This is a genomic window from Streptomyces lanatus (genome assembly GCF_014655715.1).
Lineage (GTDB): Bacteria > Actinomycetota > Actinomycetes > Streptomycetales > Streptomycetaceae > Streptomyces > Streptomyces lanatus.
Map to the genome: position 1 here is coordinate 112,978 of NZ_BNBM01000017.1, position 52,822 is coordinate 165,799.

Here is a 52,822-nt window from a genome sequence, read left to right on the forward strand (position 1 = left end):
CCCGGATCAGGGCGGCGACCGCCTGCACCTGAAGCTCAGCCAACTGGGCCACCGCCTCGTCCGCCGGGCCGGCCTCCTCGAATGGAGGGAGGCTCTCGGGCAGCGCCACCGTCCCGCCCCGCACCAGCTCCTCCGCCGACCAGACCACGGCCTTGTCGAGGGCCGCCGCCGCGGCGGTGACGCGGTTCAACTCGGCGCCCTGCGCCTTCTGTACGGTCTGGGCCGCTTGCTGTGCCAGCGCGGCCCCCACCACGGCAGCGACGACCAGTCCTGCGGCTAGCGAGGCCAGCAGCCAGCCTGTCGGGACCGAAATGGTTCGCCAGACGATGACGGCACTGGCCAGGGCGGACAGGGCGATCACGAGCGGGGTGGCGACCGCTGCTCGCACCTGTTCGAAGACGAATCGATCCACGTGGGCTCGGCGCTTCTTCCTGCGCCGACCGTGGGGGGCCCGGTGGGGCTGGGGGGAAGACATGGGTTCCTCAGAGTCAGTTCCGGCAAGGGGGCACTCGGGCGGGTCGTACGTGATCAGGAGACGGGGAGGATCGCCTGCACGGTCTTGCCTGTGGTCTGGCCGTGCTCGTCCTTCATCACGTCCCACGACAGGTGGCCCTTGTAGTGGGCCACCCACCACAGACCGTGGGGCGTGCCCCGGACGTCGCCGCTCTGATTGGCGACTTCGGCGAAGCCCTGGAAGGAGAGGAGGGCGTCACCGACCTCGATGAGCAGTTCACGGGTCTTGGCGTCGATGATTAGGCGCAGGGTGATAGTGCCGTCACCGAAGGGCTCGCCGTGGACGATGGCGTTGTCCACCAGCTTGTCGGCGATGCGGGCCGCGATGTCTACATTGCCTTCCCAGCAAGCCATCGTCAGCGCCGGCCGGACCTGCTGCCGTGCAAGGAGCCCCGAGGCCCTACTGGCCACCATCGACACGCTCCACGTGAAGGCGGGCTCGGCCTCCGGCCTCAAGGGCAAGGGTGTGGCGACGTCATGCGCGCTCACCCGCGGTTGCTGTTGCCCGCTTGTAGTGCCGTCACCTGGGGAGGACACGTGGGCGGATTTCCGGACGGTCACGACTGCCCCTCCGCTGCCGGTAGCTCGATGCGGCACCAGGTCTCGGCGCCGGCATCCCTGGTGCCCCAGGTCCCGCCGTTCTCCTCTGCCACGGCTGCAACAAGTTCGAGGCCACGTCCCGACTCGGCGTCCTCCTTCGCTCGTTTGAGCTTCGCGGCACCCGGCATGCCGTCGATGACGGTGATGACCAGGAAGCCCTTCCGGATGGCCATGTCCAAGAAGACCTCGCTAGTGCCGCTGTGCACCAACGCGTTGGTCAGCAACTCGGAGACGACCAGCATTGCTTCGTCGATCAGGGCGTCGAGGCCGCAGAGCCTGAGCTGCGTGGCTGCAATTCGGCGCATAGCACCGACGCGGCACGCGTCGTTGTCGCGGGGCGGGCCCGCGCCACAGAGCGGCTCGACCTGGAACCGCTCACTCATCACGACCTTGTCGTGGAGGAGCGTGTGGACGGGGTGTGCGGCTGTCGTCGTCATCATGTCCTCTGGGGGGAGTGCAAGAGGGCTCGGACGGCCGGCATGGTCCTACGCAAAGGGGGACGTTTGCTTGGACCGAGGAAGGCCTGGGCCTCCGCGATGCACCGCGCGAGCGGGACGGGGCTGGTGAGCAGCGGAGCGCCACCAATGATCTGCTCGTCGTCCGGTGGCTCCAGCCACTGCGCGAGCAAACTGACTGGCCGGGGTGAGGGCACGAGAATCACGTGCCCGACGCTGAGGCAGGCGGGCCGGGGTTGACGTTCGGGCCATTTGGCTGTGGCCATCAGTCCGTTCCAGCGCGAGGCGGTGCCTACTGGCACCAATACAGCCGCGGAGCGGAGATTGGTGAACAGCACTGCGGGGCCAAGCGGCTGCTCGTACTGGGCCAGAAGCCGGTACGCCATACGCACAAGTGACCGGTCGGCCATCACTATGTCGAAGGCCACGCCGCACTGAAGTCGCCGGGGGAGATGAGGATTCTCCTCCCACAGGCCGATCGCCGTGTTCGGGTCCGGAGCCGCTGTGGCAAACCACGCGGACAGTGCCTCAGCCTCGGCCCGTTCGCAGGTTTCCATGAGTCCTCCCGGCATCACGACGACACACCAGGTGTGTGTGGCGTGACCCAGTGCAGCGAACATGCTGCTCGGTGAACAGGTCTTTTCCCCGGAACCCTGCCAGCCCTTAACCGGTCCTTTGGCGGCCTTTTCACCGGCCCTTTCCGTCTGACCTGGGCTTTTCAGTGGGGACCCCTCACACGCTGGCACCAGAGTCGCTACCGTGAGGGCGAAACCAGACGGCAAGGGGTGGCCATGCGTGAACTCAAGCGGTTACGCATCAGCGCGAACCTGACTCAAGAGGCGATGGCCGACGTACTCACCGCCCTTGCCCGGCGTCTCCGTGATGAGGGCCGCATTAGGGCGCTCCCCACCTTCAGTGTGCGACAACTACGCAAATGGGAAGTCGAAGAGCCTCCCCCTTGGCCTCACCCGGACGCCCGCGCGGTGCTTGCCGCTTACTGGAAGCGCCCCGTGGAGGAACTCGGGCTGCGGCCGCCGCAGCCCGATGACCTCCCCGTGGTACTTACGCCGGTACCGCTGGCCAGTCAGGCTTCTTCGGCAGGCCCTCTTTTGGTCACGTCCGCTTCAAGCCCGCTTACGGATGAGGCGCCACCGCCGTGGCTAGCCGAGACCACCACCGGTACCAACCGTTCTGGTGAGTGGCGGATCGCGCCGGAGGAAGTGGAGCTTCTGTCGGCCGCCGCCGACGACAACTACGCGATCGACCAGCAGTTCGGCGCGAACCGGCTGTGGCGTCCAACGCGGGCGCATCTGCTCTGGACGCACCACATGATCGACCGGGGCATCTACGACGAGCCGCTCGGGCAGCAACTTCACGCGTTGGCAGGGAAGTTGACTACGTCACTTGGGTGGTTCTGCTACGACGCCGGCCTCCAGGCTCAGGCGCGTCAATACTTCTCCGAGGCCCTGAACTCCGCCAACTTCTCCGGCGACGACGTGCTGGCCAGCCGCACGTTGAGCAACATGGCCCGACAGGCTGTAGACCTGAACAAGGGACGAGAGGCAGTGCGCTTCGCCAAGCTCGGCCAGCGCCACGCAGAGCTGTGGGGTGCGCCCAGTCGCGTTGCTGCTCTCCTCGCGATTCGAGAAGCCCAGGGACACGCGCGGCTTGGGGACGCCTTCAACTGCGAGGTCGCCATCAAGCGGGCATGGAAGGAGTGGGAGAGCGGCGATAACGAGCAGGACCCGGATTGGGCCCTCTTTCTCAACCTCGCAGAGCTGACCTGTCTGGAGGGCATGTGCCGCCTTGACCTCGGACAGACGGCGCGCGCACAGAAACTCCTGGCCCGGTCTGAAGCACTACAAGATGTCACCCACTCCAGGAACCGGGGCATGTGCCTCGGCCGACTGTCCGTTGCGGCAGTCGCGAACGGTGATGTCGACCACGGCATGTCCGCCGCGTCCGACACCCTCCGACTCGTTGAGAGCGGAATGTCGTCCGCCCGAACCGCCGGGCAACTGAAGATCATCCATGACGGCATGCTCCTCCATCGCAGCGCCCGCGGCGTTGGGGATCTACTAGAACAGATTCGTGCTCACGTCGCGTGAGCCAGCAAAAGGAGAGTGCACACCGTGGACCCGGAGTTCCAGCGGCACGATGCGAAGTCGGCGAAGGGCATCATTTCCGAACTGGTCGACGTGTACGCGAAGGTGTACGACGTCCCTCCCTACATCGGTGACGAGTTCTTCTCCGTCGACTCGTTCCGGACACGCCTGGAAACAGCCTTCGACACCAAGGGATTCGAGACCGTCACTGCCCGGCTCGACGGGCGAATCGTGGGATATGTACACGGCGCGACCCTGCCCGCTGACAAGCCTTGGTGGATCTCCCTCGACGACCGCCGCCCCGCCGGACTGATCGATTTGGCCGGGGCCGAGGGCATCTTCTGGCTACGGGAGCTGATGGTCCTCCCTGAGTTGCAGAACCAAGGGCTCGGACGTCAGATCCACGACACGGTCATTGCCGGGCGTACGGAGAGCGTCACGACCCTGACCTGCATCGTCGACAACCAGCCTGCCCACGATGCTTACCTGCGATGGGGATACACGATTATGGGACAGATCAAGCACGCCGAAGAGTCACCCCTCTACGACGCGATGTACCTGCCCTCCTCCTAGCCCCGGAACGCACATGACGCAAACCATCACCAGTCTCACCCCGGTCCCGGAGACCTCTGGTCGCCGGGACCGACTCGCGCACGGTCCCAACGTGCTGTTCGTCTACGGCACGCTCCAGTTCGATGCCGTCCTCAAGGCCCTGTTGGGCCGAATACCGGAGCAGGTTCCTGCCTCCGCCCCCGGGTACCGCGCGGCCAAGCTCAAGGGCCGGGTCTATCCAGGTCTCGTCCAAACTGGCGGCGGATCGGCTCCCGGCACGGTCTTGCTGAACCTCAGCAACGACGAGTGGCGCATCCTCGACTCATTCGAGGACGAGCACTACGAACTCCAAGAAGTCCCCTTGTCCAACGGCAAGTTGGGGTGGGCGTACGTCTGGCCAGGCGGAGACGTCCAAGCCGCCGTCTGGAGCGCCTCAGAGTTCGAGGACCATCACCTTGAGGAGTACGCGGCGCGGTGCGCCCGAATCGCTCCCGGACTGGCAGCAGGCGAGCCGAAGGGCGAATAGATGCCGGCGCGGCGTACGGCGGGCGGCCCGTCGTACGCCGCTCTGGTGTTCCGGTGCCCAGGCGACGGCCGCTGGCGCAATGTCGCCTTCTATCGGACCCTTTCGGAGGCACGATGAATGAAGGCACGGAGCGACTCTCGGGCCAACTCCGTCTTCGTGTCCAACTCGTCTCTGCTGTCTGCCCGGTGAACGTCACTGGCTGTCCGGAAGGTAGCTTCCGCGAGGTCGAGGACTTCCTGGTCGCTGACGTAGAACGCAATGCCGTTGATGGCCTGCCGAGCCACACCACGCAGCCGGTGGGCTTCGGTCCGTGCTGCTCGATGGTCGGGGCCTTCTGTGTCCTCGTTCTTCCGGTGCCACCAGTCCTGTTGCTCACGGATCACTTCGGTGATGGCGCCCATGTACGCGAGAACGGCGGCCTTGCGCTCACTCCGATCAGCGGAATGCCGCTGGAGGAGGTAACCGAGCGCGGCCCCCAGGAGCGTGCCGACGATGGCGACGAGGCTGACGAGTACCTGAGTCACCCACCGATAGGAGCATGTCGGGTTGCTCCACACCAGAGTTGGTCGAGGCAGGTGTCACGCTTCGCTCGCCGCCCCCTGGCCATCGAGTTCCAGCATGGAGTAGCTGCCTTCGGCTGATTCGTGTAGCCGACCCGCACGAGGCCAAGCCTAGGCAGCGCGGTTTGGGCGCGGTCCGAAGGCGCGACGACACCGGGGGTGGGAAATCGGCCACTCGGCGGCCTCCTCCACCGTGCGCACGGGTGTGGGCGGCCTTGTCGGGGTCCCGGTGGCCCACCCAACCGCATGGCCTTGGTGATCGATGCACTTCCCGGGCTATTGACCAGCGGAAACGGCGAAGCCGTAACAGGAATCGGTACTCCGACGTACAGGGACTGAGGGCTGCCCGTCCTCGCCCGAACAAGGAGATGCCCCTCCATGAAGACCCCTCGGCCCGTGTCCCTGCAGGGGTACGACAACCGCGGCATGCCCGTTGCACCGACCTGGGACCGTGCCCACCTGGTGGACAAGGTCATCAATACGTACTCGCTCAACGGCACCCTCCTCGACCGCGATGTCGTCGACCTCTACCTCGCCGAGGCCGCAGACAAGGCAGCGTGTTCCCTGCTGAGGGACCAGTGGAAAGACGGCTTCCCAGTCGCTGCGTACTCCGAGCTCCTCTCGGCAATTGCCGCGCTGCGGAACCTTCTTGGCTACCCCCCGACGCCGACGGCTCGAGATATCCACGACTGGGCGCGTGCCCTGCGCGACATTTCCCACGAGGCGGTCATGGGCGTCCCGGCCGACCTGCACGAGGTCAGCATCGTCGAGGGCCCGCACCGTGGCGTCGCGCTCGCGCTGTGGGGGCCGAAGACAAGCCGGGCCTCCGACAACCTGCCGGGCCCGCCGCTGACCCTGGAACTGCCGATCGTCCACGGCGACAGCGAGACCTTGGAGCACGGCACCGCCTTCTACGCCCGGCTCAAGAGACCCAACCCCAACAGCGGGCAGTGGGAATTCTGGCTCGACCGCAGCCACGAGTTCCCAGCGGAAGGCTCGCGCCCGCACCTGCTCCCCATCACGCCCGCCCCTGGCGGCCGCGCGTGATCGCTCTCGCCTCCACCCTCATCTCGTCCCCGGCCGCGGACGCTGCGCATGACGCTGCGCACGAGACCGCGGCCCGGTTTGAGCACGGTGCCTACTCGGTGCAGTGCCCGGAGTGCCACGTCCCGGCCGGCGTGCTCTGCCTCGCCCGGCGCAACGTGCACGCTGCCCGCCGAAGTCTGTATCTGCAGAGTCCGAAGTCCCTCGGCCTGGTGCCACTCCTCGTGGGCTGCGCCCGATGACGGCAATCACCACATCGGCGCAGGCCGCAAGAAGAGCCGTCTCCTGGGCGGCGTCCGCTGAGGACGCCGCCCAGGCTGCACGCGCCCGCCGCCAGAAGGGCGACCAGTGGGCTTCCCAGCGCGGCGGCCGGGGCAACTCCGTCGACTGGTACGAGCGGGCCGAGTCCTACGAGCGGACCCGCGACAAGGCCGTGGCCATGGCGAACATGTGGGCCAACATCGCCGGCGTCCTTCACCTGGCAGAGGAAGGTGAACCGTCGTGACCGCTCTTGCCGTTGAGGCCCCGGCCGCGTCCCACTGGTCCGGCCGCCTCGTCGTCCGCGCCGCGGGCCGTCCCCTGCTGCACATTGCGGCGGAGGGCGTTACGGCCCCCTTGATGCCCGTGTTCACCGTGCCCTTGGAATGTCAGCCGGACGCCGAACGGGCGCCGGGCGTACGGCTGTGGGACGGGCCCGTCACCGAGGCGAGCGTCTGCCCGGCCTGCCTGCGCTTGCTGCGCGGGGAGCCGGAGCCCGAGCAGCCGCAACTCCTCCCCGCAGGCGTCGCCGAGGAACTGCCGCAACCCGATCCAGACCACCGCGGCCGCCGCCTCTGGGCCGTTCCGGACCCGGTGACGTACGCCGAGGCTCATCTACCGACCGAACACGCGCGACGCCCGATCAAGTGGGCGTTGCCGTGGCGGCCGATCCCGGTCATCACCAACTACGACCCCTCCTGTGAGTGGTGCGGCGACCCCGCACACGGCGAGATGGTCCGTGGGACCCATGGACACCCCTCGTCCCAGACCGAGCCCCTGCGGGCGTTCCTCGCCCGCCGGTGCACCGCTTGCCAGGAGATGACCGCGTACGAGCAGGTCGGCAGCGACCTCCAGACCATCGCCCACCACAAGTCGCGCGCCCCGAAGGACTGCAACCGATGAGCTCCACCCTTGCCGCCGTGGCCAATACGGCTTCCGACACCACAGCTCTGGAACAGCGCATCGCCCTGATCGCGTGCCGCGAAAACTCCAGCCCGGGGAAAACACAGGTATGTGACCGCCACCGCCACCAGGCCCGCGTCCTGCTGACCATCGCGGCCGAGGGCGCCGTCGACGCCCTCGCCGCGGCGATATGCGGCCACAAGGGGAAATGCCAACCCTGCAGCGCCAAGGCGCTCGAGATCATCCGCGTCTACAACGAAGGGGCCCTACGCGAAGCGGTCGCATTCGACCTTGAGGGCGGTCTCATCGACGTCTCCCGCATCCACGCCCTGGCGAACGACGCCTCCCGGTTCCACCGGGCGAGCCTCGGCTGTCCGCCCAACCGCGAGGTCGTGAACGCGGCCCGGTGGGCATACGAGAACGGGAAGGTCGTCCTTGTCATGACGGCGGGGGACCGGCGCCTGGAACAGCTCGTGGCCACATGGCTGGGGCGGAACGGCGTGCCCGCGACGCTGGTCCTGATGAGGGGCCGCGGCGACTACCGTCCCGGCGCCGTGGTGAAGCGGGAACGACTGCGCGCCGCCCACCGCCAGTTCGGCAACCTCACCGTCTGGAGCGCCGACCCGGGCGTGAACCGCCTGTCGGAGCAGGAAGGCATCGAAGTCATACCGCTGCCCGGCTACTGGGGTGACGTTGCGTGACGCGTCCAGGGAACCAGGAACTCGCCCCCGAGGAGTTGTCCAAGCTGCTCGGGGGCGAGTTGCTGTCCACGCTGCCGCTCGAGGGCTGGCACACAGTGACGCTGCACTGCCAGGTCGACGCGATCGGCCCGTCTGACCGGCACCAGGACCTGGTGAAGCTCGAGGTCTCCTTCCCCCCGGCCGCGCCTGATTCGCCGTGCAAGCAGTGTCGTGGACGGAAGATCGTCCCCGACTTCAATCAATGGAATCCGCACTACGGAGAGCCGAAGCCCGTGCCCTGCCCGGAGTGCACCACGTGCACCGCTACCGCCCTGCACGCTCTCGCCGGCGTCGTGCGCTGCGCCCTGTCGGCCGGGCACTACGACGAGGAGAAGCGGCCGGAGGGCGGGGCGTTCTCCGAGGACCCGGGCGGTTGGCACCAATCCGCGCCCGACCGTGAGGGTGCCCGGATCTGCTGGACCGACAAGGCGCACGCGGCGACGCCGCACGACTCCCCGACCGTGCCGCTCCTCGATCGCCCGGTCCAGTTCATCCGGCTGAACTGCCCGGCGTGCGGGCCGGCGGCCGTGGAGGAACACCCCCGTCTTCCGGGCTCACTGCGGTGCCAGAACTGCAAGGAGCACCTGGGCCACGGCCATTTCGAGGACATGCCGTAGCCGTTGCCGCCAAGGTCCTGTGAGGCCTGTTCAACGGCGGTGGGAAGAAGTCGTAAGCCAAGTACGGGAGTTCACGGGGAAGGGTCTTGGCCAGCCGGCTGGGGACCTTGTCGTGTCCGTGTCGGAGGTTCATGCGATGATCCCCCGTCATGGGGAGACAATTCTGGGGGAAGACGGTCGGCACGCTGGCCCTGGCTGCCGCGACCGTGGCAGGGGCGAGCGGCTGCAGCGGCTCGAGCGACAAGAACACCGCGAAGCCGGCCGCGAAGGCGGAGCCGCTGAGCGTGACGGAAGCGACCACCACGTTCCAGGCCGCGGTGACGAAGTTCGACGAGGACGGCGGCTGCCTGGAGAAGGCGCCGGGGACGTGCTGGGAGCAGATGCAGGCGGTGATGAAGCCGGCACGCGACCTGCGGAAGGCGGCGAACGCGGACAGGGACACGGGGGCGGAGTTCTGGTCGGAGGCGTACGCCCTGATCGACACCATGGAGGACGGCATCGCGGTGGGGGAGGACAAGGGAGCCACGGCCATCGGTACGAACCGGCCGGACGTCCTCGGTTCCGCCCACGACCTGTCGGAATGGCTCGACAGGAACCCCGTCGCGTAGCAGTTCCTGGGTCAACAGGGTTAGCCCGCCGGTGAGTTGCGCCCAGTGGCCCATGAGGGTGTGACTGAGATCACGTGTCACTGGCTGAGATTTTCTGCTGCTAGGTCTGCCTGCGGTGGCCGAGAGGAGAACGTTCATCACTTCCGGCAGAAAGACCGTGAGTTCCGACATGCAGCAGCGTAGATCTTCCGCCAACACACGCGGTGCGTCAGTGCTCCTGAAGTACCGCAGCATGCCACTTGCACCAGATGGCGAGGGTATCCGTCTGACCCCCCACGGGGATCAGACGGACCTCTCTAACCCGTCGAGCAGTTCAGCAGCTCTAATGCAGTTCGTTCTCATGCAGAGCCAGTTGTTCCCAGTGGACACCTCGATGGTCTCAGATCGCCTTGTGCTCCCGCGAAGCGAGCGATGGGACGAGGCCATGGATACGGCACTACTGGGCAACTGGAATGACCCGCTGTGGGACACAGGAAGGCTGCCGTCGTCAGCGTTGGGCGCTCTCAAGGCGGAAGCTCGAACTGTGCACCGGCAGTTGGTGCCGCTGTGGCGGCGTGGCACGCGGTATGGGCGCGTGCTGTCCCTCGATGCCGAACTCGGCGATGGCCTGGTGCTGTACGACCTGGTCGGGGCTGACCTCGACCTGCTGGGGCGAGTGGCTGGTGGCGTGTTCGAAGACGAGCGGCTCAACGCTGTCCTACGCGGCTTGGACGAGGCCGAACTCAAGACCGTCTTTGCGCTCGCCTCGGGTGAGGGAGAGACTTGGACGGAATCCGCAGCCGTCGCCGGTGCCACCGACCCGACGGCCTTTGGCGAACGGGTCCGGCGCAAAGCCCAGCGGCTGGCCGACGAGCAACGTCGCCGGCAGCAACTGCGCCGAGTTGGCGGTCAGGCACCGGTCCAACCGATTCCGCGGTGAGCCGCATGAACGGGCCGATCGACCTCCGTGCAGCGGTGTTGCTGCTCGCGGGCTGTGGGACGACCTACATAGCTTTCCAGCACCCCGCCTTCGGGACGGCGCTCGTGGTCGGGATCGCAACCATCACCCTTCTCCACATCCTCATGGAGGGGCGATGACCGAGTAGCTGGCACCCTCGCCATCGAGAACGTCCCGCCACCTTCCACCTAGTGGCGGGACACTCGGCGGGTTGCCCGAGGCCGACTTCCACACGCCCACTGGCGTCCCCCTCCCGCAGCAGACAGTTGACTGGGCACAGCGGAGTACCTCCGAGCCCACAGCTCAGAGAGCTTCAGCGTGAAGACGCGACGTTAACGGGGCGCGTCGTGCACTGTTCGGCGGCTGCCTCACCTGGGGCAGCTTTCCGAACAGAAGGAATTGCTCATGACTGCCACCTCTTGGGCCCCGAAGCTCACCAACGTTGCCGGCGTCGACGGCACGACCAGCACGGGCAGGTACGTCAACGCGAACGGTGTCTGCACGTTCACCGCGCAGATCAACGCGAAGAAGGAGACCGTGTCGGCCTCCAGCGCTGGCTTCGGCCTGACCCTGCCGGTGCCGGCCGCGGTTGGCGTCCGCTACGCGTTCCAGCTCAGTCTCGACGGCCGCGACGCCGACAACGGCGTCTGGACCGGTGAGGCGGTCATCTATGCCGGATCGGACGGCACAAAGATCGACCGCATGCGCGTCACCAGCAACACGAACGGCGCTGCGGTGCTGAACACCGAGCACCTCTACGGTGACGCCGAGGGCGCCACGAATGCCGAGATCATCACCGTCACCGGTTCGTACCCGACGGCCTGATCCCACCCGCACCGCGGGGCCGATGGAGCTTCTTCCATCGGCCCCGCGGCCTTGCCTGGCGTGACCAGATGCGACGGACCTGCCTGTTCGTTCGGGGCTCCACGCATGGCGGTGCCTGGGTGAGGGGAGCTCTGGTTTTCGAGGAGTCCCAATACGGGCGGCGTCGTCGAATATGGTGGTCGTTAGCCCCGGTACTGCATCCCCCGTCGGTACCGGGGTCTGTCACGTGCCGTCAGCCGGTGGCGTAGCCATGCTGGATTCGGTCGGCGTGGCCAGCGATGGTGTCGGCGGCCTTTTCCAGGGCGATGAAGAACGGGTCGTACGCCGCGCTGAGGACCGCGTCTCGCAGGAAGTCGTCGACGGACTTGCCCGCAGCTGCCGCGGCGATCTGCACCTGGTTCTGCTCGGTGTCCGTCAGAGGCACTGCGAGGACTTGGGTCTGGGCGACGTCCATGCGAGGACCGTACCAGCGCCCTGAATACTGTCAGACGCCGTCTCGGGGCTGATCTTGGAGGTGGCCCACCATTCCCGTCACGGGGACCGACTAGTTGAGTAGTCCGCGACGGCGCGGCTGGTTGATCGGCTCCGGCTCGTACAGGGCCAGGAGGATCGCCTCGGCACGGTCGGGGGACTTCATGCCGCGCCCCTTCATCTGCTTCTTCGACTCGACGACGGAGTAGCCGCCGGCGTTCGACAGGAGCTTCGGCGTGGAGAGCTGCGCGGCTGACTTCTTGTCGATCCGGTAGCGCAGGCGGCCTTGGCCGGTGGACGGGTCGGGCTGCAGGAGACTGCGGGTGGCGAGCCACATCTCGTCACGCTTGCGGTAGGGCCGCATGACGGCGCCCGGGTCGTCCTGGGTGGGATTCTCGGACACCATCACACCGACGATCTGCGCCTTGTGCCGTCCGTTCTCGCCCCAGCGTTCGAGCATAGACACCACGCCGTGGCCGATGCCGTTCTTGTCGACCTTGACGCGGACGGGGTGCGGGGAGCGCAGGGCGTCCGCGAGACGCTGCGCTGCGTGGATCTCCTCGAGGACCTTCTCCGCGACCTTGACCTGACTGTCGTTGGCGGCCCCGGCACTCGCGTGCCGGTTCTCAATGACGTCGCCGATGGAACGAGCTATGGCGAATTCGTCGCCACCGTCGGCGGCGACGTCCACGCCCAAGCGGACCCAGGCACCTTCCTTCACGGTGTGGGTGGCGGTCTCGTCCTCCAGACCGAGGCCGCAGAGTCGGTGCCAGCCGGACCCGGTGGGGTCTTCGGCATTGATGGCGTCCTCGATCCAGGTGGGCGGGATGACGAGGCCTCCGCCTCCCTTCGGAAACTTCGCGTAGACCTTGGCAACGACGTACGGGTGATCGGGGCCGTAGGCGCGGATCGTGCGGTCGACCCAGTCCTGGTCCGGCATGTGCCGACTCAAGGTGTGCATGTCGTTCGGGTTGGGCGGGCAGTCCGTGCAGTACGGCACTCGCTCGCCCGTGATCGCCGGGGAGGTGAGCGAGGAGATCGGGATGGTGACGGTGGTCGGCTCCTCCGGGTCGTCGCCCTCGATGCACAGCTCCTCGAACCAGCTCGCCGGGTCATCCATGGAGGGGTTGCCGATCGCCAACATCGCAGCGTGTCCGCCGGTCAGGAGGTTGTTCGTGCCGTGACCAATGGTCGGCGCGATACCGCCGGCCTCGTCGACGATCAGCAGGATGTGGGCCATATGGATGCCCTGCATGGCCGCCTCGTCGTTCGCTGGCGCCGAGAAACCATACGCGGCGACGAAGTCGTGCCCCTGAGGGGTGGGCATCTTGTACTGGACCGTGTCGCAGGAGCCGGGCAGGCCCGCCCTGGGTACCACCTTGCGGATGTGAGGCCAGAGCTGCCGCTGCACCTGGCGGAAGCGGGTCGCGGTGGTGATACACAGCGCTGTGCCGACCGGGTAGACGTTGACGAACCACACAGCGGCACGCGCGGCAAGGTGGGTCTTCCCGACGCCAAAGCCGGCCGGGACGGCGACGCGCTTGTGGTCGACGAGCGCGTCCAGGACGTCGCGCTGCAAGCTCCATATGGACTCGCCGAGGACGTCCTCCACGAAGCCCGAAGGGCTGTCCCGCCACAGGCCGTACAGGGAGCCGGTGACCCGCTCGACCTCCCGCATGACGTACGAGCGCTCGCGGGCGCTGATGTCGTGCTTGAAGGCGTGGCGCCGGGCGGCGACCGGGGCGCGGAGCAGGATGTCGGCGACGTTGGAGGCGTCGCGGGAAATGACGCCCGGCTTACGAGCGCGGTGCAGCTCCTGGCGTGAGGGGGCCACGCGAAGGCGGGACGAGGGCTGCGTGCGGGACATGCCGGGAAAGGTGCGGCCCGCGAGGATCTAGTGTCGCGGCCTGGCCGAACGGTCCATGCCCAGACCGTCGGCCAGGCTGCGAAATCCGGCACTACCCATCAGGAGGCGCCACCCGGGGAACGGGATTGGCGGTGTGTGCCGGAAGTCTTGCCGGGGGCGACCCTGTTCCGGGGAGGTGGAGCAAGGGTGCCCCCGGTCTCAGGGGGTGCGTGGCTGGAGTGCTTTACCCGGGGGAGATCGGGGTCAGTAAGCCAGCCGCACCATGTAGTACGTCGAGCGCCGGATTCTGTTACGCCTTGTCCGCGGTCGGCGGACGCGTAGTCCAGACGTCCGTGATCAGTAGCGGGAAACTGGGCCGATACGGGGTACGCAGGAGTTGCTCCTGGAGGCGCCGGAGGTAGTCGCGCGAGAGTGGCGTCGGAGGGGCGACCTCGAACGGCCACACGGTCTCGGGCCTGATCCTCCCGAACGGCTTACCCGCGGCGACCCACTTGTCGATGGCCTCTCGGGCGGCCTTCCGCACTCGGGTGAGGTCCTCGGCACTCAGAGCTGGGGAGTCGAACGCGAACACGCTGGACCACTTGCCGCTGCTGTCGGTATCCCAACCGAGGGTGGCCTCGAGGCGCCGGGCCTGCCGGATGAGCTCGATCAGTGCGGCGACGGTGGAGCAGCCGGGGCAGCCACACCTCCCAGCCGCCGGCGCAGTGGACTCGCCGATGGGCTGGGGCTGTTCAACGGCGGAGGCGTTGTAGGCGGCGACGATGTCCTGTTCCTCCTCGGCCCGGGATATCGCCCGGCGGAAGACCTCCATGTCCCCCTCGACGGCGGCCCGCTCGTCTGCAGTGAGCCGGAACCAGGGCGGAAGCTCGCGGCCCTGGCTCTCAGCGATCAGGCGCCGGGTCTCGTAGAGGTGGCGGGTGAGGTTCGGCGGGAGCATCGTGCGCCTGGGCATGGAAGATCGCGTTGTCATGCCCGAGGGAACGCCAGCGGCCGAAATCTGTGACACCCCCCTTGCCGATGCTGCGAAGCCGGATGCCGCTCGACGCTTAGCGATCACCAGCACGCGCCGATGCCTGAGCGAAGCGAAGGCATCGGAACCTACTTAATGGTGGTACTTGATCTTGTTACTAAAGGGGCCCAGTTCTCCGGAAGCCGGAACTCTGGCGACCCGTAAACCGGCGACCGGAAACCCGTCTCCGGTGACCGGGGACCGAAAACCCGTCTCCGGTCTGACCAGCGGTGGGGCAACAAGAAGACCGGCCCCTGATGGAACTGGGGCCGGTCATTGTCGGGCGGGCGGTGCCTTACAGTCCGTGGCGCTTCCGGGCCGCAGCCCGCTGCTTGTAGATCAAATCCCGGTGCACGCCGACGTGTTCGGCGATCTGGTCGGGCGTCCAGCCGTAAGGCTCCTGCGACAGGGCGAGCACCGCCTCCTGCATGAAGCGCACGGCGAGCTCGCGGCGGGCCCGCGCGGCGTACACGATCGGGGCGACCTCGAGGAGCTTCGCCTCGGCATCCTTGATCTGCTTGACGCGCAGCTCCTTGCCGAGCTTGGCGAGCGCCTCGTTGGACTGCACTTCCGGCAGCGGGTGCTTCTTGTCCCCGTACACCACACGGGCGATGGCACCGCGGTACCCCATGGTCGACAGGCCTGCGGTGCGGGCCAGGCCGAGGCGCGGCTCGTAGAACCACAGGTGTGCGAGTGCCCGGTCCCGCTCGTCCAGGTACGCGCCGAGCTCCGCATCGGCCTGCTCGACGATCCCCCAGGCCTTCACGACCAAGCCGTCGGGGCGGGCGGCGACCAGGTCCTCGGGCCGCTGGAGGCCGAGGCCCTTGAGGACCTCCTGCTCGGCGGTCTCGTCGATCTGGGCATAGTCCGGGGCCTGGATGCGTGGGCCGTACGTGATCCCAGCCTTGGGCATGGTCGCTATTCTCCGTCCGACTGAGGCGCGGTCTTGCGCCGGCGTGCGGAGACCCGGGTAAACCCATGCCTCCACAACGGCGAGAACAGTACACCAAGGTAAATGCCGGTGTCAGGGATGCTGTGACGGTACGGGCACTGACCTGCAGCGGAGCGCGGCGAACGCGAAGCCGGCCACAACCACGACAGGGCCGTGCGCGTCGCGCATATAGCGCTGCCCGGGAGCTGGGTTACAGGGGGTGTCGGTGGCTGCGATCCGCCCAAAGCCGATCCCCGGGCCCTGCGGGATCCGTACAGCCCACAGCATGAACGGGCCCAGGCAGAGGCATCGCGGGGAGCGAATGCGGCGCTGCAACGTGATGCGCGGACTCATGAGCGCCAATCCACCTTCCCGGCGAGGCCCTCGGCCTTGTCGCGTTTGAACTCGGCCCACTCCTCGCGCCGCATCAAGGCGAACGCACCCATGCCCACGCGGCCGATCACCATGCCGAGGCCGGCCTTCGGACCGGTCCGGTCCTTGCCGTGCAGCATCCAACCGATGCCGACAACCGGCGCCGGTGACGTCGGCGGTATGCGCCACATGCCGACGGTGAACCGGCCGAAGTCCAGGAAGTGCGTGCGCCGGACGGACAGCAGTAGCGCGACGAAGAAGCCAGCGGCCGCGGCCGGCGAGAGGTACCGCCAAAGTCCCGCGGTGAGCCACAGGTACATGGCCCACTCGAGGATGCGGAGCGCCCTCGAGGTGGTCCAGATCGGCGGGCAGTAGCGGACGGTGCCGGGGAGGATCTCGTGCTCGAAAACGCTGTCCTCGTCCTTCCACGAGACGTGTGACCTCGACTTCTTGGAGTGCGACGCCTTGTGAGAGCCCTTGTGCTGGGTGATGCGCTGGCACTGCCACCGGTTCTCGGTGTAGCCGGTCGGCCGGGCTGGGCACTGAAGACGTCGCTTCATCGGGTGGCCGCCACGCTCCTGGAGCGGACGCCGTCCGGGGTGAGCCGGTACTCGCGGCCATCGGCGTACAGCACCAGGACCTCGCCGGGGAGCTCCGGCCGGCGCACCTTCCACCCACGCTCGTACGACTTCCGCGGGTTGTCCTCGAACCAGCCGTTGCACACGGTGCAGACGAGCAGCAGGTTGTGGGCCTGGTTGATCCACTCCTCGCGGGCGCCGCCCATGCCGCGGTTCACGCGGTGGTGGATCGTCAGGTGGTGCCGCGTTCCGCAGCGCACGCACACACCGCCGTCGCGGTCATGGACGATCGCCTTCACTGCGTCGGTGGGGCCGGTTCGCCGTCGTGCCTTCACAGCACTGGTCTCCTCGCCTGCCCCGGGCGCCGGACCGCGTCGTTCACGGTCCTGGTGGGCGCGCCCGGGGCGAGGCGGGGAGATTGAACGGCGGCCGCGTCTTACGTCGCGTCGGCCGACTGCGCCTCCCACAGGGTGCGCGCCACGTTCTCCGTGCCCTGCGCCGTGCGGGGGCGGCTCGCGCAGCTCCATCCGGGCCGGGGGCGGCGTTGTGCCACCACCGTCCAGCCGGCCGCGCGCAGGCTCGCGCCGGTCTCGCCTTCCTGCGTGTACGTGATCAGCCGCGTGTATCCCAACGCTTTCGCGGCTCGCCAGGCTGCTCCGTACAACAAGCTGTTGGCGTTACGTACGCCGTCCGTCGCGGTCCGGGTGACCTCGAGCGTTTGGCCGTCGTCGAAGTGCCGGGCCACGGGACGGCCGACTATGGCCACGGCGCGCAGTACGCCGTCTTGGTCAGCGGCCCCCACGGTGAACACCGCCCCAAGCGGCGGCTTGTGGTGCCGGTGCCACTCGGCAACGAACGCCTTGGCGTCCTTCTGCCGGACTGGCACCAGGTGCAGCCGTGTCTCCTCCGTGCTCATCGCCGGGGCGCGTCCAGGAGCTCATGCATCTGCGCCCAGGTGGCGACGCCCAGGATGTCCTCGGCGAACCCGGCGAGAGTGTCGACCCACAGGGCGTACGGCGTGCCGTGGCGCAGGTACGACAGGACCAGAAGGTCACACAGGATGTGGTCGTCGAGGATCGCGATCGTGGCGCGCCGGTCGGCGGCGGGCGCCGTGGTCAGGTGCTCGAGCTGGTCCAGGCGGGCGAGCCAGTCGGGCACGGAGGTCGTGGCCTTGCACAGGCCGGAGTCGACGATGTTCCGGGCGCGGACGGCAAGCGAGGCGAACCGGGTACGGGGCGGCGCGGCGGTCGTGACCATGGCCGCGGACCGTAGGCACGGGCCCGCTTAGCGTCGCGCCGTGAGGTGACGTGACGTGAAACGGCAGCTCAGGCCGTGTCACGTCACTCGCCGGGGTCCTCGAAGCCGAGGGCCACCTGAGCCTCGCGACGGAACCGCGCATACGCCGGCTGCTTGAGTTCACTTCGCGGCTGGAAGTCGGTCATGCGGTGTGCGGGCGGCCGCCCTTCGCCAGGGAGCAGCGCACTGCACATGTTGGTGAGAACGATGCTGAGCTCGCTCGCAGCCTCCGCAACGCGCCTCGAGCCGGTCAACTCGATCCGGTCCGCAGCGCGCATCACGGCCTGGTCCCCGTCGTCCATGTGCCGCCACTCGTCGGGGTCGATCGTGGATTCCCGCTCGACTCGGGCGGAGAGGGACTCGAGACGCACGCTCAAGGCGTCGACGGCTTCCAGGAAAGCAACGTAGGCCTGCTGCCGTTGCTCCCGGCGCCATCGTTCCCGTTCGAATTCGTGCTGGTGAAAGGTCTGCTCGATCGCGGTGTCCGCGGCGCGCTTGGCGCCCCACACAGCCGCTATGGCACCCACAGCGGCGCCCAAGAGCCCGAACACGGCGGGCAGTAGTACGTCCAGCATGGCGGCGATTCTGCCGGGCAGGTGAGGTGACGCGATACGGATCCGGGGCACCACGTCACCTCTCCTCTGCCGGGTCAGGCCGCGCGGTGCTCGGCGAGCGCCTGCTCGAGGGCGTCGAGGATCGTCACGATGTCGTCGATCTTCACGTAGGCGATCCCGAAGGTGACGGTCCCGTCGTCGTGGACGTCGAATTCGTACTCGCTGTACGTCTGCTCGTCCTCGTAGTGGTACTGGCCGGGCTCGGCCTCGGCGAATCCGCCGGGGCCCTCGTCGAACCAGTTGGCGCCCCACGTCTCCTTCAGGGCTTGACCGACGGCGGCCTTGGGGACGCGTTCGAACTCGATCGTGGCGCGGCCGTGGTCGTCGAGGCACACCTTCCCTTCGCCCTCGCCGGGCTTGTTCCAGCGCAGGGTGGGGCCGAAGCACTGGCATTTCTCGGCGGGGGTGAGGGCGGGGAACGCCGCGGTGAACGCCTGCTGAGCGGCGGACTGCTGGTCTCCCCAGGCCATCACCCAGTCGTGCATGGCCTTCATGACGTGCGGTTGCACGCTGCTCCCTTCCGCCTGGGGCGCGGGGCCACCAGGCGGCGGCCGCGGGGCGCGCCACGGGCAAGGGGCGCACCCTGCACGTTGTGGAGGTTTTGTGTCCGCTGCCGGGTTACTGGGCGGTCACTGCGCGCCGGCGGGGGAGGTGACGCGGTCGCACGACTCGTACAGCGAGAACCACTCCTCCGGCTCGTCGGTCGTGCCGCCCAGGGCGACCAGGCGGATCCCGCCGTACGCGTTATCGGCGAGGAGCGTCATGGTGGCGCGCATGTCCGGTCGGCGATCCGGTCCGCGTCGGCGACGACGGCGACGTACTGCAGGAGCCCGCCCATGCTGTCGGGGGTGGTGTTCCACACGGCGAACGCCATGATGTGCTGCGGGCCATCGAGGTCGTCGGCCCAACAGGCGCTCCGCTGGAGGCCGAGGCGGCCGGGCAGGCGGGCGTTGTCGATGAACCGGGCGAGGATGCGCCACACACTGGCCGACGTCGACCGGTAGGGGGCGAAGGAGACGGCGAATGGTTGGTGTCCCGGGCGACGTCGAGCACACCGAACACGATCGCAACGAGCAGATTGGCCAGGAGCAGGGCCAGGATCACGCGGTTGTAGCGCACGCATCGGCAGCCTTCCGCGACGAGCTCGACACTCTCGAGCTCCGCCGAACACGGGGAACTGCACGGGTTCATTCTGGGGGCGGCGTCAGACACTGGGGGCCTTCCGTGGTGGGTACCGGGGCGCCGGACGGTGTCCGACCCGGGCGCCTTACGTCGCCGCGTCACTTGATCCGGACGGGCAGAGCCGCGGGAACCTTCACGGCGGGTGCCGCCGGAGCCTTCGGTGCGGCGGGCGCCTTCACGGCCGGGGCCTTCGGCTGCTTCTGCGCGCTGCTCCCGGAGTTGTTGGTACCGGCGACCGCTGCGCCTCCGGAGCCGTACGGCAGGCACGTCACAGGGTTGAGCACACCCGCGGCGCCCGCGGGGCACGAGACGGAACGGTCGCTGTCGTCGTCGACGTCGGCGACCAGGAGCGCGAACAGCACCACCAGGCCGAACACGAGGACGCCGACCGCAATGGCGATGACGAAGCGGGACGTGCGGTCGTTCGGCAGGGACGGGAACTGGGTCTTCACGGCGTGGCCTTCCGAGGCGGAGTGATGAGGCCGCGGATCGTGGAGGCCGAACGGGTCTTGCGTCGCGCGGTGCCCAATTGGGGTTGCCCGTACGGGTCCCGGCCGGCCACGCTGTGATCACGCACGGCGCTGCGCACCACTGGACGTGAGGCGGGGCAGGCCCGCGGGCCCGCCATGATCACCGCCTTGGTGCCACCGAGGGGTTCGAGTCCCCTGCAAGCGCCGTGCGTCCGTTCTTGCCGCCGGGCTGTCAGGAATCCGGGCCTATCGTGGCCGCATGCCCTCCACCGATCCGACTCCGCCCGAAGTACGGGTGATCCTCCCGGACCGCCAGGAGGTGCGGGGGTACCTCCACGAGCGTCGGCAGTGGCCGCGCGGCGGATGGATGTACCAGGTGGGCATCCCTGTGTGGGCCAACATTGAGGGCGAGGGCATCGAAGCCCGCGAGTATCGGGTGTGGCTGATTCCGGGTGAGCAGGTCCAACCCATCGACGGCGTCTCCTACGACCAGGTCCCGAAGTACGCGCTCCCCAAAGAGGGCACCAGCGAGCCGGACGAGAACCGATGGGGCTGGAAGGTACAGCGGATCCGTCCCCGTGACGGCCGCCCTGGCGCCGTGATCATGCACGTCTGGGACTGCCCCGACGCCCCCGCGGGCGACTCCGAGATTGACGTGCACGAGGCTCTCGACTTCATGCGCTCGACGGCTGGGGCAGTGCTGTGCAAAGAGTGCGACGCGGCAATCGCCCTCGGGCCGCTCCTGCCCCCGTCGTGACCTCAGCGAGGGGCTACAGGTAGGTGATCTGCAGCTCCGCGGCCAGGACGTCGCCGACGAGCGGTGTGTCCGTGAGCAGCGCGCGGACGGGGCGGCCGTCGACCTCGAGCGGGACGACGGAACCGGCCGGGGCCGGGCTGGTGAAGGTGATACGGCGGTCGCCGAACAGTGGGCCGGGGTTGATCACCAGGTAGGTGCGGACGGAGTCCATGGGGTGGCCTCTCGAGCGGGGGCGCGCCCCGTACGGGCCGCCCTGTACCCCTTACGCGGCCGCGCCCCCCGGCCGGACAGGACTACCGGGGCGGCTCCTCGCCGGCGATCCGGTCGAGGTCGACGTCGAGGGCGGCAAGGTCCGGCTGCTCGAGAAGCTCGGTCATGGCGGCCTCGCGCATCTCCGGCTGGTAGGCCGCGGTCACCTCGTCCGCGGTGACGCCTAGGCAGTGTCCGATGGGTCTGGTGACTGAGCAGCGTCCATGTCGTTCGGTCTCTCATGGGATGGGGTGATTTATCCGACGCTGAGTGGGCTCGGCTGAAGCCGCACCTGCCACGGAACGTCGGGCGGGGCGGGCGGTGGAAGAGCCACCGCAGGGTGATCAACGGCATTCTCTTCCGCCAGCGCACCGGTATCCCATGGCGGGATCTGCCGCCACGGTTCGGGAAGTGGAAAACGGTCTATGACAGGCATCGCCGCTGGTCGGCGGACGGTACTTGGGACAGGATCCTGCAAGCCGTCCAGGCTGACGCCGATGCGGAGGGCAGGATCGACTGGACCATGGTCGGTGTTGACTCGACGTCCTGCCGGGCCCACCAGCACGCCGCCGGCGCTCGTGCACGCCCACCAAGCGTTCCGGGCCGATGCAGTCGGCCTGCTCAGCACCGCGACGACGAGGCCCTGGGCCGGTCCAGGGGCGGTCTGACCTGCAAGATCCATCTGGCCAGCGAGGGGGGTCGACGCCCCCTCGCATTCGTGATCACGCCAGGGCAGTGGGGTGATGCCCCGCAGCTGATACCCGTGCTCGAACGCATCCGTGTCCCCCGCCCTGGCGGAGGACACCCGCGAACGCGGCCCGACCATGTCGGTGGCGACAAGGCGTACAGCTCCCGCCGCAACCGGAGCTACCTACGACGTCGCCACATCAGGCACACCATCCCCGAACGCAAAGACCAACGGGCCAACCGCCAGCGCCGAGGCAGCGCAGGCGGCCGGCCCACCGGATTCGACAAAACGATGTACAAGCGCCGCAATGAGGTAGAACGAACGATCAACCAGCTCAAGAGCTTCCGCGCGGTGGCGACCCGCTTCGACAAGCGGGCCTACACCTTCCACGGCACCGTCACCGTCGCCGCTGTCCGGCTATGGCTCCGCCAGTGACCACCTGGCAGTCACGGCTTCAGCAGCTCCGGTAGGCACCCGGGGAGGTTGGTGAGAATATCCATGGGATTGTCGAACGAACCCATCACACAGGTCACGGCGCCTTCGATATTCCTGGGTGCGGCGGAGGGCGCAGGGGCGGCACTAGCAGGGGTGACCAGCACCCCGAGGAACACGATAGCTCCAACGGCAACAGCAACGGTGCGACGCATGAACGCCCCTTCATTTAAGGAGTCTTGGGTGAGCTATGCCTTTCCACGGGTGACGATCTGCACGCTCCGTATGCCCCATGTGGGTTTGCTGTATCGATCCACCATCCTTCTGTTCGAAGGCGCCACGCGCTCAGAGAGACGCACTCCTTACACCTGGCTGGCGTCTTTGCCACCTGACCCGTCGGACACGCCCTAGGCCGCGGGCGAGCTGGGCGGTCTGCGCGTCGTCGAGTCCGTTCGTCGCGGCGATGGCGGCCCAGACGTGAAGCGTCTTCTGCGCGCGCTCGTCCAACTCCCAGCCCATGGCGCGGGCGTGGCGGCACATCCAGTCGTAGAACGACTCCGTGGTCATCGGTCTCCGATCTCTGGCGAGCGGGGCGGGCGCGGAGTCAACGATCTCGCGGGCTCGGGGGCGATGGGCGGGATTCCGTCAGGCAGCGGTGCCGACGTCGTCGCGGGCCAGGGGGACGGCACCGTTCGCGGTCTTGAGGGCCTGGCGGACGGCGACCAGGTCCGCGCCCTGGACACCGTGGTCCCGGCAGGTCTTCCACCAGCCGTGCGTCTGGACGGCGGCCGTCGCTTCCCGCAGCTCCTCCCACAGCTTGTCGTACGCCTCGGCGTCGGCGGGGTCCCAGCCGGGGGAGGCCTCGCGGCCGGCTTGCTCCCGGCCTCGGTCGGTCACCTCCGGCCACCCGTCGTGAGGCTCACGGGACCAGGGGAGGCGGGCCTGGAGGGCGTGGAGCTCGGCGTACAGCTCGGCGGCCCGGTGCTGGGCGTCTCGCAGCTTCTGGGGGAAGTCGCGGGGGTTGAACTTCTCCTCCTCGGCGGAGGCCTGCTCGGGGGCGGGGGCGGGGCTCATGCTTCGGAGCCTAGTTCGAGTGACCGACAGTGCTCCGGCTCCGGCCCGTTGCGCATCGCGGCGTCGGCGCGCGCCAGGGCGTCGGACACCGCGTCGCCCAGCGGGGCCGGTTCGTGCACGGTGATGGTCGGCTCGAGGCGGTCCACCAGGGCGGCGGCGAGGTGGTTGCGCAGGGTCCGCTCGTAGTCGGCGCGGAGCTGCGGGTCACGGTCGATGTAGCGCCAGGCGGCGAGGTCTATCTGCTGCTGGACGGTGACCTCCTCGCCGTCCACGGCGACCGTGGCGGTCAGGATGACGAACGGCCCGAACGGGTTGAAGGCGGCGCCGTACACGGGGCCGGACGGCTCGAGGGTGCTCATGCTCGGGGAACGGCGCGCGGCGGTGGCCTGTTACAGCCACCCAGTACGGGGCGCGCCCCTGGGCCCCCTCGAGCGCCTGGGCGAGCTCGAGGAACGCCTCGGCGGCCTCCGCGATCCGGCGGGAGGCGTCGGCCCAGCGCGTGGTCTCGTCGGTCATGCCCGGGGGAACGGCGGGCGGCGAGCGGCTGTTACAGGCCCGGGAACGGCGGCGGCCCCGCCGGGGAGTGGCGGGGGCCCGGACGCCCTGGGGGCTACGTGACGAGCTCGTAGTCGTCTGGGGCGAGCATGTCGTCCATGTCGTAGAGCTGGGCGATGTAGTCGCGCACCAGGGCCTCGCCGAGGGCGCCGAACATGCCGGACAAGACGATGGCGGCCATGATCGGGGAGACAACGTCGGCGGCCTGCTGGAAGGCCGAGGTGCGGCTGCCCTGCCAGGGGTAGGAGCGGCGGAATCCGACGAGGAGTCCGGCCTCCGCCTCGGTGAGCCGCTGGCCGTCGCTCTCGCGCTTCCAGGTGCGGGACTTGCCGGTGAGGCACCAGGACGGGCCGTCGGCGGAGAAGCAGTTCCCGCCCTTGGCGCGGCCGGTCTTCGGGTCGACGGGCCGCGTGCCGCGCGTGTTGACGCGCTCGCCGGGCTGCCAGCCGAGGGCCTGAGCCATGGACGTCGCGGGGAGCGGCCGGATGCGGCGGGTGACGGTGGGGTTGTAGGTGCGGGAGGCGATCATGTAAACGCGCTTGCGGCGGGAGGGCAGGCCGTAGTCGGCGGCCTCCATGATTTCGCGGCTGGTGTAGAACCACTCAGCGGTCGAGAACTCGCACGACAGGTCGTCGAGGATCTCCTCGGGCAGGTTGCTGGACTGCTCCATGGCCATCCAGCGGATCGGCGCACCGGCGGCCTGCAGGGCGAGCGGCCAGATGACGACCTCCAGCATCAGGGCAATGCGAGGGTCGCTGACTTCGGCGGCCATCTCGCGGACCTCGTCCCAGGTGGCGCCGGAGCGCGGGGCGAAGCCGTCGCCGTGGCATCCCTTGCCGTCCGGGTCGTCCGGGTCACAGCCGCATTCGTCGTCGTAGTCGTTGTGGTGCCACTCCATGGGGATGAACCCGGCGGCCTCGCCGACGTAGGCGATGGCGTCACACAGGATCTGGATGTTGCCCTGCTCCAGGCCGGACAGCTTGCCTGCCGGGGAGAAGGTGGGGCACGGCGGGCTGATGATGACGGCCACGGTGTGGCGCAGCGCGATGTGCTCGGGGTCCAGGGTGGTGATGTCGGCGCAGATGCGGCGGTGTCCGGCGGCGCGGGCGGTGGCGCAGGCGTCGGCGGAGATGTCCACGCCGACGGCGTCGACAGCAACGCCGAGGACGGCGGCGATGCCCTCCGACCAACCGCCGGGGCCAGCAAAGAGCTCAACGACTCGGATCGGGTCGCCCGGGAGCGGGGCGAGGAGCCACTCGGCGGGCCACGGGTTCGCGGCGGCCTCGAGGACGGCGTACACCTTCGGCGGGATCGGGCGACCGGCCTTGCGGGCGAGGGTGGCGACGTGCACGGCGGTGGCGACCGCTGGGGGCAGGATCTGCATCTGGTGTTCCTCTTCTTCGCTGGTTCCGTTGGCGGTGCTCTCCACCAACACGCCGAATGGTACACCAAGGTAAATACATTGGGTGGGGAACTGGGAAAACGCACAAACCATTGCCCTGGGCTGTGCGTTCCCGGTAGGTCAGGCGAACGTTGCGGCGCGCGCCTCGGCCTCGAGCAACTCGGCCGCCGTGACGACGTCGGCCCGCAGGTCGACCCCGGCGAGCCTGAGCGCCTCGAGCAACTCCCCGACGGTCGGGTCATGGCCCTGGTCGGTGGCGGCCACGTGCCCGGCGACCTTCTCGCGCATGGTGAGTAGCTCGGTCTCGACGGCCAACAGCCGGCGCAGCAGCATCGGCAGCGCGGTGCGGGAGTAGTTGCCGAGTCCCTCGGTCGTCTGACGCCCGGCGATTGTGTCGGCGTGCACCTCGGCGGCGTCCAGGGCGAGGGGGAACGACGGCGGGGTGGCGGGGCGCAGCATGCGGTCCAGCTCGGCGAGCAGTTCGGGTGTGGCGGGGGTCAGCACAGGGTGGCTCCGGTTCGGGGAGGGGTGCGCCCGGGGCGGTACGGGCCCCGGGCGCGGCAGGACGGGGGGTCAGATCACTTCGCCCCGCACGGTCGGCGGCTCGACGTGGTCGTCCGGCTCGCACAGCGGCCCGTGCTCCGGGCAGTGCTCGGCGGCCAGCGGGAGGCCCAGCGGCGTACGCCCTCCCTGGTTCTCCGCCTTGATCTCCTCGTCCGTCCGGAACTCCTCCGGCAGGAAGTCGAGCAGGTCGTACCGGGCGAGTTCGTCGATGCGCCGCACAAGCTCGAGGACCTCCTCCGGCTTCCGGGGGTCGATGTCACCCCAGAGGGCGGCCAGGTCCTCCGGGACGTCCGGCAGCCGGTCGGACGCCAGGTCGTACGGGTTGAGCTCCCGCACGATCTCGCCCTGGGCGTCGCGTACGGAGTCCAGCTCGACGGTTTCGTCGTCGTAGTCGCCGATCGGCCGCTTGAGGACCAGGTACGCGCCGGTAGGGAACTGGCGGTGCAGCGTCACGGATACCAGGGACAGCGTCTGTACGGCGGCGGCCCGCGCCTGGGCCATGGCGTCGTCGAAGGCGGAGAACGGGGTCAGGTTGGCGGTGGTCACGAGGGGTTGTCCTTCCGGGCGTTCAGCGGGCGAGGTGCGGGGCGAGGGAGGCGAGGAAGTCGACGCCGACGGCGTGCAGGTCGACGGAGGCCGGGGTGGTGTCGCGGACCCGGGCGGCGGAGTCGGCGGCGGGCGCGGCGTACCCGTACGCGCCGGGGCGGGACCCGAACGCGATGCCGCCCTGGTCGGTCTGCTCGACGTCGACGTACTGCGCGAGGAACGCGGCCATGCGGCGCGGGAGTCGGCCCCGGACGTCGCGCATGGGCCAGGTCTTCGGCTCGAGCGGCTTGCCGGGCAGGAACCGGGCCACGGCCCGTTCGACGGCGCGCACCGGTCCCTCGATCTGGACGTCGCACAGCACGTTGGAGCCGTGCAGGGTGGCCGAGGAGCGCAGGCCGGACGAGGACCAGGTGACGGTGGACGTGTTCACCAGCAGGCCGCCCCGCTCGTACGTCGCTGCGCCCTGGGCGCGCATCGCAGTGCCGATCTCGTAGAGCAGCTCCAGGCGCACGCGGGCGGTGTCGTCCTCGCGGGCGTAGACGGCCTCCTCGTCGTCGACGACGGGCAGCACCAGGCGCAGGATCTCGCGGGCGACGGCGGCCGGGGCGGTGGTGGCAAGGGTGAGGTCCGGCCGGTACGGCTCGCGGTCGGGGAGCTGCCATCCGATCTCGGTGGTCCAGGCGTGGCCGTTGGCGACGAGGACCAGGGCGCGCTTGCCCTGTACCAGGCGGGCGGCGGGGTGCCGGGCGGTCCACCAGGGGGCGTACGGCTCGACGGTCCAGGGTGAGCCGGCCCGCGCGGGCAGCAGCGCGGCGACGCGCTCGGCGAGGGTGCGCGCGGGGCAGGCGGGGCGGGTCGGGGCGGTGACGGTGGTCATGTCGTGGGGCCTTTCGAGGGGGCCGCGCCCCCCGGGCGAGGGGCGGGGGCGCGGCCGGGCGAGTGAGGGTCAGACCAGGTGCACGGCGGCGGCGAGCAGGAAGTCGATGCCGACCGGGCCGACCTGGGCGCAGACCCGGGTGCCGTCGTGGACGGGGTCGCCGAGCTCGGCGCGGGAGGGGAGCGCGATCCAGCCGTGCAAGTCGCGGTAGCCGCCGAACTCGACCTCGTCGGCGTCGACCGGGCGGAGCTGCGGGAAGCGGTCCGTCAGGTGGCGCGTGAACGGGCTACCGGTGTCCGTGGAGGCGTGGCCGTCCATCGGGGGCAGCAGGACCGGCAGCGCGCCGTGCAGGCCGCTCACGGGGCCCTCGTAGGTCAGGGAGAAGCCCCCGGCGATGCCGTACGACCACACGGCCCACTCGGCGCTGCTCGCGGCCGTCCACTCGATGCCGGGGCCGTCGGGCCGCTCGCTGGCCTGGGCGTTGACGCCGTGGTCGATGAGGTGGAACCCGAACTCGGTCAAGGCCGTGCCCTTGGCGTGCAGGACCTGACGCCACCCCATCTCGGCCTCGGTCGTCCGGATTCTCTCGGCGTCCAAGTCGGCGAGGATCCAGCGCAGGGCGCGGGAGGCGAGCGTGGAGACGGAGGCCGGGTCGGTGGAGTCGACGACGTCGTCCGGCGTGTACGGGAACAGGCCGGGCCGCTCGGCGTACAGCTCGACGCGGTTGCCCTCCTCGACGACGAGCAGCGCGCGGCGGCCGTCGGTGATCCGGGCGGTGGCGGCGTTGTTGCGGATGCCGTAGGGGGCGGGGCCGACTGTCCACGCCTTGCCCCGGCGGGCGGGCAGGAGGGCGGCGAGCGGGGCGGCGGTGGTCGCCTGGGCAACGGCAGAGATCACGGGGTGTTCCTCGCTTCGTGGTTGGTCCGGCGCGGTGCTCTCCGGCCGGGGTATTGGGGCGTGCGGGTGGTGCTTGCGTCGCGTCGGTCAGACGACGGCGGGCTCGAAGCCCTCGACCTCGTCGATCAGTTCGGCCCCGTCGTCGGCGACGTATTCCTCGTAGGCGCGTTGGACGGCGTCCTTGTGGTCGTCGACGAGGAATTCGGCGGCGAACAGTTCGCCGATGTCGTGGCCGTCGACGAGTTTGCGGATGGCGTCCTGGTCGCCGTCCTCGACGGCGTGGGACTCGGTGATCTCCAGGTGTCCGGCCCAGGTCCAGCGACCAATCAGGAGGATCGACATGGGGTTCCTTCCGTGCGTGTGGTGGGCCGCGCCCCGGGGCGGCTCGTACGGCCAGGCCCCGGGGCGCGACGTCGGGGGAGGGCGGGCTATGCCTGTTCGGCTTCGCCCTTGCGCAGGTAGCGGCCGGTGTCGACGTGGTGCTGCCGGGACGCGGAAGACTCGAAGTCGAAGTCGGCGGGGTCGTAGCCGGTGACGGTGCGTATCGCGGCGGCGGACCGCTCGGCGAGGTTGTCGAGTCCGTCGGCGGCGCTGGCGAGTTCGAGGTAGACACCCTCCCCGCACTCCTTCACCCCGTCGGGCAGCTCCGGGAGCTCGGGGAAGCCGTCGGCCTCGTACGGCGTGTACGTGAGGGTCAGGTCGCCCTGGTAGTCGACGACGAACTCGAACTCGGCGGTGTACGGGCCAGCGATAGCGCCGGAGACGCCCCAGTACCCGGACTCGGCGGACCAGCCCTGGCCGAGGAGCCGGGCGGTGGCGCGGGCGATGTCGGAGACGGCGAACGGGTACTCCGTGCCGGGCGAGGGCGTGTAGTTGCCGTGCTCGTCGAACAGTGGCGGCTCGGGGTCGGCGGCTGGGTGCTGGGGCATGCTGTCGGGGCGCTCGGCGAAGTAGTGCGCCTGGGCGCGGCGCAGGACCGTTCCGGCACCGTCGGTGACGTCCGCGTCGGCGAAGTGCAGGAGGTCGGCGATCACGTCCTCAACGGCCGTGTACCCGCCGTACTGGGTGCAGTAGCGGTCCCAGATGGCACGGCCACGTGCCGCGCGCTCCGCCGGGGTGCTGCTGGTGGGGTCCTGGGCAATGTCGTCCACGGGGTGTTCCTCCGGTTCGTGGTTGGCCCGGCGTGCTCTCGCCGGGTAGTACGCCGGGCGGGCGTTTCCTGTGACGCCCGCCCGGCTGAGGGGCGGTCAGCGCTGGTTGCAGGGGCGGCCGTTGTCGACGGCGATCTCGGCAGCGAGGCGCAGGTGCTTCTCCCAGACCTTGAAGACCTGGCGCAGCCAGTCGTCCGTGCGCTCCCACTGGTGCGGGCCGTCGGCGTGCAGCAGGTGCAGCGCGTGCGCCTGCTCGGTCTCCCGCTGGGCGAACTTGGCGAACTCCGGGCGGGCCGGGTCCAGGCGGCGGGGGAACGGGAGCTCACGGTCGACGAGCGGCACCAGGACGTACTCCCCGAGCTCGGCGGGGAACCGAGCGGCCGGGTGGTCCACGGCGATCTGCTCGGCCATGAACAGCTCCTCGCACGCCTCGGTGGGGAGCTCCTCGTACGCGCCGGGCGGGACTGCCACGAACTCCCGGGCGGCGGCGTCGAGGCGCTCGGCGATGGCGTAGAGGGTGGCGCGGATGCTGGGGTCGGTGGTGAAGCGGTCGCGGGCGATCTCGGCGACGACGCGGGCGCGCTGGGCGGCCTGGGCGTACTGGCCGACGAACGGGGCGGTGGTGGACATGGGTGTCTCCGTCTCCGGGGTGTCGAGAGGGGCCGGGGCGCGGCGGGGGAGGGCCGCGCCCCGGCGGTCAGGGGGTGGCTCAGGCGGCGATCAGCGCGGCGCGGACGACCTTGTACTCGGCCTTGCGGGGCTTGTACGCGGCGGCGATGTGCGCGACCTGGGCGCGGGTGTACCGGTAGGCGGTGACGGCGTGCTTTTTGAAGCCCTGCGCGGTGCGGCGGATGCGGGCGCGGCGGCCCTTGATGCCCGCGTTCTTCGCGGCGGTGCGCAGCGCCTTGACGACGCCCTTGACGGTCTCGCGGTCGGCGCCGGTGGCGATGACGTGCGTGGCGAGGGAGCGGGCGGTGGTGCGGACGCGGCGGGCGGCGCGGGCAACTTCGCGGCGGGCGGCGGAGGCGGCGCGGTTGGCGCGGACGCGGTCGCGGAGGACGGTGCGGGCAGAAGCCATCGGGTGCTCCTCGGTTCGTTGGTTCGTCGGCGGTTGCTCTCCGCCAACAAGAAAATAGTACACCAGGGTGAACACTGAGGGGAACGCGTGGTCCGAAATGATCCGCGTTTCAGCAGATGGGAATGCACCCGACCCTTCCGGTGAGAGTCGGGTATGTTGCCTCTGGCTTACTGTTCCGGGCGCTCAGAACAAGGCGTCGTCCTGGGGGGTGGACGCGACAGCCGGCCCACGGGTGCGGGCGGCGCGGCGCGGGGTCGGCTCGTCCCCGAACAGGGCGTCGGTGCCGTTGGCGTGCGCCACGGCGTCCACGCGGCGGGTGACGGCGCGGGCGTCCACCAGGGCGAGCGGCGCGGTCGGGTCGAAGTCGGCGCGCTGCATGGTGGACCAGTCGATGCCCTGGGCGTCGGTGGCAGTGCTCACGGGGTCTCTCCTGTCTCGGGCGGCCGGGGCGCGGTGCTGCGCCCCGGCGGGGCTGAAGGGGCGGTTACGCCTCGGTGGGCGTGGTGACGTTCAACTGGTCGGCGCTGATCGTGTCCTCGCGGGGCGCCGTGTCGGGCGTGCCGTCCCACAGGACGCGGGCTCTGAACGGGCCGTAGAACGAGGGCCGGTACAGGTCCAGCACGAGTCCGGCGGACGGGCCCTGCCCGAAGGTGACACGGTCCCCAACGGCGTAGCCCCCGCTCTCCTCGCGCTCCTGCGTGATGTCGGCCGGGTCGACGGGCCGGACCAGGTCGCGGCTGGTAAGGAACGTCTCCTCGTACCCGTCCCACTGCACGGCGACCAGGCCGTCAGGGTCGACGCGGCGCAGGGTGCCCCGCTGTATGTACCGGCGGGGCGCCCGGTCGTACCCCCACGCGGGGGTGTGCCAGGCGATCCGCTCGACGCGCTGCTCCGGCTCATACGCGACGGGGCACCATGCGGCGGGCACGTACAGCACCAGGTCGTCAGGCTCGGCCGTGTAGTTCCGGCCGTCCAGCGTGATGGTGCCGGTGTCCCGGGCCAGGGCATGGAGCGGCTGCGTCAGGGCGTAGCGGGGGCGGGGGAACGGGCGGGCGGAGCGTAGGCCGGCTGCGTGGGTGAGCGGTCCGTCGTCGATGCCGACGAGCAGGTCCCCGCCCCGGATCTGCCGGGCGGGCGCGACGCGTACGAGGGAGTGCTCGATGCCTTTCGGGAGTTGCGCGGCGGCAAGGTCGGCGGTGATGGCCATCAGGGGCATGTCGTGGGACCTTCCGGGAGGAGTGGCCGGGGCGCGGGGTGCGCCCCGGCGAGCGGGGGAGCTGTCAGGCGGCGGTGGTGAGGCGGGCGCGGGGGTTGGTGGCCTCCTCGCGCATCTCGCGGGCGGTGTCGCGCACCGTGGCCATGACCTCCTCGGCCTGGCCCGGGGTGAGCCGCTCGGCGCCCTCGCGCGGGCCCTCCTCGGCCTCCACGACGGCGAACACGGCCGCGTATATCTCCGTGGCCAGCAGCCGCGCCCCCTTCATGCGCTGGGCGACCGAGCCGGGCCGGGCGGCGTCGAACTCCTCGCGGGCCGCCGCGACCTTCTGCCCGTAGTACAGGGCGGAGCCCCACCCGTGCTCGACGTACTCGGTGCGTACGGTCGTCTCGGCGATGTGCAGTCCGTCGCGGATCGCGCGGTTGGCCTGCCCGCGCTCCATCAGGCCGTCGCGGACGTACTTGTTCACGACATCGCGGGCGGCTCGCTCGGTGGCGCTCATCTTCCGGGCCATGGGGTGGGTCCTCTCGTGTGCTGTGCGGGGCCGGGGCGAGGCGGGCGCCCCGGCGGGGAGCTGTGGGGGTCGGCTCACGGCTGGTTGTGCTCGAACCACTGGGCGTCGAGGGCGAACAGCGCGGCGGAGAACTCCTCGGTGCCCGGGATGGCGTTGATGCGGGCCAGCAGCTTGCGACCGGCGGCGACGGTGTGCGGGGTGCCGTCGTCGTCCGTCCAGGCGTACGCGGGGCGCGTGGCTACGGTCGCGCACAGGTCGGCGAACTCGGCCTCCCCCTTGCACTGCGGCGGGATCCCGGGGCCGCACTGGCGGTTGCCCATGGTGGCGCAGTCCCAACCGGTCTCGTCCTCGTCGACGCGGCCGTCGCCGTTGTCGTCGCCCATCAGGTCGGCGCGCCCGTCGGTCCAGCCGTCGTTGTACGCGGTGACGGTGTCCGACTGCGGGGCGAAGTCGGCCGGGGTGGCATCGGAGGCGCCGATGGTGCCCAGACCACCCAGGATGATCACGGCGGTACCGGCGGCGAGCAGGGACGCCGGGCGGGGGCGGCGGGCCAGGATGCGGCCGAGACGCGGGAAGCGCTGCATGGGGTGTTCCTTCGTTCGCTGGTTCGGCTCCGGTTGCTCTCCGGGACCGTGGGCGGTGCGCCCTGCGCCCGTTCCGACAGACAGCCGGCCCAGGGGCGGGGCGCACCGCCCGCCGGGGGGTGGCGGCGGGCGGTGCGGTCTGGGTTACGCGCGTCCGGCGCGCGCCTCCTGCTCGAGCCACTGGTCGAGCAGGGTGTCGAAGTCCTGGCCGGTACGCGCTGCGGCGTAGGCGGCGGAACGGTCACCGGCGATGAGGCAGTGGACGGCCGCGCCGTCGATCGCGTCGGCCTGGCGGTGCGCCTCCTCGACCTGGTCGTCGTAGGTCTCCTCCTCGTGGGTGAGTACGAGGTTGTGGACCTTCGCGTCCGCCGTACCGAAGCCGGTGGTGACGGTCAGGAAGAACAGGAGCTGCGGCTTCTTCGCCAGGGTGACCATGGGGTTCCTCGCTTCGTTGGTTGGCCCCGGTGCTCTCCGGGGCGACGAGAAGAACAGTACACCAAGGAAAATCCAGCACAACACCCCGAACACGAGAAACTCGAAGAAAGTGCAGGTGGAGTGCCAGAAAATCACACGGCGCACACTCCCTAGATTTCCCTTGATTGACTATTCATCGGTAGGGCTGTACGTTCAGGGCACGCCACTAGGGCGGGGTCGGGGCGAGCATCCCCGGCCGAACCAACGAACCGAGGAGCACCCGATGGCTGAGCCCCAGAAGACCGGCATCAAGAACGCGGACGAACTCATCACCCTTGCGGCCGCGTTCGGCCTGACCGTGACGGTCGAGACGACCGACCGCGAGACGCTCACCAGCTACGTGGTGCGCTTCGCGATCCCCGTCCCCGTCGCGTACGCCGGTACAGAGCTGGGCCGCACCATCGCGGGCGACACCATGACGCTGCTGTGGACCAAGGCGAAGAAGAAGGGCGCCCGGGGCTGCCTCGTGGACGCCACCGTCTGGAGCGTCGTCTCCCACCGCAAGCTGCGCACCCTGCGGGAGGCCACCGCCGCCGTCGAGACCCTGGGCCACAACTCCGCCAAGTACGCCCGTGACGCTGCGCCCCTGCCCGAGGACGTCGTCGACGCCCCGCACGCCCTCTACATCGACGGGAAGCTGCGCAAGGAGGGCATCCCCGCCGAACGCGTCCGCACCTTCGTGAAGAACCGCCGGTTCAACGGCCTGGTCACCCACCAGGACGACGACGGCGGCATCGTGTGCGACAACCGCCGCTATGTGCCCGTGACCACTGAGCCGGCCCCGGCCGAAGAGGCGCCCGCCCCGGCCGCCGAGGAGCGCATGCACGTCCGCATCGCCAACGGCGGCAGCCCCGAGCTCCTCGACAGCCGCGACGCCCTCGATGAGATCAACCACGCGATGATGGACGGCAAGCGCGACGTCCGCGAGATGTCCGAGGGCCGGGGCAACGCCCGCATCGTCTACCGCGACCAGCGCGGCACCGTGGAGCTGCGCCGCGCCACCGCCGAGGACATCGCCGCCTACGCCCCCGCTCCCGCCCCGGCCCCGGTCGACGAGAAGGCCCGCCGTTGGGCCGAGGGGTTCGCCGCGAAGTGGTGGGCGGAGCAGCACACCGGGGAGCCCACCGACGCCGCCCTGGCCGCCGTGTTCGCCCACACGGTGAAGCCTCCGAAGCGTGAGGCGTACCCGCTCATCCGAGAGGCCATCACTGCACTCACGCCCCCGGCCGCCGCCGCACCCCTGTTCGCCGCTCTCGCCGCCCGTGAGGCCGCCGACGAGGCCGCCGACCTGGCGCCGTCCAGCCTTCACCGGCTCATCAACCACATGGAGACCATGCCGCTCGCCGCGCCCCCCGCGCTCCACGAGAGGCTGCGCGCGGCCCGGGACACCGCCGAGGGCGCGTGGGAGTCCCTGCGGGTGGCTCACAGCCTGCCCGCCAAGAACGCCGCCCGCAGTGCCGCAAAGGACGCCATCGTGCGGGCGCGCGCCGCCATCCTGGCCGTCCAGCCGCACGCCAGCCGAATGCACGGCACCGACATGCCCCACACCGCCGACAGCATCCGCGCCGCCGTGCTCGCCTACATGTACGTCGGGGCCACCCCTGACGAGACCGACGCCATCGAGAGCGGCACCGCCGAAGTACGCGTCGACTGCCGCCCCGACACGGGGACCGGATGGATGGTCACCGCCCGCGTCACCGCCGGAATCCGGGACGTCGGCTGGTTCCTCCCCGCGCACCCGCCCATCGTCGTCAAGTTCCGCAGGGTCGACGGCCGCCAGAGCCCCGCTGACAACGCGCGCAAGGTGATCGGCTCCATGCTCCGCGTGGACGTGCCCGTCAAGTACAAGGACGCCGCCCGCCACTGACCCCGTCCGGCGCCGCCCGGCCGGATCGGGTCGGGCGGCGCCCTCGAGGCCCCATACGCGCCCGCGCGCGTGTGGACGGTCCAGAAAGTCCAGAAACCCGCGTCACCAGCCCTGTTCCCCCCAGGGCGACGCAAGCCGCGTCCGCGCGGCCCACTGCCCGGCGAGAGCACGCCGGAACCAACCACGAAGCGAGGAGCACCCGATGTTGACTGCCACCGTGCGCGCCGAAGAGATGGCACGCCTGGTCATCGCCGCCGCCCAGCAGGACAACGACTGTGTCGTGACCAGCGGCCTGGTGGACGCCGTGATGAAGCTGCACGCCGACACGGAGCAGGGGATGGCGAACAAGGCGTCCGTGCGCCGGCTCATCCGGCAGCAGGCGGCACCGGCCGGTGTCCGCGTCGTCCTCACCGACGATGAGCGGTACTGGGCCATCCGCGAGCAGCTCCACCACATGACCGGCGATGAGGTGCACGCGCTCCGCGACAGCATCGCCGACGGTGGCGACGTGGACCCGCGCGCCAACGACCGCGTGCTGATCGACGCCATCTCCGTGCGCCTGTCGAACCGGCTCTCCCCGCGCCGCCTGGACGGTGTCGAGCCGGTCTCCATCCGTCTGTGGGACGAGCCGGAGCCGGACGGGGTGGGGTCCATCCCGGAGTACGCGCAGCACCCGGGGGTGGTCGAGGCCCTGGAGATCCTGCGGGCGGCCGAGGTGCCGGTGGCCACGTTCCCCGGCCGCAAGATGCTGTATCGGGAGTGGCACAGCCCGCAGGGGCCGCAGGGCGCGTTCATCTGGCCCGGGTTGGGCCAGACGCTGGAAGTCTCCTGGTTCATCGACGGCGCGCACGACGAGCGGAGCATGCGGTCCCGCGACACCCGCACGGTGCGGGACACCCGGAACTCGGCTCTCGACGACATCGCCGGGGCGTTCCGCGGGGCGGGCTGGACGGTGTGGCGGGTGGAGAGCAGCAACACGGCGACGCGGCGCGGTCTCCGCGTGGACGTGACGCCCCCCGCGGCCGCGGAGCCCCCGGCCGGTTCCTGACGTCGCCCGGTTCCGTCTGGTCCGTCGGGTCAGGCGGAACCCCCGCAAGCCCCCAGCCCCGCTCTCCCCCCTGCCGTTGCCGTCCTGGTCGCCGAGTGCGTCCAGGCGCTGCGGTGCGCTCCCAGGAAGGCTCAGCCCGTCATGCTTCCCCCCTGGCTTCGCTCTCGGCTCCCCGGTGAGTCGCCCACCCGTTCGTTCGTCGCGTTCACCGATGCGGTCGCTCAACGGCTGGAGCTGCCGCCCGCGTCCCCGGCCGAGGTGTACGAGCGCCGCTACGGCACAGACCGCGTCTGGATGGTCTGGCGCTTCAAGAACGGCGGCGCGTCCCTGTTCCTCGAGCGGCCGTACGCGGAGTTCCGGGAGGGCGTGACCGTGAACGTCCAGTGGCACCAGTCGCCGGACCCGGAGGTGGTGGCCGCGATGGTCCGGGCGTACGTGCGCCGAGGACGTCGTGAGCAGCGCCGCCCGTGCTGGCTGGTCCGGCTGCTGCGCTGGCGCTGAGCCGGCCGCCGTATTCCGCGCAGCTCCCCGCCCGTGGTCCACCCCTGCCGAAGGATCCCCCGTGTCTGTCCCTGCCCTGTTCGACCTGCCCGACGTCCCGTTGAGCACCGCGGCGGTGCCTGCCACGTTCCGCCCGTCCGGCATCACGGTTCTCTCGTACGGGCTGGGCGCGGACAGTACGGCGATCCTGTTGCAGTTCCTCGCCGCCCCGGAGCGGTACGGACTGCGGCCGGACCTGTCCGATCTGGTGGTCGTACACGCGGTGACGGGGGATGAGTGGCCCGACTCCCTCGAGTTCGTCGAGCGCCTGGTGCTCCCGTTGCTTCGGGCCGCCCGGGTGCGCCTGGTTCAGATCGCCCGGGGCGGGCCGGAGGACGCCGACGGGGTCGTGATCCTGGACGACTCCCGGCAGCCGTGCCGGATCTTCGCTCAGGGCCCGTGGAGGCTGTCCGACGAGTTGCGCGCGGCGGGGACGGTCCCCCAGATGGCGCGGGGCAAGCGGACGTGCTCGATCAAGTTCAAAGGCTGGTGCCTGGATGCGTGGGCGGCCGCCGAGTTCGGCACGTCGTCGTTCCGGCGGGTCATCGGCTACCACGCGGGGGAGATGGACCGGGCCGAGAAGGACTCCGGTATCCAGCGCGAGGCGAACGCGGGCGCGGGGCGCACCATCTGCGAGCCGTACTATCCACTGATCCACGCACGGATGGGGCGGGCCGCCGTGGAGGCGTACGTCCTCGAGCGGCTCGGCGAGAAGATCCGTAAGTCCTACTGCGCACAGTGCCCCTTCAGTGGGGTCTGTGCGTCCCGTGGGGCGCATGAGGAGCGGCTGAGGCTGCATCCGCACGTCGCGGCGGACGTGCTGCGCATGGAGTACGTGTCGCAGGCCCTGAACGAGCGCCAGGCGCTGTACGGGGAGAAGTCGCTTGGAGGCCGGCTCACGCAGGACGGCCGGAACGCGGCGGTACTCGATGCGTTCGCCCTGTCCCTCACGCAGGCCCCGCACGCGGTGTACGAGATACGCCGGATCTACTTCGCCGCCCGTACGGACGACTGCCGGAAGTGGCACGGCAAGAGCTGCCGGGCGCCTCGCTGGTGGTGTCGTCAGCCCCGTACGGAGCTCTGCGCCCAGGCGCACCCGGTGGGCCGGTTCGAGCCGTGGTGCTCCGGTCATGACGAGTGCCGGGGTGAGGCGAAGAAGGGCCAGGCGTGGCGGTCGGTGCGCACCGTGTACGAGGGGACCCGGGCCGAGGCCGAGGCGTACGTGTGGGCGATGGCCGCCAAGCACGGCATGCGCCTGGAGGCGGGCGAGCACTCCGGGATCGAACGGGCCCACTACATGACCGAGGGCGACAGCTACCCCACGGCGTCCGCGTACCTGGTGGCCGCGCCGGCGGGGGTGCACGACAAGCAGCGCCCGACGTTCGAGGAGCGGTTCACGCAACTGACGGGCCGGGTCGGCACGGTGGGCACGCCCGTGCGGGAGCTGCCGGAGCAGAAGCCGCGACGGCTCACGGGCGGGGCGCCGCGCATCCTGCGGGCGAAGACCATCGGGGGCGTGATGCTGATCGCCTGACGAATGGCAAGCCGGAGGAAATTCCAGGGTCGAAACCTCTGTGTTTCCCTGGGGAATCCCCACCCAAGATTACCCTGGGTGTACTATTCTTCGTGTTGGCGGGAGAGCAACCCGCCGAAACCACGAAGGAGGAACACCCCTATGACCCTTGCCCTGGCAGTGAAGCCCTGGTGGGAGTTGGCCGAGCAGTACGGCCAGCCGCGCACGGTCATGCACCACGCCGCCCAGTCGTTCCCCGTCCCCCGTGAGCAGCACGAGGCGTACGCCTTCAACATCGCGGCGGGCAAGGTCCTGCGCGAGTCCGGCGTGCGCGCCGCGAACGGCAAGACCTGGGCCCTGACCATCCGACTCGTCGAGTACATCGAGCCCGTCACCCTGCGGACCCGGTACGCCCTCGACTTCTGGACGGTCACCCCGGGCGGCAAGTGGTACGTCGCCGACCACGACACCCGCGCGGTGATCGAGGGCGTCTACGAGTACGCCGTGCACATCGAGGCCGATCGGCCGTCCGTCCCCGTCGACGCCGAGCGCGTCGGTCGCGGCCCGGTCGCCTACTACGACGTCACCGACGTCGCCTGACCGGTCCGGTCCTCTCTCGCCGGGGCGCGACCGTACGTGCCGCGCCCCGGCACCCTCCCTCAGCTCGCCAGACTTCACCGAGGAGAACTCCGTCATGACCCGTGCCGCTTGGGACGCCACCCCGACCGACTACCAGGCCCGCCTCCTGCTCGCCGCCCTCGACGACTCCCAGCACCGCATCCCGTCCGACGCGAAGACCCGGACGCTCGAGATCATGGCGGGCAACCGCGAGTGGATCCGGGCGCACCGGCTGACGTCGACCCTGGCCGCCGTCGAGTCGGGCGCGAAGGACTACGTGCTCACCCACCACGGCGTGAACGCGGCCAACCGCGTGCGCATCGCGGAACTCGCCAAGCAGTACCCGTTCGGCTCCGGGGCCGTGTACATGCCCGAGGGAGCCACGAAGCGGGACGTCGTCGTCGTGAACTCCGGTCCGGAGAAGGACGGCACCGTCGAGGTCCTCAGCGCCAAGCAGGGCGGCCAGCCCGTCCGCGTCCCGCTCGGTGCGCTGCAGCCGCTGCCCGAGCCGACCCCGGAGCCCGAGGGCGAGTGGACCGAGTGGTGGACCGTCATGGATCGCACCGGCCAGGAAGTCGCCCGCGTCAAGGGTGGGGAGCTGCGCTCGCTGGCAATGAAGGCCGTCGAGCGCGACCCGGTAGCCGGTCCCGTGTCCCGCCGGGAGGGAGGCGTGGGCCTGCGCCGCCTGCGCTCCTCCGAACTGTCCATCCCCGTCGGGGAGCTGCGCGGCCTGCCTCGGGTTGCTCCGGCCCCCAGGCCTGTTGAGATCCGCCGGTCGAATGGCCGCACCGCCACGGTCATGGCCGGGTTCACGCGGAAGTCGATCCCGACGCGTCTGCGGGAGGCCAACGCCCCGGGCCGCTCGGTCTACAGCGAGGCCGCGGGAGCGAACCGGTGGCGCTTGCCGGGTGGCGAGGAGATCACCCACGGCGAGGCCGCGAAGCGGTTCCTCGGCGACTGACCGCCCCTCCGGCCGGGGTGCGGCCCCACGCTGCGCCCCGGCCCCCGCCGCCCATCTCCGCCCGCGCCACGCCATCGAGGACCCCGCCATGCAGACCGCGACCCTGTTCGACCTCCCCGACATCCAGACTCTCCAGGAAGCCCCCACGGCCGCCGCGCCGGCGAAGCCCAAGCCGAAGCGGAAGGCGCGCACCGTGCACGCGTCCGTACCGCTCGCCCCGTGGACGACCGTGCCGGACGAGCTGATCCGGGACGCGGACTGGGTGGTCATATCCAGCTCGGGCGGCAAGGACTCGCAGGCGATGCTCTCGTACGTCGTCCGCCGCGCGAAGGCCCTGGGGATGCTGCACAAGCTGGTCGTCGTCCACGCGGACCTGGGCCGGGCGGAGTGGGAAGGCACCCGCGAGCTCGCCGAGCTCCAGGCGCGCCTTGCGGGGGTCCGCCGGTTCGAGGTGGTGACGTCCGGCGTCGACTTCCTCGACCGGGTCGAGATCCGTCACGGCAAGCTCAAGGCCAAGGCGGAGGCGGAGGCCCTCGAGCGCGGAGAGGACCCGGCGGAGGCCAAGGTCGCGCCGGCCTGGCCGTCGAGTGCAGCACGCTGGTGCACGAGCGGGGAGAAGCGGGGGCCGATCCGGACCCTCTACACGCGGCTCACGGACGAGCTCGCGCACCTGGGCCGTCCCGTGCGGATCCTGGCGTGCATCGGGCAGCGCGCGGCCGAGAGCGACCAGCGGGCGAAGCTCGCCGAGGTGGAGATCGACCGCGGGGCGAGCAACGGGAAGCGGCACGTGACGACGTGGCGGCCCATCCACGCGTGGAGCACCCGGAAGGTGTGGCGGGAGATCGCCCGTTCCCGCCTGCCGTACCACCCGGCTTATGACTGGGGAAACCGGCGCCTGAGCTGTGTGTTCTGTGTCCTCGGGTGCAACAACGACCTCGTGAACGGCGCGCGGCGCGTGCCGGGGCTCGCCGCGGCGTACGCCCGGACCGAAGTCAAGGTCGGGGCCGACTTCAAGAAGGGGCTGAGCATGGCGGAGATCATCCGGCGCGCCCAGGCCCTGGAGAAGGCGGAGGGGCCCGCAGCGCGGCCGCCGGTCGGTACGGCGATGGCCGAGCACGTCGGACGGGCCGAGGCCACCAAGTACCGCAACCGTCAGGTCACGTTGTACGGCCTGGCCGCCTGAGCCGGCCCGCTCCGGCGGGGGCCGTCCTGGTGGGCGGCCCCCGACTTCTTCCGCGGATCTCTAGCCCCTCCGATTTCCCTTGGTGTACTATTACTGGTGTTGGTGGAGAGCAACCACCGACGAACCAACGAAGCGAGGAACACCATGTCCGCTGCCGTTCTCTTCGACGTCCCCGCCGCTGCGGCGAATGCCAAGCCCAAGGAAAAGCGTCCCGCCCCGGTGTACGCCGAGCGTCGGTGGTTCGCCGACCTCGACCGGGTGACGTACCTGGGCACGCATCAGCCGTCTTGGCTCGCCCGCGAAGAGTTCGGCAACGACTGCATCCCGCTGTGCGTCGCTCACCAGCGGCTCGACGGTCGCAAGACCCTGCCGCGCGCGGTCACACCGTGGATGCTCGACTCCGGCGGCTTCACGGAGCTGTCGAAGTACGGCCGTTGGACGGTGTCCCCGTACTACTACGCCGAGGCGGCGCGCCGGTACTACGACGAGACCGGCCTGATGGACGCCTGCGCGATCCAGGACTGGATGTGTGAGGACGAGATCCTCGCGAAGACCGGCCTCACGATCGCCGACCACCAGGTCAAGACCGTTGCGTCGTTCCTCAACCTGATGACGCTGGACGCCGACCTCCCGTGGATGCCCGTGATCCAGGGCCGCACGCTCGACGACTACCTGCGGTGTATCGACATGTACGACCAGGTCGGCGTGGATCTCACGCTCGAACCGGTCGTCGGTATCGGCTCCGTGTGCCGCTTGCAGCAGACCGACGAGGCCGCCCGGATCATCGAAACGATCTGGGGGATGGGGATTCGCCTGCACGGGTTCGGCTTCAAGAAGACCGGTCTCCGCCGCGTCGCCCACCAGCTTTACAGCAGCGACTCCATGGCCTGGTCGTACAACGCCACCAACCGGGCCCCGATGCCCGAGTGCGTGGGCAAGCACGTCCACTGCGGCAACTGCCCGAAGTACGCCATCGCCTGGCGTAACGCGCTCCTCAACTCCCTGCCGGACGACCCGCAGCTCCTGCTCGCCGCCTGATCCCGGCAGGCCCCCGGGGCGCCCCTCGCGCGCGCCCCGGGCCCCGTTCTGACACAGCTCGCCGCGGCGTGACGTTCCTCCATGCGCCCGGCATCTCCGCAACGTCCCTGGAAGGACACCGATGGACTCCGTCGTCTTCACCCCGAAGGACATCCCCGCCCTGCGCCGGGCCGCGAAGTTCCTGCGCCGCACAGAACTGACCCTGCCGGACACCGCGCACCCCAAGACCCACGACGCCATCCTGGTCTCCGCGCTGCGGCTGGACGACCAGGCCGACGAGCTGGGCGGGCAGGCCCCGGACCCGTCGGTGCGGGAGACCCGGCGCCCGATCTTCAACCAGCTCGTCGCCCCCGAGGCCGGCGGGCCCATGTTCCACGAGGAGGCGAAGGCGCTCCTCGACGCCCACGAGGACGCCGTCCGGGCCGCCGCCGCGGTGAGCGTGCTCCGCCTCCAGGGCGCGATGCTCGCCCTGCACCCGAAGACCGCGAACCCCCGGCACGGCTGCTGCGCCGCGCCGAAGCTGTGCGGCGGACACCGGCCGGAGTGCCGGAGCAGCGAGCACACGATCGGCGGCCGCGACCCGTGGCCGTGCCAGTCGCTGCGCGCCGTCGGGATCCGTAGCGACGAGGACGCCCAGGCCGTGCGCCAGGCCCTGGCCGAGCTCGAGCGCCAGGCCGACCCCGACGGCTACCCGAGCCGGAAGAAGACGAACCGCGGCCGCACCGTGCATGCCACCAGGCAGCTCGACGACGGCATCGGCGACGCCGGCGCGTGCGGCATGTACTTCCGGCTGGACACGGTGAGCAGCCTCGAGGGCCCCGACACCGAGGTGTCGTGCCAGGCCTGCGTGAAGGCGCTCCTCCGCAAGCGCCAGGAGGCCGAGGCCGCGGTCGCCGACGAGGCCGCGCACCGCTGCACCCTGCCGCCGAACCGGTTCCTGCCGTGCGGCTGCTGCCCGCACCAGGTCTGCGAGGACTGCGAGTGCTGCGCCCACAAGTGCGAGTGCCGCACCGGCGGCACCCCCGCCGAGTAGCCCGTCCCGGCCGGGCGTCCACCGCGCCCGGCCCCCGTCACCACCCGTCCCACCGGCAGGAGATGCGAGATGACGACGTACGAGCGCCTCATGGCCGAGCAGTGGCCGACCGGCAGGTTCGGCCGCCCTGCTGTCGACGAGCCGGCCCGCACGGCATCCGCCGCCACGGACACGCCGGAGCAGCAGGCCGCGCGCCGCGCCGCCCTGAGCGAGGCCCAACACGGTTGGCGCCTGCCGGACCAGCGCTCGCAGAAGAACCGCGAGCGCACCGCCGAGCGCAAGCGTGCCGCCCGCCCGCGTCACCTGCGCGTCGTGCCCAATCCCGCCGACACCGAAGCCGCTTGACCACCTCACGCCCAGAGAGGCACCGCCATGCGCTGGAACGTCACGCCCCGCCGCCGCAAGCCGAACTCCGGCCGCTGGAAGGCCGACCGCACCGAGTTCGCCCGCCGCCCGCCGTGGCCGCTCGAGCTCCTGAGCCTGTCCATCCCGCGCCCCGCCTGATCATCCGCCCACCGCCGCGGTGCACGCCGCGGCCGCCCCCGAGAACGGAACCCCAATGCCCAACCAGCTCGCCGTCGTCCGGTCGCTCCGACAGGACGTCATCGGCCCCCACCACCACTACTCGTTCGGCGAGATCGCCACCATGCCCGTCGAGCCGTACGAGGCGGTCACGGACGCGATGGCCGCGATCCTCGAGCGCGTTGCCGTGGCCGTCGACTGGCGGCGCCTCCTCGTCGAGGCGTCGTGGCGTCACATGCGCCTGCACCCGGACCGGAAGGAGGAGCTGCTCCGGTACCAGAGCGAGGCAGAAGGGGTGTGCGGCGAGTGCCTCGCGGAGGCCCTGTTGCAGGAGAACACGGGCGCGCCGGATTGGGAGCGGGAGCCGGACGCCGAAATGCGGCATCAGGCCGTCGATTGGGCCGCGATCGTCGCCGAGGTCCTCCAGCACCGTCGGGGCACCATCGAGCACCAGTACCGGACGCCGCACCGTGGCCGGTGAGTCGGCCGCGGGCCGCACCCTGGTCTGCCACTGGTGGGACGACGGGCACGGCGGTCGCCACCTCATCCCCGTGTGCCACGCGCGCGTGGAGAACCCCGACCTCGAGGTCTGCAACTGCCCCACGATCGAGCAGCAGCTCCAGGCCGCACGGCGCCAGAACGCCGCGACGGGCCGGGCGCTGCGCGGTCAACAGGCCTGGCACGATGCGATCGTCCGGGCCGTCTACGACCACCCCGACGGGATCGCCATCATAAAGGCCGCCGCCGACCTGGCCGAGCGCGGGTACGGCAGGGGGCAGCGCCGTGCATGACGTCGACCTGGACGGGTTCCGCCTCGAGGAACAGTGGTTCGACGACGAGTTCGAGATCCTCCGGGGCCGGCGGCAGCCCGTCGATCGCTGGTCCGACCTGCTGTTCCAAGCGACGTGGTGGCAGGACGCCGACGCCGCCCGGACCATCTGGCGCCTGGACGAGCTCAGCGAGCAGCAGTGCGCGCTGATCCACCGCTTCGTGGCCATGCACGAGGAGGAGACCGGCACGCTCCTGGCGTGGGAGAGCACGCACGCGCCGGTGCCCAGCGGGGACGTGGCGTTCGACGCGTACGACCGCGGGCAGTCCCAGCTCCTGGAGATGGTCAGCGAGCACGGGTGGATCCACCGCACCGACCTGATGCTCGCCCTGCAGCGCCGCATGCGCGGGTGGCCGGCAGTCGAGGGGACGTGCTTCTGCGGCTACCCCGTCACCGAGGGTTGGACCACTTTGCGTGCCACGCCGGGATGGAAATTGCCTGATCGGACGGGCGATGCCAGCGCCGAACTCATCTTCGAGGCCCTCGTGTGGCGCCACCCTTGAGGCGTGGCGCCTGCGATGTTGGGCGCGGGAGAGGATCTACGACCTGGGGGACGCGGCAAGGTTGTTCAGGCCATCCAGCAGTCTGCGCTCCGAGGGGGTGAACGGTGGCTGATCAAGTTGAGGGCGCAAGGGGCCGACCAGGGCCGTCAGCAGCACACGAGGGTGGACGACGGACGCGGGCGAAGCCTGTAGGGCCAGCAGATCGGTCAGAGCTGTGGCGGCGCGGAAGGATCCAGTGGCGGTGCGGGACAGGCGACTGACGTAGCGCTGCAGGAGCCGATCGAGGAGGTTCGGGTTCGCGCCTGTCGTGGTGGAGTAGTGGATGTCCTGTCCCACGGCGAGGGCCCAAGCGGTGTCGACGGGGCCTGCGATGGCACGTTGGGCACGGCGCGCCAGGCCTGGGGTCAGGCTGTCCGATACCAGAGAGCGCAGCGCCTGAGCGCCTTGCGCAGCCACCGATATGCCCTGCGCGTAAACGGGGTTGAAGGACGCGACGGAGTCCCCCAGGACCACCAGGCCCTCCGGCCACCGACGGAGCCGTTCGTAGAAGTAGCGTCGGTTGGCCGTGCTGTGGGTGACACTGACGTCGGTGAGTGGTTCGGCGTGGGCGAGCAGGTCCGCCAGGATTGGGTGGCGCAGCGTGCGGGCAAAGGACTCGAAGGCGTCCGGATCTCGGGTGGGTTGCCCGCCGGGGGCGCCCATCAGACTGACGTGCCAGCGGTCGCCTTCGATGGGCAGGAGCCCGCCGGCGTTGCCGGGCTGGGGCAACCGGGGGTCGGCTTGCACACCAACCATGGGCCAGTCGCGGGTGGGGACGGGAGCGCGGTAGAGGCGGCTTGCGTAGACGAGGCCCGAGTCGATGCGCTTCTCCTTGAGGCCGGTGATGCCCAGTTCGGTGAGCCATTGGGGGGCGCGCGTGGCCCGGCCAGAGGCATCGATGACTAGCTGTGCGCGCAGTTCTGATTCCTTGCCGTTGGTGGCTTGTACCCGCACGCCGGTGACATGGCGGTGGTCTCCGATCAGCCCGACGACCTTGGTACTCGTGCGCACGCTGACCCGGGGGTCTTTGAGGACCTGTGCTCGGACGACGGAGTCGGTCAGGTCACGGCTCGCCGAAAACATGTTGTGGGTGGCACGCTGCCAGCGGCGGTACCAGCCCTCGGGAGAGTAAATGACCATGTTGGTCGTCATCGGTATGCGGTTGGCGCCCGCGGCCAGCAACTGCTCCATGGTGCCGGGCAGCAGACTTTCGATGGCCTCGGCACCGCCGGCATGTAGGAAGTGAATATGTGCAGCCTGGGGCACTCCGGTGCGTGGCTCAGGCCCGTCGGGTAGATCGTGGGCCTCGATGATGTCCACAGAATCGACGTGGTCCTTCACCGCGGCCGCAGCAAGCATGCCCCCGATGCTGCCCCCGATGACCACAACACGGGTGGAACTCCGGCGCGATGCTTCAGTCATGACGGGCTACTTTCTGCTGGGGCACGTAGTGCTCTTGAAGGTTGCGGACGAGGGGCGAGGTCAGTGCCATGGACAAAGGGATGAGGTCCACCCCGCGCCGCGCCCGAGCCTCGGTGGCCTCTAGCTGGTGATCCGGATTGGTGCGCTGCCGATCGCGAGCGGCGAGGATCATGGCTGCCTCAGCGGTGATCGCTGCGGTGGACTCGTCGTCGCCACCACGGAGGGCCGCGGCATAGGCGAACTCGCGGACAGCGGGGTCGTAGTAGGGCGCCAGAGCATGGACGGCGTCGTAGAGGGCTGTCTTCCGCCCGGTCAGGAGCACCGCCGGAGGAGTGCGCCACCAGGGCAGCGACGCGCGGATGGCGCCAGGGGTTGACACGTCCCTGACAGCACGCCACAGCGGGGTGAGCTGACGCAGTTGCCGGATGGTACGGGCGATTTCTGCGACGCGCGGAGCAGCGAGCGGCACAACGAAGCCGACGGCGCCGAGCAGAGAGGCTGGAGCCGCCAACTGGCGGGTCACGTCGCCAGCAAGGAAGTCAAGGTTGTAGCCCATCCACCGGGCGGCCACAGCCACCAGCCTGACGCCGTCGTAGCTCACCACGATCAGGTAGGCGGGAGCGAGGATGAGCAGGCCTGCTCGAAGAGAGCCCTGGACTTCCTTCGACCAGAGCCAGCAGAGGATGCTCGCGGTCATCATGGCGACGCCCTGCGCCACAAGGTAAAGGACGATCATCTCGCGGATGTATGGGGTGTTGGCGTAGTAGACGTCGAACAGGGTCACCTGCTCCACGGGAGCGTCTCCCGCCCAGAACAGGGCGATGACGGCAAAGAGAGCCAGACTGTAGGTGCTGATGCACATGCGTGAGGCACGCCGTGTCTGGTCCAAGGGCCCCGGGCGCCAGTTGATGATCAGCAGGAGACTTGCGCCAGAGAAGGCGATGGTCGTCGAGTACACCGCTGGGGCGGCAACGTTGGTGATCCCGGTGAACTGGTTGAGCGCGACGATGGAGTCCGGCGCGGCTAGGACCATGAGGCAGCCGGCTGCGAAGAGGAGCACGCAAGCGGCGCGGAGCAGCATGTCGTGCCGCCTCCGGATCAGCGCCGGGACTTTGAGGGCGCAGACCAGTAGGAGGATGAACCCGCACGCGTAGAAGCCGATACTGTCGGATATTCCGGATGTCACCTTGCTGCTTCTCTCCTGGATACCTGTGCCGTGGGACGCGGAAGCGGCTAACTCCGGCGGACTCGGTGCGCCATGGACGCCTGTATGCGGCCGGCGAGCTGGTCCGGGTCAGCGGCGGTGCGCGCCCGGGCGAGGGCAACCTGCACGTCCGTGGCAAAGCGGTACCCGAAGAGCTCCGCCTCCACTTCGTGCTCGTTCTCGTGGGCGCCGGCGCGAGCAGCGAAGTGCAGGGGGGCATCCATGCTGGTTTCGGGAGAGAGCTCCGCGCCGTCCATCTCGGCGATGAGGGCGACGAGTTGCGCCAGCGCGTCAGGCGGCTGTCCTTCGTTAGAGCGTGCCGCGGCAGCTCCGTGGGCTGTGAGGTCGCTGCAGTGCCCCTCGAGCATGTGCCATGTCTCGTGACCGATGATCACCAACTGATGCTCGAGGTCGGTGTTCTCCTCGTAGCCGATCAGGTCGTGGCCGGTGCGGTCGACCCACACTCCGCTGGCGATCCCTGGGGGAAACGGAACCGAGCGCAGCCTCACCGGACGCCCTCGTACCTGGGTGAGGGCATCGCCTATCGAGGCGATTAGGTTGTCGTCGCTGAGCGTCGGGCGCAGGTGGCGGATGAGCTGTGCACTGCGCTTACGCATCCCTTTTGGTCCCGAACTCACCGGTCTCCTTGGCTGTCATCAAACTGCAGCAGGGCTGTGAGGGTCGCGTTAAGGACTTTCCAGCGCTCCGGTGGCAGGTCACGCGCCTGCCGGAGGCGGACACTTCGGACGTCGTCGAAGGAATCCTCCGCCGGAGTCAGGGAGTCAGGCCCGGGAACGGACGGCTCGGAGGTCGGTTGCTGTTCGGCGAGGATGCCCAGCAATACCCGGTTGAGGGCCTCGGGCGCAGGCGCTGTGAAGAATGCCTCCTTGCCCTGGACGCCGAAGAACTCCACGAGGCCATGCAGGAGTTCAACGCTCGGTGTCTTTTCGCCGGAGCAGACCTGGCGTGCCCAGACACCGGAGATACCCAGCTTGCGGGAGACGTTGCCGGCGAGATCCGACATAGGCTTTCCGGAACGCGCCAGATGGGCGTCGGAGAGTGCCTTGATACGAGCTTGCACCCGATCGTTGACAGTGTCGGCGGGTGGATTCTTGCCCCTGAGCAGGCAGCGAACAGTGTGCTCGGGCAGCGCCGACTTGGCTGCCAGGTCCCGGGGGTTGAGGATGGCTGACCTGTCCAGGTTCTGTTCTCTGATGTGCGTCTCGAGGCGCCTGAGAGTCTCGAGGACCGGATTGCCCACCGAAGTGCTCCCGCGGGGTTGGTGATCAGTCGTGGTGCCCCCGCACTCTACGCGGGCCACGCCAGAAAAGAAACGACCGTTGTCAGGCAGAGAAACGATCATTGACATCCGCTGTGTCCCCATTGCAAGATCCCGGCAGTGGAACCGGCTCGTCCACAACCAGTACGTGACCGCTGGCGGGCGGGGCGAAGGTCCCTCGCGGAGGGCGGCGCCTCGCCCATGGCGTGCGTCGCGCGTCGAACGAGCCAAGGTCGCAGAATTCGAACTAATATTCGCACTATGTAGCAGGCGAGACAGACGGGGATCGTGACGATCTCGGACAACGGGACACCCCCCACGTGCCCACCTTGACCATGGCGCCACTCGACGGGACGGACAGCTAGTGACGATCTCCCACGACTCATCTCCGCTTTCGACCCTTGGCATCCGGGTAGACGCCGCCAGACGAAGCGCCATCCCATCGCATGGGCTGCCTGGCATAGAGAGCTCGATCGAGTTCCGCCTCGGCCCGGAACACGCCCCGGTCCAGAGCATGCGCCGCGCCCGCAGTTTCGTCGCGAAGGTGCTGCCGGCACTCCTTGCTGGCGCACTCAATGCCAAAGTCGTCGAGGACGCGACGCTCGCCGTCCTGACTGAACTCGTCGACGTCACCGCTCGGCATCGCGTCAGCGTCGACCTGAGTGGCCGGGTCTCGTGCGACGGTGATCATGTCCTGATCACGGTTGGTGAGATGGGCAGGCCGTTGCCAGCGCCCGAGGAGGAACCGGGCCTGTTCCTCGTCTACCGCCTGGTCGACGACATCGGCCAGCATCGCGGCGACGGCGACGGATACGCGACTTGGGCGTCCATTCCGGTCCGGCTGAAGGCTCAATAGGACCAAGGCGCCTCCGCTCGCCGTCCACTTGCCTTCTGGGAGTGGGTCCCCTCTACCCTGCCCAGGTAGTTGCGGGCATGGAAAGCGGAGCCGAGTCTTGCCGTCCGGCGTTCCCCCCGGAATGAAGTCGCCGACTGCCATTGGGGCGTGAGCCGATTTCGGCAGTTGCTCATTGGGGGAATTGCAATCTGGTGGAGCTTGGAAAGCTGGGTTCTGGAGGCGTGGTGCCCGGAATTCCCCAACTAGTGCACCGATTACCCCAAGTGTGTGACGCGCATCACAGGTGGAGTCCACATGTTGGACGCTCTCGAGTCCGGTCGACGCGCCTGCAAGGCTGATCGCGTTCCTCGTTCCCTGCTCCTGGACGCATGACGGACTCAAGTCCTGTCGATGCCGTGCCCGAGATGCTCGTGGAGCAACTGGCGAAAGGCATGGCCGGAAGCGTCAGCTCCTGCGGCACCCTGCTCTTCGCGGTCCCCGAACCGCCAACGTGGCTGTGACCGTACGCGTTTGACGCCGGCGCCCGGCGCCTAGACCTGCTGTCGTGCGAGGTCGCCGAACAACACCATGTGCTCTTGCAGGTGCGTATGGCTTGTTGCGGCACTGTGCCACTCCACGTCAGGGATGGGCGTTCCAGCGGGTCGCTTCCACCATGTCTCGATCGTCCGTCGAAGCGTGGCTATCTCGATCAGGATGTCCACGGCCACATTGGCGATGTCATCGGTACCCGTCAACTGCACGTCGATCACGGCCCGCCTCAGGGTGCGCTCCACGACCTCAATCTCTTGGAGGGAGTCTCGCGTTCCCGGCGGCTCGGCGAGCGATTGAGCATCGTAGGAGTCCGGGATCATCGCGTTGAACCTGTCCGACAAGCCGTCCGCGTCAAGCAGGAAGGCCCGGTAAACCTCCCGCCGCGTCTGCCGCCTGTACAGCGTGATTGATGAGTGGGCGGTCAGGTACGCGCCCCCAGATGTCGCCACAGCGCCTGCCAGGGCGCCCAGCACGGCCGCCAAGCCTTGATCCACTACGCCCCCGCCCAGTCAACGAACGCTGATCACGATATGCGGCGGGGCGCCAAGCCACGCGGCGGGCTCAGGTTCTCGAACCGCGAGCCTCGGAGCCGCGGTCATCGTCGACGGCGGAGCAGTGATCCAGCACCCAGGCTGTACCGTGGCCGAAGGCGCCAAGATGTTCTGACGGAGCCATGGGGCCCCAGGGGCGGCAATGGCGCGGCGAATGCTGGAGGACGGATACTTTAAGTAGCCGTCAAGGTAGCCACAAACAGGGCCGCCCGTCGTGTTTACGCAGGTGATAGCGCTGCGGCGACCATCCCCGGCGTACAGCCCGACTCGTCTGCCGCTCATGCGGGCCGTCGATCAGGCCGCGATGAGTTCCTGCTCGCGGTCAGGCGTCCTGACCTTGGGCTTCTTGTTCGGCAGTGAGAGTCGGAAGACCTTGTGCCACGCGGAGAACACCTGCTTGGGGAGCGGGCCGGTGACGTACTCCAGCTCGTACTTCTCGAACAGTGCGCGCACCTTCACCGCGACCTCGGCGTAGCGGTTGCTCGGCAGGTCCGGGAACAGGTGGTGTTCGATCTGGTGCGACAGGTTGCCGGTCATGAAGTGCATGGCCTTGCTGCCGCTGATGTTCGCCGAGCCCATCATCTGGCGCAGGTACCACTGGCCGCGCGTCTCGCCCTTGATCGACCGGCGCTCGAAGACCTGTACGCCCTCGGGGAAGTGCCCGCACATGATCACCGAGTGGGACCAGAGGTTGCGGACCAGGTTCGCGGTGAACGTGGCGGCGAGCGTGGTGAGGAAGGAGGGGCCCGACAGCAGCGGGTGGATCACGTAGTCCTTGAGCACCTGCTTGCGGATCTTGCGGCCCACGGCCTTGGCACGTGCGCGGAACTCCGGGTTCTTGCGGCGGCGCTTGTGCAGGTTCTTGCCGAGCTCCAGGTCGTATGCCGCGATGCCGTACTCGAAGAAGCAGGCGTTGATGAAGTTCCACAGCGGCTGGCCGAGGTGGAACGGGTGCCACTTCTGGTCCTCGTCGACGCGCATGATGCCGTAGCCGAGGTCGTTGTCCTTGCCGATCACGTTGGTGTACGTGTGGTGCAGCTCGTTGTGCGAGTGCCTCCACTGGTCGGACGGCGAGACGTGATCCCACTCCCAGGTGGTGGAGTGGATCTTCGGGTCCCGCATCCAGTCCCACTGGCCGTGCAGGACGTTGTGACCGATCTCCATGTTGTCCATGATCTTCGCCACGGACAGTCCGGCGGTGCCGATCACCCACGCGGGCGGGAAGAACGAGAACAGCAGCACACCCCTGCTGACCAGCTCCAGCTTGCGCTGCGCCGAGATGACCTTGCGGATGTACGCGGCGTCCTTCTCGCCACGGCTGGCGATCACCTCGTCGCGGATCGCGTCCAGCTCGCGGCCGAGCTCCTCGATCTGCTCCGCGGTCAGGTGGGCGGTGGGGTCGATGGCGGTCAAGGTGCTCCTACCGTTCGATGTCGCAGGGGCCCGCGGCGGCGGACACGCAGGTCTGGATGAGGACGCCCGGTTCGGCCTCGGTGATCTCGCCGGTGCGCAGGTCGCGGACGGCGCCCGCCTTGAGCGGCGTGACGCAGCCGAAGCAGATGCCCATGCGGCACCCGGAGGGCATGAGCACGCCGGCCTCTTCGCCGACGTCCAGCAACGGCGTGGCGCCGTCCGCGTCGACGGTCCTGCCGGTGGTGCTGAACGTGACCTCGCCGCCGTCACCGGCGACGACGATGCCGGGGCGGAAGCGTTCGGTGTGCAGGCGCTCCGGGACGCCGTGCTCGCTCCAGTGTTTTTCGGCGGCGTCGAGCAGGCCCGCGGGCCCGCAGGCCCAGGTCTCGCGCTCGGCCCAGTCGGGCACGAGTTCGTCGAGACGGGCGATGTCGAGCATGCCGTCGGTGTCGGTGTGCACCTCGGTGAGCTGCAGTTTTCTGTCCGCGACCATCTCATGCAGTTCGTTGCGGAAGATCACGTCCTGCGGCTGTGGCGCGCAGTGGACCATGACGACGTCGTCGAACTCGGTGTCGCGCAGCATGCCCATCACGGGCGTGATGCCGCTGCCGGCCGTCAGGTAGAGCACCTTGGCGGGCTTGGCCCGCGGCAGCACGAAGTCACCGGTCGCCTGGTCGAGCTGGATCAGCGTGCCCGGTTTCGCTCTGCGGACCAGGTGGTTGCTGACCTTGCCGTCCGGGATCGCCTTCACGGTGATCGTGACGCGGCCGTCCTCGCGGTTCGC

74 protein-coding genes (2 of these 74 running past the window's edge) are annotated in these 52,822 nt (G+C 69.5%); 30 read left to right on the forward strand and 44 right to left on the reverse strand.

Annotation, left to right across the window (positions count from 1 at the left end):
- From IE325_RS34890 to IE325_RS34900, 3 genes are all read right to left on the reverse strand, one after another.
- Positions 1-412, reverse strand: partial view of a sensor histidine kinase gene (locus IE325_RS34890; protein WP_229912227.1) — the 5' end (the start) only. Its footprint begins 1,037 nt before the window's first position; only the first 412 of its 1,449 coding nucleotides appear in the window; its start codon is at positions 410-412; its stop codon lies off the left edge, out of view.
- 116 nt (positions 413-528) lie between these two features.
- Positions 529-927: a hypothetical protein gene (locus tag IE325_RS34895; protein ID WP_190074135.1), complete on the reverse strand. Its 399-nt coding sequence runs from the start codon at positions 925-927 to the stop codon at positions 529-531.
- A 143-nt stretch (positions 928-1,070) separates the two neighbouring features.
- A complete protein-coding gene (locus IE325_RS34900) occupies positions 1,071-1,550 on the reverse strand; it encodes an ATP-binding protein (protein WP_229912229.1) in 480 nt (159 codons plus the stop codon).
- Positions 1,551-2,359: 809 nt separating this feature from the next.
- Between IE325_RS34900 and IE325_RS34905 the strand changes: the two genes are divergently transcribed.
- Genes IE325_RS34905 through IE325_RS34915 form a run of 3 tightly spaced genes read left to right on the forward strand, consistent with a single transcriptional unit; the run spans position 2,360 to position 4,751 of the window.
- The gene (locus IE325_RS34905; RefSeq protein WP_190074136.1) at positions 2,360-3,676 is read left to right on the forward strand and encodes an NsdA family TPR-like regulatory protein; all 1,317 of its coding nucleotides are present in this window, start codon (positions 2,360-2,362) and stop codon (positions 3,674-3,676) included.
- A 24-nt stretch (positions 3,677-3,700) separates the two neighbouring features.
- Positions 3,701-4,246: a GNAT family N-acetyltransferase gene (locus IE325_RS34910; RefSeq protein ID WP_190074137.1), complete on the forward strand. Its 546-nt coding sequence runs from the start codon at positions 3,701-3,703 to the stop codon at positions 4,244-4,246.
- 13 nt (positions 4,247-4,259) lie between these two features.
- Positions 4,260-4,751 carry a gamma-glutamylcyclotransferase family protein gene (locus IE325_RS34915; RefSeq protein WP_190074138.1) on the forward strand — a complete coding sequence of 164 codons (492 nt, stop codon included), beginning with the start codon at positions 4,260-4,262 and terminating at the stop codon, positions 4,749-4,751.
- 89 nt (positions 4,752-4,840) lie between these two features.
- On the opposite strand, the gene kilB is transcribed toward IE325_RS34915, so the two are convergent.
- Entirely contained in the window at positions 4,841-5,275 is a 435-nt protein-coding gene (gene kilB, locus IE325_RS34920) for a plasmid transfer protein KilB (protein ID WP_190074139.1), read from the reverse strand.
- Positions 5,276-5,689: 414 nt separating this feature from the next.
- On the opposite strand from kilB, the gene IE325_RS34925 reads away from it, so the two are divergent.
- The 9 genes from IE325_RS34925 (at position 5,690) to IE325_RS34965 (ending at position 11,243) form a co-directional block, all read left to right on the forward strand.
- Positions 5,690-6,358 (forward strand): hypothetical protein, encoded by a 669-nt coding sequence (locus tag IE325_RS34925; protein ID WP_190074140.1) that lies wholly within the window; start codon positions 5,690-5,692, stop codon positions 6,356-6,358.
- Between the two features lie 235 nt (positions 6,359-6,593).
- Positions 6,594-6,860 (forward strand): hypothetical protein, encoded by a 267-nt coding sequence (locus IE325_RS34930; protein WP_190074141.1) that lies wholly within the window; start codon positions 6,594-6,596, stop codon positions 6,858-6,860.
- Positions 6,857-7,516 (forward strand): hypothetical protein, encoded by a 660-nt coding sequence (locus IE325_RS34935; protein WP_190074142.1) that lies wholly within the window; start codon positions 6,857-6,859, stop codon positions 7,514-7,516. Before IE325_RS34930 ends, IE325_RS34935 begins: the two co-directional genes overlap by 4 nt.
- Complete coding sequence (locus IE325_RS34940) at positions 7,513-8,217, forward strand: HAD family hydrolase (RefSeq protein ID WP_190074143.1); 705 nt, start codon at positions 7,513-7,515, stop codon at positions 8,215-8,217. Before IE325_RS34935 ends, IE325_RS34940 begins: the two co-directional genes overlap by 4 nt.
- Positions 8,214-8,873 carry a hypothetical protein gene (locus tag IE325_RS34945; RefSeq protein ID WP_190074144.1) on the forward strand — a complete coding sequence of 220 codons (660 nt, stop codon included), beginning with the start codon at positions 8,214-8,216 and terminating at the stop codon, positions 8,871-8,873. The genes IE325_RS34940 and IE325_RS34945 overlap by 4 nt, the downstream gene beginning before the upstream one ends.
- A 149-nt stretch (positions 8,874-9,022) precedes the next feature.
- Positions 9,023-9,481, forward strand: a complete 459-nt coding sequence (locus IE325_RS34950) for a hypothetical protein (protein WP_190074145.1) — start codon at positions 9,023-9,025, stop codon at positions 9,479-9,481.
- A 340-nt stretch (positions 9,482-9,821) separates the two neighbouring features.
- Entirely contained in the window at positions 9,822-10,400 is a 579-nt protein-coding gene (locus IE325_RS34955; RefSeq protein WP_190074146.1) for a hypothetical protein, read from the forward strand.
- A gap of 5 nt (positions 10,401-10,405) precedes the next feature.
- Positions 10,406-10,558, forward strand: coding sequence for a hypothetical protein (locus IE325_RS34960; RefSeq protein ID WP_190074147.1), 153 nt, complete (start codon positions 10,406-10,408; stop codon positions 10,556-10,558).
- A 265-nt stretch (positions 10,559-10,823) separates the two neighbouring features.
- Complete coding sequence (locus tag IE325_RS34965) at positions 10,824-11,243, forward strand: hypothetical protein (RefSeq protein ID WP_190074148.1); 420 nt, start codon at positions 10,824-10,826, stop codon at positions 11,241-11,243.
- Between the two features lie 232 nt (positions 11,244-11,475).
- Here the strand turns inward: IE325_RS34965 and IE325_RS34970 are convergent, their stop codons facing one another.
- The 13 genes from IE325_RS34970 to IE325_RS35030 form a co-directional block, all read right to left on the reverse strand.
- The gene (locus IE325_RS34970; protein ID WP_190074149.1) at positions 11,476-11,697 is read right to left on the reverse strand and encodes a hypothetical protein; all 222 of its coding nucleotides are present in this window, start codon (positions 11,695-11,697) and stop codon (positions 11,476-11,478) included.
- A gap of 90 nt (positions 11,698-11,787) precedes the next feature.
- Complete coding sequence (locus IE325_RS34975) at positions 11,788-13,581, reverse strand: hypothetical protein (protein ID WP_190074150.1); 1,794 nt, start codon at positions 13,579-13,581, stop codon at positions 11,788-11,790.
- A 289-nt stretch (positions 13,582-13,870) separates the two neighbouring features.
- Positions 13,871-14,533, reverse strand: coding sequence for a hypothetical protein (locus IE325_RS34980; RefSeq protein ID WP_190074151.1), 663 nt, complete (start codon positions 14,531-14,533; stop codon positions 13,871-13,873).
- A 352-nt stretch (positions 14,534-14,885) separates the two neighbouring features.
- The gene (locus IE325_RS34985; RefSeq protein WP_190074152.1) at positions 14,886-15,503 is read right to left on the reverse strand and encodes a hypothetical protein; all 618 of its coding nucleotides are present in this window, start codon (positions 15,501-15,503) and stop codon (positions 14,886-14,888) included.
- Between the two features lie 368 nt (positions 15,504-15,871).
- Positions 15,872-16,453 (reverse strand): hypothetical protein, encoded by a 582-nt coding sequence (locus IE325_RS34990; protein ID WP_190074153.1) that lies wholly within the window; start codon positions 16,451-16,453, stop codon positions 15,872-15,874.
- Positions 16,450-16,806 (reverse strand): HNH endonuclease, encoded by a 357-nt coding sequence (locus tag IE325_RS34995; protein ID WP_190074154.1) that lies wholly within the window; start codon positions 16,804-16,806, stop codon positions 16,450-16,452. Before IE325_RS34995 ends, IE325_RS34990 begins: the two co-directional genes overlap by 4 nt.
- Positions 16,807-16,907: 101 nt before the next feature.
- Entirely contained in the window at positions 16,908-17,387 is a 480-nt protein-coding gene (locus IE325_RS35000) for an XF1762 family protein (RefSeq protein ID WP_190074155.1), read from the reverse strand.
- Positions 17,384-17,728: a hypothetical protein gene (locus tag IE325_RS35005; protein WP_190074156.1), complete on the reverse strand. Its 345-nt coding sequence runs from the start codon at positions 17,726-17,728 to the stop codon at positions 17,384-17,386. Before IE325_RS35005 ends, IE325_RS35000 begins: the two co-directional genes overlap by 4 nt.
- A gap of 83 nt (positions 17,729-17,811) precedes the next feature.
- Positions 17,812-18,396 carry a hypothetical protein gene (locus tag IE325_RS35010; protein ID WP_190074157.1) on the reverse strand — a complete coding sequence of 195 codons (585 nt, stop codon included), beginning with the start codon at positions 18,394-18,396 and terminating at the stop codon, positions 17,812-17,814.
- 20 nt (positions 18,397-18,416) lie between these two features.
- The gene (locus tag IE325_RS35015) at positions 18,417-18,890 is read right to left on the reverse strand and encodes a hypothetical protein (protein ID WP_190074158.1); all 474 of its coding nucleotides are present in this window, start codon (positions 18,888-18,890) and stop codon (positions 18,417-18,419) included.
- 120 nt (positions 18,891-19,010) lie between these two features.
- Positions 19,011-19,157, reverse strand: a complete 147-nt coding sequence (locus IE325_RS35020) for a hypothetical protein (RefSeq protein WP_190074159.1) — start codon at positions 19,155-19,157, stop codon at positions 19,011-19,013.
- Positions 19,142-19,363, reverse strand: a complete 222-nt coding sequence (locus IE325_RS35025; RefSeq protein WP_190074160.1) for a hypothetical protein — start codon at positions 19,361-19,363, stop codon at positions 19,142-19,144. The genes IE325_RS35020 and IE325_RS35025 overlap by 16 nt, the downstream gene beginning before the upstream one ends.
- Before the next feature lie 298 nt (positions 19,364-19,661).
- Positions 19,662-20,015: a hypothetical protein gene (locus IE325_RS35030; protein ID WP_190074161.1), complete on the reverse strand. Its 354-nt coding sequence runs from the start codon at positions 20,013-20,015 to the stop codon at positions 19,662-19,664.
- Between the two features lie 277 nt (positions 20,016-20,292).
- On the opposite strand from IE325_RS35030, the gene IE325_RS46335 reads away from it, so the two are divergent.
- On the forward strand, positions 20,293-20,790 hold the full coding sequence (locus IE325_RS46335; protein ID WP_229912230.1) for a DUF6233 domain-containing protein: 498 nt from the start codon (positions 20,293-20,295) through the stop codon (positions 20,788-20,790).
- 13 nt (positions 20,791-20,803) lie between these two features.
- On the opposite strand, the gene IE325_RS35040 is transcribed toward IE325_RS46335, so the two are convergent.
- Entirely contained in the window at positions 20,804-21,001 is a 198-nt protein-coding gene (locus tag IE325_RS35040; protein WP_190074162.1) for a hypothetical protein, read from the reverse strand.
- Between the two features lie 82 nt (positions 21,002-21,083).
- On the reverse strand, positions 21,084-21,206 hold the full coding sequence (locus IE325_RS46720) for a hypothetical protein (RefSeq protein ID WP_268256379.1): 123 nt from the start codon (positions 21,204-21,206) through the stop codon (positions 21,084-21,086).
- 74 nt (positions 21,207-21,280) lie between these two features.
- On the opposite strand from IE325_RS46720, the gene IE325_RS35045 reads away from it, so the two are divergent.
- A complete protein-coding gene (locus IE325_RS35045; protein WP_190074163.1) occupies positions 21,281-22,162 on the forward strand; it encodes an IS5 family transposase in 882 nt (293 codons plus the stop codon).
- A gap of 11 nt (positions 22,163-22,173) precedes the next feature.
- Here the strand turns inward: IE325_RS35045 and IE325_RS35050 are convergent, their stop codons facing one another.
- The 18 genes from IE325_RS35050 to IE325_RS35135 all read right to left on the reverse strand — a co-directional run bounded on the left by IE325_RS35050 (position 22,174) and on the right by IE325_RS35135 (position 33,049).
- The gene (locus IE325_RS35050; protein ID WP_190074164.1) at positions 22,174-22,374 is read right to left on the reverse strand and encodes a hypothetical protein; all 201 of its coding nucleotides are present in this window, start codon (positions 22,372-22,374) and stop codon (positions 22,174-22,176) included.
- A gap of 130 nt (positions 22,375-22,504) precedes the next feature.
- Positions 22,505-22,726: a hypothetical protein gene (locus tag IE325_RS35055; RefSeq protein ID WP_190074165.1), complete on the reverse strand. Its 222-nt coding sequence runs from the start codon at positions 22,724-22,726 to the stop codon at positions 22,505-22,507.
- A 78-nt stretch (positions 22,727-22,804) separates the two neighbouring features.
- The gene (locus tag IE325_RS35060; protein WP_190074166.1) at positions 22,805-23,233 is read right to left on the reverse strand and encodes a DUF8825 domain-containing protein; all 429 of its coding nucleotides are present in this window, start codon (positions 23,231-23,233) and stop codon (positions 22,805-22,807) included.
- The gene (locus IE325_RS35065; protein ID WP_190074167.1) at positions 23,230-23,592 is read right to left on the reverse strand and encodes a hypothetical protein; all 363 of its coding nucleotides are present in this window, start codon (positions 23,590-23,592) and stop codon (positions 23,230-23,232) included. Before IE325_RS35065 ends, IE325_RS35060 begins: the two co-directional genes overlap by 4 nt.
- A gap of 251 nt (positions 23,593-23,843) precedes the next feature.
- Entirely contained in the window at positions 23,844-25,217 is a 1,374-nt protein-coding gene (locus tag IE325_RS35070) for a DNA cytosine methyltransferase (RefSeq protein ID WP_229912242.1), read from the reverse strand.
- A 93-nt stretch (positions 25,218-25,310) separates the two neighbouring features.
- Entirely contained in the window at positions 25,311-25,694 is a 384-nt protein-coding gene (locus IE325_RS35075) for a hypothetical protein (RefSeq protein WP_190074169.1), read from the reverse strand.
- A 69-nt stretch (positions 25,695-25,763) separates the two neighbouring features.
- A complete protein-coding gene (locus IE325_RS35080) occupies positions 25,764-26,300 on the reverse strand; it encodes a hypothetical protein (protein WP_190074170.1) in 537 nt (178 codons plus the stop codon).
- Positions 26,301-26,322: 22 nt separating this feature from the next.
- A complete protein-coding gene (locus IE325_RS35085; RefSeq protein WP_190074171.1) occupies positions 26,323-27,177 on the reverse strand; it encodes a hypothetical protein in 855 nt (284 codons plus the stop codon).
- Positions 27,178-27,246: 69 nt separating this feature from the next.
- Positions 27,247-28,074, reverse strand: a complete 828-nt coding sequence (locus IE325_RS35090) for a hypothetical protein (protein WP_190074172.1) — start codon at positions 28,072-28,074, stop codon at positions 27,247-27,249.
- Positions 28,075-28,161: 87 nt separating this feature from the next.
- Positions 28,162-28,416, reverse strand: coding sequence for a hypothetical protein (locus IE325_RS35095; protein ID WP_190074173.1), 255 nt, complete (start codon positions 28,414-28,416; stop codon positions 28,162-28,164).
- 86 nt (positions 28,417-28,502) lie between these two features.
- Positions 28,503-29,225, reverse strand: coding sequence for a hypothetical protein (locus IE325_RS35100; RefSeq protein ID WP_190074174.1), 723 nt, complete (start codon positions 29,223-29,225; stop codon positions 28,503-28,505).
- A 96-nt stretch (positions 29,226-29,321) separates the two neighbouring features.
- Complete coding sequence (locus tag IE325_RS35105) at positions 29,322-29,855, reverse strand: hypothetical protein (protein ID WP_190074175.1); 534 nt, start codon at positions 29,853-29,855, stop codon at positions 29,322-29,324.
- 79 nt (positions 29,856-29,934) lie between these two features.
- Entirely contained in the window at positions 29,935-30,303 is a 369-nt protein-coding gene (locus tag IE325_RS35110) for a hypothetical protein (protein WP_190074176.1), read from the reverse strand.
- Between the two features lie 183 nt (positions 30,304-30,486).
- On the reverse strand, positions 30,487-30,723 hold the full coding sequence (locus tag IE325_RS35115; protein WP_190074177.1) for a hypothetical protein: 237 nt from the start codon (positions 30,721-30,723) through the stop codon (positions 30,487-30,489).
- 64 nt (positions 30,724-30,787) lie between these two features.
- The gene (locus IE325_RS35120; RefSeq protein ID WP_190074178.1) at positions 30,788-31,519 is read right to left on the reverse strand and encodes a hypothetical protein; all 732 of its coding nucleotides are present in this window, start codon (positions 31,517-31,519) and stop codon (positions 30,788-30,790) included.
- A 64-nt stretch (positions 31,520-31,583) separates the two neighbouring features.
- Complete coding sequence (locus tag IE325_RS35125) at positions 31,584-32,030, reverse strand: hypothetical protein (protein WP_190074179.1); 447 nt, start codon at positions 32,028-32,030, stop codon at positions 31,584-31,586.
- Positions 32,031-32,104: 74 nt separating this feature from the next.
- Positions 32,105-32,614: a hypothetical protein gene (locus tag IE325_RS35130; protein WP_190074180.1), complete on the reverse strand. Its 510-nt coding sequence runs from the start codon at positions 32,612-32,614 to the stop codon at positions 32,105-32,107.
- Positions 32,615-32,758: 144 nt separating this feature from the next.
- A complete protein-coding gene (locus IE325_RS35135; protein WP_190074181.1) occupies positions 32,759-33,049 on the reverse strand; it encodes a hypothetical protein in 291 nt (96 codons plus the stop codon).
- 262 nt (positions 33,050-33,311) lie between these two features.
- On the opposite strand from IE325_RS35135, the gene IE325_RS35140 reads away from it, so the two are divergent.
- From IE325_RS35140 to IE325_RS35200, 14 genes are all read left to right on the forward strand, one after another.
- Complete coding sequence (locus tag IE325_RS35140; protein ID WP_190074182.1) at positions 33,312-34,955, forward strand: hypothetical protein; 1,644 nt, start codon at positions 33,312-33,314, stop codon at positions 34,953-34,955.
- A gap of 202 nt (positions 34,956-35,157) precedes the next feature.
- A complete protein-coding gene (locus IE325_RS35145; protein WP_190074183.1) occupies positions 35,158-36,003 on the forward strand; it encodes a hypothetical protein in 846 nt (281 codons plus the stop codon).
- A gap of 141 nt (positions 36,004-36,144) precedes the next feature.
- Positions 36,145-36,504: a hypothetical protein gene (locus tag IE325_RS35150; RefSeq protein ID WP_190074184.1), complete on the forward strand. Its 360-nt coding sequence runs from the start codon at positions 36,145-36,147 to the stop codon at positions 36,502-36,504.
- Between the two features lie 61 nt (positions 36,505-36,565).
- On the forward strand, positions 36,566-38,077 hold the full coding sequence (locus IE325_RS35155; RefSeq protein ID WP_190074185.1) for a hypothetical protein: 1,512 nt from the start codon (positions 36,566-36,568) through the stop codon (positions 38,075-38,077).
- Positions 38,078-38,218: 141 nt separating this feature from the next.
- Positions 38,219-38,656: a hypothetical protein gene (locus IE325_RS35160; protein WP_190074186.1), complete on the forward strand. Its 438-nt coding sequence runs from the start codon at positions 38,219-38,221 to the stop codon at positions 38,654-38,656.
- A gap of 94 nt (positions 38,657-38,750) precedes the next feature.
- A complete protein-coding gene (locus IE325_RS35165; protein ID WP_190074187.1) occupies positions 38,751-39,635 on the forward strand; it encodes a hypothetical protein in 885 nt (294 codons plus the stop codon).
- An 88-nt stretch (positions 39,636-39,723) separates the two neighbouring features.
- Positions 39,724-40,818 carry a phosphoadenosine phosphosulfate reductase domain-containing protein gene (locus IE325_RS35170; protein ID WP_190074188.1) on the forward strand — a complete coding sequence of 365 codons (1,095 nt, stop codon included), beginning with the start codon at positions 39,724-39,726 and terminating at the stop codon, positions 40,816-40,818.
- 144 nt (positions 40,819-40,962) lie between these two features.
- Positions 40,963-41,856: a deazapurine DNA modification protein DpdA family protein gene (locus IE325_RS35175; protein WP_229912232.1), complete on the forward strand. Its 894-nt coding sequence runs from the start codon at positions 40,963-40,965 to the stop codon at positions 41,854-41,856.
- Positions 41,857-41,977: 121 nt separating this feature from the next.
- Positions 41,978-42,889, forward strand: coding sequence for a hypothetical protein (locus IE325_RS35180; protein WP_190074189.1), 912 nt, complete (start codon positions 41,978-41,980; stop codon positions 42,887-42,889).
- A gap of 69 nt (positions 42,890-42,958) precedes the next feature.
- Positions 42,959-43,234: a hypothetical protein gene (locus IE325_RS35185; RefSeq protein ID WP_190074190.1), complete on the forward strand. Its 276-nt coding sequence runs from the start codon at positions 42,959-42,961 to the stop codon at positions 43,232-43,234.
- 27 nt (positions 43,235-43,261) lie between these two features.
- Entirely contained in the window at positions 43,262-43,393 is a 132-nt protein-coding gene (locus IE325_RS46725) for a hypothetical protein (RefSeq protein WP_268256380.1), read from the forward strand.
- 55 nt (positions 43,394-43,448) lie between these two features.
- A complete protein-coding gene (locus tag IE325_RS35190; RefSeq protein ID WP_190074191.1) occupies positions 43,449-43,892 on the forward strand; it encodes a hypothetical protein in 444 nt (147 codons plus the stop codon).
- Positions 43,882-44,202, forward strand: a complete 321-nt coding sequence (locus IE325_RS35195; protein ID WP_190074192.1) for a hypothetical protein — start codon at positions 43,882-43,884, stop codon at positions 44,200-44,202. Before IE325_RS35190 ends, IE325_RS35195 begins: the two co-directional genes overlap by 11 nt.
- Positions 44,195-44,743 (forward strand): hypothetical protein, encoded by a 549-nt coding sequence (locus IE325_RS35200; RefSeq protein WP_190074193.1) that lies wholly within the window; start codon positions 44,195-44,197, stop codon positions 44,741-44,743. The genes IE325_RS35195 and IE325_RS35200 overlap by 8 nt, the downstream gene beginning before the upstream one ends.
- Positions 44,744-44,779: 36 nt before the next feature.
- Here the strand turns inward: IE325_RS35200 and IE325_RS35205 are convergent, their stop codons facing one another.
- From IE325_RS35205 to IE325_RS35220, 4 genes are read right to left on the reverse strand one after another with little or no spacing between them, the layout of a single operon-like run.
- The gene (locus tag IE325_RS35205; protein WP_190074194.1) at positions 44,780-46,204 is read right to left on the reverse strand and encodes an FAD-dependent oxidoreductase; all 1,425 of its coding nucleotides are present in this window, start codon (positions 46,202-46,204) and stop codon (positions 44,780-44,782) included.
- On the reverse strand, positions 46,197-47,390 hold the full coding sequence (locus tag IE325_RS35210; protein ID WP_190074195.1) for a DUF6545 domain-containing protein: 1,194 nt from the start codon (positions 47,388-47,390) through the stop codon (positions 46,197-46,199). Before IE325_RS35210 ends, IE325_RS35205 begins: the two co-directional genes overlap by 8 nt.
- A 47-nt stretch (positions 47,391-47,437) precedes the next feature.
- Entirely contained in the window at positions 47,438-48,025 is a 588-nt protein-coding gene (locus IE325_RS35215; RefSeq protein ID WP_190074196.1) for a hypothetical protein, read from the reverse strand.
- A 17-nt stretch (positions 48,026-48,042) separates the two neighbouring features.
- A complete protein-coding gene (locus IE325_RS35220) occupies positions 48,043-48,669 on the reverse strand; it encodes a hypothetical protein (RefSeq protein ID WP_190074197.1) in 627 nt (208 codons plus the stop codon).
- Positions 48,670-49,051: 382 nt separating this feature from the next.
- On the opposite strand from IE325_RS35220, the gene IE325_RS35225 reads away from it, so the two are divergent.
- Both IE325_RS35225 and IE325_RS46730 read left to right on the forward strand, forming a co-directional pair.
- A complete protein-coding gene (locus IE325_RS35225) occupies positions 49,052-49,543 on the forward strand; it encodes a hypothetical protein (RefSeq protein ID WP_190074198.1) in 492 nt (163 codons plus the stop codon).
- Positions 49,544-49,911: 368 nt separating this feature from the next.
- Positions 49,912-50,043 (forward strand): hypothetical protein, encoded by a 132-nt coding sequence (locus IE325_RS46730; protein WP_268256381.1) that lies wholly within the window; start codon positions 49,912-49,914, stop codon positions 50,041-50,043.
- 30 nt (positions 50,044-50,073) lie between these two features.
- Here IE325_RS46730 and IE325_RS35230 read toward each other — a convergent pair whose 3' ends face one another.
- From IE325_RS35230 to IE325_RS35240, 3 genes are all read right to left on the reverse strand, one after another.
- Positions 50,074-50,556, reverse strand: coding sequence for a hypothetical protein (locus tag IE325_RS35230; protein WP_190074199.1), 483 nt, complete (start codon positions 50,554-50,556; stop codon positions 50,074-50,076).
- Between the two features lie 363 nt (positions 50,557-50,919).
- The gene (locus tag IE325_RS35235; RefSeq protein WP_190074200.1) at positions 50,920-52,038 is read right to left on the reverse strand and encodes a fatty acid desaturase family protein; all 1,119 of its coding nucleotides are present in this window, start codon (positions 52,036-52,038) and stop codon (positions 50,920-50,922) included.
- 7 nt (positions 52,039-52,045) lie between these two features.
- Positions 52,046-52,822, reverse strand: partial view of a ferredoxin reductase gene (locus IE325_RS35240; RefSeq protein ID WP_190074201.1) — the 3' portion only. The gene runs 279 nt beyond the window's last position; the window shows 777 of its 1,056 coding nt (coding positions 280-1,056); its start codon lies off the right edge, out of view — the gene reads right to left on this strand; its stop codon occupies positions 52,046-52,048.

Bases quoted from the DNA above. Each gene is read 5' to 3' on its own strand.
- IE325_RS35110 (WP_190074176.1), bottom strand. From the start codon at position 30,303: ATGGCTTCTGCCCGCACCGTCCTCCGCGACCGCGTCCGCGCCAACCGC.
- IE325_RS35140 (WP_190074182.1), top strand. From the start codon at position 33,312: ATGGCTGAGCCCCAGAAGACCGGCATCAAGAACGCGGACGAACTCATC.
- IE325_RS34975 (WP_190074150.1), bottom strand. From the start codon at position 13,581: ATGTCCCGCACGCAGCCCTCGTCCCGCCTTCGCGTGGCCCCCTCACGC.
- IE325_RS35135 (WP_190074181.1), bottom strand. From the start codon at position 33,049: ATGGTCACCCTGGCGAAGAAGCCGCAGCTCCTGTTCTTCCTGACCGTC.
- IE325_RS35145 (WP_190074183.1), top strand. From the start codon at position 35,158: ATGTTGACTGCCACCGTGCGCGCCGAAGAGATGGCACGCCTGGTCATC.
- IE325_RS35125 (WP_190074179.1), bottom strand. From the start codon at position 32,030: ATGGCCCGGAAGATGAGCGCCACCGAGCGAGCCGCCCGCGATGTCGTG.
- IE325_RS35205 (WP_190074194.1), bottom strand. From the start codon at position 46,204: ATGACTGAAGCATCGCGCCGGAGTTCCACCCGTGTTGTGGTCATCGGG.
- IE325_RS35050 (WP_190074164.1), bottom strand. From the start codon at position 22,374: ATGCGTCGCACCGTTGCTGTTGCCGTTGGAGCTATCGTGTTCCTCGGG.
- IE325_RS35175 (WP_229912232.1), top strand. From the start codon at position 40,963: ATGTCCGCTGCCGTTCTCTTCGACGTCCCCGCCGCTGCGGCGAATGCC.
- IE325_RS35185 (WP_190074190.1), top strand. From the start codon at position 42,959: ATGACGACGTACGAGCGCCTCATGGCCGAGCAGTGGCCGACCGGCAGG.
- IE325_RS35065 (WP_190074167.1), bottom strand. From the start codon at position 23,592: ATGAGCACCCTCGAGCCGTCCGGCCCCGTGTACGGCGCCGCCTTCAAC.
- IE325_RS34965 (WP_190074148.1), top strand. From the start codon at position 10,824: ATGACTGCCACCTCTTGGGCCCCGAAGCTCACCAACGTTGCCGGCGTC.
- IE325_RS35105 (WP_190074175.1), bottom strand. From the start codon at position 29,855: ATGTCCACCACCGCCCCGTTCGTCGGCCAGTACGCCCAGGCCGCCCAG.
- IE325_RS35165 (WP_190074187.1), top strand. From the start codon at position 38,751: ATGACCCGTGCCGCTTGGGACGCCACCCCGACCGACTACCAGGCCCGC.
- IE325_RS35040 (WP_190074162.1), bottom strand. From the start codon at position 21,001: ATGGACTCCGTCCGCACCTACCTGGTGATCAACCCCGGCCCACTGTTC.
- IE325_RS35170 (WP_190074188.1), top strand. From the start codon at position 39,724: ATGCAGACCGCGACCCTGTTCGACCTCCCCGACATCCAGACTCTCCAG.
- IE325_RS46335 (WP_229912230.1), top strand. From the start codon at position 20,293: ATGCCCTCCACCGATCCGACTCCGCCCGAAGTACGGGTGATCCTCCCG.
- IE325_RS34930 (WP_190074141.1), top strand. From the start codon at position 6,594: ATGACGGCAATCACCACATCGGCGCAGGCCGCAAGAAGAGCCGTCTCC.
- IE325_RS34980 (WP_190074151.1), bottom strand. From the start codon at position 14,533: ATGCCCAGGCGCACGATGCTCCCGCCGAACCTCACCCGCCACCTCTAC.
- IE325_RS35190 (WP_190074191.1), top strand. From the start codon at position 43,449: ATGCCCAACCAGCTCGCCGTCGTCCGGTCGCTCCGACAGGACGTCATC.
- IE325_RS34915 (WP_190074138.1), top strand. From the start codon at position 4,260: ATGACGCAAACCATCACCAGTCTCACCCCGGTCCCGGAGACCTCTGGT.
- IE325_RS35005 (WP_190074156.1), bottom strand. From the start codon at position 17,728: ATGGTCACGACCGCCGCGCCGCCCCGTACCCGGTTCGCCTCGCTTGCC.
- IE325_RS34925 (WP_190074140.1), top strand. From the start codon at position 5,690: ATGAAGACCCCTCGGCCCGTGTCCCTGCAGGGGTACGACAACCGCGGC.
- IE325_RS34940 (WP_190074143.1), top strand. From the start codon at position 7,513: ATGAGCTCCACCCTTGCCGCCGTGGCCAATACGGCTTCCGACACCACA.
- IE325_RS34895 (WP_190074135.1), bottom strand. From the start codon at position 927: ATGGTGGCCAGTAGGGCCTCGGGGCTCCTTGCACGGCAGCAGGTCCGG.
- IE325_RS35060 (WP_190074166.1), bottom strand. From the start codon at position 23,233: ATGAGCCCCGCCCCCGCCCCCGAGCAGGCCTCCGCCGAGGAGGAGAAG.
- IE325_RS34970 (WP_190074149.1), bottom strand. From the start codon at position 11,697: ATGGACGTCGCCCAGACCCAAGTCCTCGCAGTGCCTCTGACGGACACC.
- IE325_RS35095 (WP_190074173.1), bottom strand. From the start codon at position 28,416: ATGTCGATCCTCCTGATTGGTCGCTGGACCTGGGCCGGACACCTGGAG.
- IE325_RS34955 (WP_190074146.1), top strand. From the start codon at position 9,822: ATGCAGAGCCAGTTGTTCCCAGTGGACACCTCGATGGTCTCAGATCGC.
- IE325_RS34990 (WP_190074153.1), bottom strand. From the start codon at position 16,453: ATGAAGCGACGTCTTCAGTGCCCAGCCCGGCCGACCGGCTACACCGAG.
- IE325_RS35085 (WP_190074171.1), bottom strand. From the start codon at position 27,177: ATGACCACCGTCACCGCCCCGACCCGCCCCGCCTGCCCCGCGCGCACC.
- IE325_RS34960 (WP_190074147.1), top strand. From the start codon at position 10,406: ATGAACGGGCCGATCGACCTCCGTGCAGCGGTGTTGCTGCTCGCGGGC.
- IE325_RS35150 (WP_190074184.1), top strand. From the start codon at position 36,145: ATGCTTCCCCCCTGGCTTCGCTCTCGGCTCCCCGGTGAGTCGCCCACC.
- IE325_RS35055 (WP_190074165.1), bottom strand. From the start codon at position 22,726: ATGACCACGGAGTCGTTCTACGACTGGATGTGCCGCCACGCCCGCGCC.
- IE325_RS35130 (WP_190074180.1), bottom strand. From the start codon at position 32,614: ATGCAGCGCTTCCCGCGTCTCGGCCGCATCCTGGCCCGCCGCCCCCGC.
- IE325_RS35160 (WP_190074186.1), top strand. From the start codon at position 38,219: ATGACCCTTGCCCTGGCAGTGAAGCCCTGGTGGGAGTTGGCCGAGCAG.
- IE325_RS35000 (WP_190074155.1), bottom strand. From the start codon at position 17,387: ATGAGCACGGAGGAGACACGGCTGCACCTGGTGCCAGTCCGGCAGAAG.
- IE325_RS34900 (WP_229912229.1), bottom strand. From the start codon at position 1,550: ATGACGACGACAGCCGCACACCCCGTCCACACGCTCCTCCACGACAAG.
- IE325_RS35120 (WP_190074178.1), bottom strand. From the start codon at position 31,519: ATGCCCCTGATGGCCATCACCGCCGACCTTGCCGCCGCGCAACTCCCG.
- IE325_RS34985 (WP_190074152.1), bottom strand. From the start codon at position 15,503: ATGCCCAAGGCTGGGATCACGTACGGCCCACGCATCCAGGCCCCGGAC.
- IE325_RS35020 (WP_190074159.1), bottom strand. From the start codon at position 19,157: ATGCGCGCCACCATGACGCTCCTCGCCGATAACGCGTACGGCGGGATC.
- IE325_RS35215 (WP_190074196.1), bottom strand. From the start codon at position 48,025: ATGCGTAAGCGCAGTGCACAGCTCATCCGCCACCTGCGCCCGACGCTC.
- IE325_RS34905 (WP_190074136.1), top strand. From the start codon at position 2,360: ATGCGTGAACTCAAGCGGTTACGCATCAGCGCGAACCTGACTCAAGAG.
- IE325_RS35180 (WP_190074189.1), top strand. From the start codon at position 41,978: ATGGACTCCGTCGTCTTCACCCCGAAGGACATCCCCGCCCTGCGCCGG.
- IE325_RS46725 (WP_268256380.1), top strand. From the start codon at position 43,262: ATGCGCTGGAACGTCACGCCCCGCCGCCGCAAGCCGAACTCCGGCCGC.
- IE325_RS34950 (WP_190074145.1), top strand. From the start codon at position 9,023: ATGGGGAGACAATTCTGGGGGAAGACGGTCGGCACGCTGGCCCTGGCT.
- IE325_RS35045 (WP_190074163.1), top strand. From the start codon at position 21,281: ATGGGATGGGGTGATTTATCCGACGCTGAGTGGGCTCGGCTGAAGCCG.
- IE325_RS46730 (WP_268256381.1), top strand. From the start codon at position 49,912: ATGACGGACTCAAGTCCTGTCGATGCCGTGCCCGAGATGCTCGTGGAG.